The organism is Pseudomonas sp. BF-B-26 (assembly GCF_019956495.1).
Taxonomy (GTDB): domain Bacteria; phylum Pseudomonadota; class Gammaproteobacteria; order Pseudomonadales; family Pseudomonadaceae; genus Aquipseudomonas.
The window spans coordinates 1-56,891 of the sequence record NZ_JAHBDP010000113.1 but is presented as its reverse complement, the minus strand read 5'-3'; the positions used below and the strand labels follow the sequence as shown (position 1 = coordinate 56,891).

At 59.1% G+C, this 56,891-nt stretch carries 55 protein-coding genes and 1 riboswitch (1 of these 56 running past the window's edge); of the genes, 13 read left to right on the top strand and 42 right to left on the bottom strand.

Features of this window, described 5'->3' with window-relative positions; all coding sequences use genetic code 11:
* A protein-coding gene (locus KGB03_RS25670; RefSeq protein WP_192406914.1) for a PAS domain-containing hybrid sensor histidine kinase/response regulator crosses the window boundary here: on the top strand, positions 1-538 show its 3' portion. 2,933 nt of this gene lie to the left of the window's left edge; the window shows 538 of its 3,471 coding nt (coding positions 2,934-3,471); the start codon falls outside the window, past its left edge; it ends in the stop codon at positions 536-538.
* Positions 539-598: 60 nt separating this feature from the next.
* Here KGB03_RS25670 and rmuC read toward each other — a convergent pair whose 3' ends face one another.
* Together rmuC and KGB03_RS25660 are read right to left on the bottom strand one after the other, a co-directional pair.
* Positions 599-1,963 carry a DNA recombination protein RmuC gene (gene rmuC / locus KGB03_RS25665; RefSeq protein ID WP_165934047.1) on the bottom strand — a complete coding sequence of 455 codons (1,365 nt, stop codon included), beginning with the start codon at positions 1,961-1,963 and terminating at the stop codon, positions 599-601.
* A gap of 175 nt (positions 1,964-2,138) precedes the next feature.
* Positions 2,139-2,462, bottom strand: a complete 324-nt coding sequence (locus KGB03_RS25660) for a sel1 repeat family protein (protein ID WP_218537269.1) — start codon at positions 2,460-2,462, stop codon at positions 2,139-2,141.
* Positions 2,463-3,459: 997 nt separating this feature from the next.
* On the opposite strand from KGB03_RS25660, the gene KGB03_RS25655 reads away from it, so the two are divergent.
* The 3 genes from KGB03_RS25655 (at position 3,460) to KGB03_RS25645 (ending at position 5,876) form a co-directional block, all read left to right on the top strand.
* Positions 3,460-3,684, top strand: a complete 225-nt coding sequence (locus tag KGB03_RS25655; RefSeq protein ID WP_007898912.1) for a hypothetical protein — start codon at positions 3,460-3,462, stop codon at positions 3,682-3,684.
* 277 nt (positions 3,685-3,961) lie between these two features.
* Positions 3,962-4,444: a hypothetical protein gene (locus KGB03_RS25650; protein WP_111450726.1), complete on the top strand. Its 483-nt coding sequence runs from the start codon at positions 3,962-3,964 to the stop codon at positions 4,442-4,444.
* Between the two features lie 145 nt (positions 4,445-4,589).
* Complete coding sequence (locus KGB03_RS25645) at positions 4,590-5,876, top strand: OmpP1/FadL family transporter (protein WP_218537268.1); 1,287 nt, start codon at positions 4,590-4,592, stop codon at positions 5,874-5,876.
* 89 nt (positions 5,877-5,965) lie between these two features.
* Here the strand turns inward: KGB03_RS25645 and KGB03_RS25640 are convergent, their stop codons facing one another.
* The 14 genes from KGB03_RS25640 to cobO form a co-directional block, all read right to left on the bottom strand.
* Positions 5,966-6,517 (bottom strand): glutathione peroxidase, encoded by a 552-nt coding sequence (locus tag KGB03_RS25640; RefSeq protein WP_111450728.1) that lies wholly within the window; start codon positions 6,515-6,517, stop codon positions 5,966-5,968.
* Positions 6,518-6,571: 54 nt separating this feature from the next.
* Positions 6,572-6,694: a hypothetical protein gene (locus KGB03_RS31140; RefSeq protein WP_007977581.1), complete on the bottom strand. Its 123-nt coding sequence runs from the start codon at positions 6,692-6,694 to the stop codon at positions 6,572-6,574.
* The gene (locus tag KGB03_RS25635; RefSeq protein ID WP_192406904.1) at positions 6,691-7,899 is read right to left on the bottom strand and encodes an MFS transporter; all 1,209 of its coding nucleotides are present in this window, start codon (positions 7,897-7,899) and stop codon (positions 6,691-6,693) included. Before KGB03_RS25635 ends, KGB03_RS31140 begins: the two co-directional genes overlap by 4 nt.
* Before the next feature lie 52 nt (positions 7,900-7,951).
* The gene (locus tag KGB03_RS25630) at positions 7,952-8,356 is read right to left on the bottom strand and encodes a MarR family winged helix-turn-helix transcriptional regulator (protein WP_033055842.1); all 405 of its coding nucleotides are present in this window, start codon (positions 8,354-8,356) and stop codon (positions 7,952-7,954) included.
* A gap of 201 nt (positions 8,357-8,557) precedes the next feature.
* The gene (locus KGB03_RS25625; RefSeq protein ID WP_223529770.1) at positions 8,558-9,289 is read right to left on the bottom strand and encodes an adenosylcobinamide-GDP ribazoletransferase; all 732 of its coding nucleotides are present in this window, start codon (positions 9,287-9,289) and stop codon (positions 8,558-8,560) included.
* Between the two features lie 2 nt (positions 9,290-9,291).
* Entirely contained in the window at positions 9,292-9,867 is a 576-nt protein-coding gene (cobC, locus tag KGB03_RS25620; protein WP_223529768.1) for an alpha-ribazole phosphatase family protein, read from the bottom strand.
* On the bottom strand, positions 9,864-10,919 hold the full coding sequence (gene cobT / locus KGB03_RS25615) for a nicotinate-nucleotide--dimethylbenzimidazole phosphoribosyltransferase (RefSeq protein ID WP_223529766.1): 1,056 nt from the start codon (positions 10,917-10,919) through the stop codon (positions 9,864-9,866). The genes cobC and cobT overlap by 4 nt, the downstream gene beginning before the upstream one ends.
* Positions 10,916-11,437, bottom strand: coding sequence for a bifunctional adenosylcobinamide kinase/adenosylcobinamide-phosphate guanylyltransferase (gene cobU / locus KGB03_RS25610; protein ID WP_223529758.1), 522 nt, complete (start codon positions 11,435-11,437; stop codon positions 10,916-10,918). Before cobU ends, cobT begins: the two co-directional genes overlap by 4 nt.
* Positions 11,438-11,572: 135 nt before the next feature.
* Positions 11,573-13,033: a cobyric acid synthase gene (locus KGB03_RS25605; protein WP_411740364.1), complete on the bottom strand. Its 1,461-nt coding sequence runs from the start codon at positions 13,031-13,033 to the stop codon at positions 11,573-11,575.
* Between the two features lie 8 nt (positions 13,034-13,041).
* Positions 13,042-14,034 (bottom strand): threonine-phosphate decarboxylase CobD, encoded by a 993-nt coding sequence (cobD, locus tag KGB03_RS25600; RefSeq protein WP_223529755.1) that lies wholly within the window; start codon positions 14,032-14,034, stop codon positions 13,042-13,044.
* A complete protein-coding gene (cbiB, locus tag KGB03_RS25595; RefSeq protein ID WP_223529752.1) occupies positions 14,027-14,935 on the bottom strand; it encodes an adenosylcobinamide-phosphate synthase CbiB in 909 nt (302 codons plus the stop codon). Before cbiB ends, cobD begins: the two co-directional genes overlap by 8 nt.
* Entirely contained in the window at positions 14,932-15,582 is a 651-nt protein-coding gene (bluB, locus tag KGB03_RS25590; protein WP_192406893.1) for a 5,6-dimethylbenzimidazole synthase, read from the bottom strand. The genes cbiB and bluB overlap by 4 nt, the downstream gene beginning before the upstream one ends.
* Positions 15,579-16,979 (bottom strand): cobyrinate a,c-diamide synthase, encoded by a 1,401-nt coding sequence (locus KGB03_RS25585; RefSeq protein ID WP_218537260.1) that lies wholly within the window; start codon positions 16,977-16,979, stop codon positions 15,579-15,581. The genes bluB and KGB03_RS25585 overlap by 4 nt, the downstream gene beginning before the upstream one ends.
* 10 nt (positions 16,980-16,989) lie before the next feature.
* The gene (cobO, locus tag KGB03_RS25580) at positions 16,990-17,601 is read right to left on the bottom strand and encodes a cob(I)yrinic acid a,c-diamide adenosyltransferase (RefSeq protein WP_046048017.1); all 612 of its coding nucleotides are present in this window, start codon (positions 17,599-17,601) and stop codon (positions 16,990-16,992) included.
* 79 nt (positions 17,602-17,680) lie between these two features.
* Positions 17,681-17,912: riboswitch (cobalamin riboswitch) on the bottom strand.
* A gap of 154 nt (positions 17,913-18,066) precedes the next feature.
* On the opposite strand from cobO, the gene KGB03_RS25575 reads away from it, so the two are divergent.
* Together KGB03_RS25575 and KGB03_RS25570 are read left to right on the top strand one after the other, a co-directional pair.
* Positions 18,067-18,651, top strand: a complete 585-nt coding sequence (locus tag KGB03_RS25575; RefSeq protein ID WP_218537258.1) for a hypothetical protein — start codon at positions 18,067-18,069, stop codon at positions 18,649-18,651.
* Positions 18,652-18,719: 68 nt separating this feature from the next.
* Complete coding sequence (locus KGB03_RS25570; RefSeq protein WP_223529748.1) at positions 18,720-20,033, top strand: PQQ-dependent sugar dehydrogenase; 1,314 nt, start codon at positions 18,720-18,722, stop codon at positions 20,031-20,033.
* Positions 20,034-20,150: 117 nt separating this feature from the next.
* On the opposite strand, the gene KGB03_RS25565 is transcribed toward KGB03_RS25570, so the two are convergent.
* The 6 genes from KGB03_RS25565 to KGB03_RS25540 form a co-directional block, all read right to left on the bottom strand.
* Entirely contained in the window at positions 20,151-20,804 is a 654-nt protein-coding gene (locus KGB03_RS25565) for an O-methyltransferase (RefSeq protein WP_223529746.1), read from the bottom strand.
* A 15-nt stretch (positions 20,805-20,819) separates the two neighbouring features.
* Positions 20,820-21,356: a C40 family peptidase gene (locus tag KGB03_RS25560; RefSeq protein ID WP_223529745.1), complete on the bottom strand. Its 537-nt coding sequence runs from the start codon at positions 21,354-21,356 to the stop codon at positions 20,820-20,822.
* Between the two features lie 164 nt (positions 21,357-21,520).
* A complete protein-coding gene (locus tag KGB03_RS25555; RefSeq protein WP_111450741.1) occupies positions 21,521-22,168 on the bottom strand; it encodes a C40 family peptidase in 648 nt (215 codons plus the stop codon).
* Positions 22,169-22,394: 226 nt separating this feature from the next.
* On the bottom strand, positions 22,395-23,099 hold the full coding sequence (gene hda, locus KGB03_RS25550; protein ID WP_008148645.1) for a DnaA regulatory inactivator Hda: 705 nt from the start codon (positions 23,097-23,099) through the stop codon (positions 22,395-22,397).
* Positions 23,100-23,329: 230 nt separating this feature from the next.
* Complete coding sequence (locus KGB03_RS25545; protein WP_111450742.1) at positions 23,330-24,403, bottom strand: AI-2E family transporter; 1,074 nt, start codon at positions 24,401-24,403, stop codon at positions 23,330-23,332.
* Positions 24,404-24,441: 38 nt separating this feature from the next.
* The gene (locus KGB03_RS25540; protein WP_223529743.1) at positions 24,442-25,503 is read right to left on the bottom strand and encodes a DUF2066 domain-containing protein; all 1,062 of its coding nucleotides are present in this window, start codon (positions 25,501-25,503) and stop codon (positions 24,442-24,444) included.
* A 382-nt stretch (positions 25,504-25,885) separates the two neighbouring features.
* On the opposite strand from KGB03_RS25540, the gene purM reads away from it, so the two are divergent.
* The 3 genes from purM to KGB03_RS25525 are packed head-to-tail and all read left to right on the top strand — an operon-like array spanning position 25,886 to position 28,316.
* Complete coding sequence (purM, locus tag KGB03_RS25535; RefSeq protein ID WP_008148639.1) at positions 25,886-26,944, top strand: phosphoribosylformylglycinamidine cyclo-ligase; 1,059 nt, start codon at positions 25,886-25,888, stop codon at positions 26,942-26,944.
* Complete coding sequence (purN, locus tag KGB03_RS25530; protein ID WP_218537255.1) at positions 26,944-27,594, top strand: phosphoribosylglycinamide formyltransferase; 651 nt, start codon at positions 26,944-26,946, stop codon at positions 27,592-27,594. The genes purM and purN overlap by 1 nt, the downstream gene beginning before the upstream one ends.
* 8 nt (positions 27,595-27,602) lie before the next feature.
* A complete protein-coding gene (locus KGB03_RS25525; protein WP_008148635.1) occupies positions 27,603-28,316 on the top strand; it encodes a DUF3108 domain-containing protein in 714 nt (237 codons plus the stop codon).
* A gap of 63 nt (positions 28,317-28,379) precedes the next feature.
* On the opposite strand, the gene KGB03_RS25520 is transcribed toward KGB03_RS25525, so the two are convergent.
* The 3 genes from KGB03_RS25520 to KGB03_RS25510 form a co-directional block, all read right to left on the bottom strand.
* Positions 28,380-29,558 (bottom strand): cystathionine gamma-synthase, encoded by a 1,179-nt coding sequence (locus KGB03_RS25520; protein ID WP_223529741.1) that lies wholly within the window; start codon positions 29,556-29,558, stop codon positions 28,380-28,382.
* A complete protein-coding gene (locus KGB03_RS25515) occupies positions 29,555-30,931 on the bottom strand; it encodes a pyridoxal-phosphate dependent enzyme (RefSeq protein WP_192406876.1) in 1,377 nt (458 codons plus the stop codon). The genes KGB03_RS25520 and KGB03_RS25515 overlap by 4 nt, the downstream gene beginning before the upstream one ends.
* A gap of 169 nt (positions 30,932-31,100) precedes the next feature.
* Positions 31,101-32,726, bottom strand: a complete 1,626-nt coding sequence (locus tag KGB03_RS25510) for a methyl-accepting chemotaxis protein (protein ID WP_218537254.1) — start codon at positions 32,724-32,726, stop codon at positions 31,101-31,103.
* Between the two features lie 251 nt (positions 32,727-32,977).
* On the opposite strand from KGB03_RS25510, the gene KGB03_RS25505 reads away from it, so the two are divergent.
* A complete protein-coding gene (locus tag KGB03_RS25505) occupies positions 32,978-33,394 on the top strand; it encodes an OsmC family protein (RefSeq protein WP_223529739.1) in 417 nt (138 codons plus the stop codon).
* 61 nt (positions 33,395-33,455) lie between these two features.
* On the top strand, positions 33,456-34,316 hold the full coding sequence (locus KGB03_RS25500; protein ID WP_223529737.1) for a pirin family protein: 861 nt from the start codon (positions 33,456-33,458) through the stop codon (positions 34,314-34,316).
* Positions 34,317-34,549: 233 nt separating this feature from the next.
* On the opposite strand, the gene htpG is transcribed toward KGB03_RS25500, so the two are convergent.
* The 3 genes from htpG to KGB03_RS25485 all read right to left on the bottom strand — a co-directional run bounded on the left by htpG (position 34,550) and on the right by KGB03_RS25485 (position 37,461).
* Positions 34,550-36,454 (bottom strand): molecular chaperone HtpG, encoded by a 1,905-nt coding sequence (gene htpG / locus KGB03_RS25495; protein WP_111450773.1) that lies wholly within the window; start codon positions 36,452-36,454, stop codon positions 34,550-34,552.
* A gap of 96 nt (positions 36,455-36,550) precedes the next feature.
* Complete coding sequence (locus tag KGB03_RS25490) at positions 36,551-36,988, bottom strand: PaaI family thioesterase (protein WP_111450749.1); 438 nt, start codon at positions 36,986-36,988, stop codon at positions 36,551-36,553.
* On the bottom strand, positions 36,985-37,461 hold the full coding sequence (locus KGB03_RS25485; protein ID WP_192406871.1) for a PaaI family thioesterase: 477 nt from the start codon (positions 37,459-37,461) through the stop codon (positions 36,985-36,987). The genes KGB03_RS25490 and KGB03_RS25485 overlap by 4 nt, the downstream gene beginning before the upstream one ends.
* 158 nt (positions 37,462-37,619) lie before the next feature.
* Here KGB03_RS25485 and KGB03_RS25480 point away from each other — a divergent pair, with 158 nt between their 5' ends.
* Entirely contained in the window at positions 37,620-37,853 is a 234-nt protein-coding gene (locus KGB03_RS25480; RefSeq protein ID WP_223529735.1) for a hypothetical protein, read from the top strand.
* A gap of 74 nt (positions 37,854-37,927) precedes the next feature.
* Here the strand turns inward: KGB03_RS25480 and KGB03_RS25475 are convergent, their stop codons facing one another.
* The 12 genes from KGB03_RS25475 to sdhC form a co-directional block, all read right to left on the bottom strand.
* Complete coding sequence (locus KGB03_RS25475) at positions 37,928-38,329, bottom strand: MAPEG family protein (protein WP_111450752.1); 402 nt, start codon at positions 38,327-38,329, stop codon at positions 37,928-37,930.
* Positions 38,329-39,066: a DUF599 domain-containing protein gene (locus tag KGB03_RS25470; protein WP_008148609.1), complete on the bottom strand. Its 738-nt coding sequence runs from the start codon at positions 39,064-39,066 to the stop codon at positions 38,329-38,331. Before KGB03_RS25470 ends, KGB03_RS25475 begins: the two co-directional genes overlap by 1 nt.
* A 268-nt stretch (positions 39,067-39,334) precedes the next feature.
* A complete protein-coding gene (gene brnQ / locus KGB03_RS25465) occupies positions 39,335-40,648 on the bottom strand; it encodes a branched-chain amino acid transport system II carrier protein (protein WP_223529733.1) in 1,314 nt (437 codons plus the stop codon).
* Between the two features lie 458 nt (positions 40,649-41,106).
* On the bottom strand, positions 41,107-41,988 hold the full coding sequence (gene sucD, locus KGB03_RS25460; RefSeq protein WP_003172813.1) for a succinate--CoA ligase subunit alpha: 882 nt from the start codon (positions 41,986-41,988) through the stop codon (positions 41,107-41,109).
* Entirely contained in the window at positions 41,988-43,154 is a 1,167-nt protein-coding gene (sucC, locus tag KGB03_RS25455) for an ADP-forming succinate--CoA ligase subunit beta (RefSeq protein ID WP_008148602.1), read from the bottom strand. The genes sucD and sucC overlap by 1 nt, the downstream gene beginning before the upstream one ends.
* Before the next feature lie 200 nt (positions 43,155-43,354).
* Positions 43,355-44,791, bottom strand: a complete 1,437-nt coding sequence (gene lpdA / locus KGB03_RS25450) for a dihydrolipoyl dehydrogenase (RefSeq protein WP_074874664.1) — start codon at positions 44,789-44,791, stop codon at positions 43,355-43,357.
* A gap of 110 nt (positions 44,792-44,901) precedes the next feature.
* Positions 44,902-46,122 carry a 2-oxoglutarate dehydrogenase complex dihydrolipoyllysine-residue succinyltransferase gene (gene odhB, locus KGB03_RS25445; RefSeq protein ID WP_008148598.1) on the bottom strand — a complete coding sequence of 407 codons (1,221 nt, stop codon included), beginning with the start codon at positions 46,120-46,122 and terminating at the stop codon, positions 44,902-44,904.
* 42 nt (positions 46,123-46,164) lie between these two features.
* Positions 46,165-48,996 carry a 2-oxoglutarate dehydrogenase E1 component gene (locus KGB03_RS25440; RefSeq protein ID WP_192406868.1) on the bottom strand — a complete coding sequence of 944 codons (2,832 nt, stop codon included), beginning with the start codon at positions 48,994-48,996 and terminating at the stop codon, positions 46,165-46,167.
* Positions 48,997-49,258: 262 nt separating this feature from the next.
* The gene (locus KGB03_RS25435) at positions 49,259-49,963 is read right to left on the bottom strand and encodes a succinate dehydrogenase iron-sulfur subunit (RefSeq protein ID WP_111450757.1); all 705 of its coding nucleotides are present in this window, start codon (positions 49,961-49,963) and stop codon (positions 49,259-49,261) included.
* A gap of 11 nt (positions 49,964-49,974) precedes the next feature.
* Positions 49,975-51,750, bottom strand: a complete 1,776-nt coding sequence (sdhA, locus tag KGB03_RS25430; RefSeq protein WP_046048042.1) for a succinate dehydrogenase flavoprotein subunit — start codon at positions 51,748-51,750, stop codon at positions 49,975-49,977.
* 3 nt (positions 51,751-51,753) lie between these two features.
* Positions 51,754-52,122: a succinate dehydrogenase, hydrophobic membrane anchor protein gene (sdhD, locus tag KGB03_RS25425; protein ID WP_008148589.1), complete on the bottom strand. Its 369-nt coding sequence runs from the start codon at positions 52,120-52,122 to the stop codon at positions 51,754-51,756.
* Positions 52,116-52,490, bottom strand: a complete 375-nt coding sequence (sdhC, locus tag KGB03_RS25420; protein WP_111450758.1) for a succinate dehydrogenase, cytochrome b556 subunit — start codon at positions 52,488-52,490, stop codon at positions 52,116-52,118. The genes sdhD and sdhC overlap by 7 nt, the downstream gene beginning before the upstream one ends.
* Positions 52,491-52,853: 363 nt before the next feature.
* Here sdhC and gltA point away from each other — a divergent pair, with 363 nt between their 5' ends.
* Positions 52,854-54,143, top strand: coding sequence for a citrate synthase (gene gltA, locus KGB03_RS25415; RefSeq protein ID WP_008148584.1), 1,290 nt, complete (start codon positions 52,854-52,856; stop codon positions 54,141-54,143).
* Positions 54,144-54,737: 594 nt separating this feature from the next.
* Here gltA and KGB03_RS25410 read toward each other — a convergent pair.
* Both KGB03_RS25410 and KGB03_RS25405 read right to left on the bottom strand, forming a co-directional pair.
* Positions 54,738-56,396, bottom strand: a complete 1,659-nt coding sequence (locus tag KGB03_RS25410; RefSeq protein ID WP_223529730.1) for a cation acetate symporter — start codon at positions 56,394-56,396, stop codon at positions 54,738-54,740.
* Positions 56,393-56,704 (bottom strand): DUF485 domain-containing protein, encoded by a 312-nt coding sequence (locus KGB03_RS25405; protein WP_017337238.1) that lies wholly within the window; start codon positions 56,702-56,704, stop codon positions 56,393-56,395. Before KGB03_RS25405 ends, KGB03_RS25410 begins: the two co-directional genes overlap by 4 nt.
* Positions 56,705-56,891: the final 187 nt, after the last annotated feature.

Here is a 56,891-nt window from a genome sequence, read left to right as displayed (position 1 = left end):
CCTGGGGCTGGGCCTGGCGATCGCCGACGGGTTGTGTCGCGTGCTCGGTCATACCTTGCGCGTACGCTCCTGGCCGGGGCGCGGCAGCGTGTTCAGCGTCAGCGTGCCGTTGGCTCGGGCGCAAACCGCGATCCCGACCAAGGTCGCCGAGCTCAATGGCAAATTGCTGAGCGGCTCGCAGGTACTGTGCATCGACAACGAAGACAGCATCCTGATCGGCATGAACAGCTTGCTCACGCGCTGGGGTTGTCAGGTCTGGACCGCGCGCAACCGCGATGAATGCGCGGCGCTGCTCAGCGATGGAATGCGACCGCAATTGGCGCTGGTGGATTACCACCTGGACGATGGCGAGACCGGGACTGAACTGATGGCATGGCTGCGAACCCGATTGGGTGAGCCAGTGCCAGGGGTAGTGATCAGCGCCGATGGGCGACCGGAGACGGTGGCCCAGGTGCATGCGGCGGGGCTGGATTACCTGGCTAAACCGGTGAAACCGGCGGCGTTGCGGGCGTTGCTGAGTCGGCATTTGCCGTTGTAGTGCGGCAGGTTTGAGTCTTGTTGTGGTGCAACTGCCGCCTTGCTCGCGAAGCTTTTCGGCTTACTCCGGCAATTCGGCCAACCCATCCACATCCGTCATCGCCCGCTCCAGCAAGTCTGCCGGCAGGCTCTTGCTCGCCCGTGCGCCAAGCAACTTGAGCTGCTCGGCGCGACTGACGAGATTGCCCCGTCCTTCTGTCAGCTTATTGCGCGCCGAGCTGTAGGCTTTATCCAGTTGCTGTAAGCGATTGCCGACTTCATCCAGATCCTGGATGAACAACACGAACTTGTCGTACAGCCACCCGGCCCGCTCGGCGATTTCCCGGGCGTTTTGGCTCTGGCGCTCCTGCTTCCACAGGCTGTCGATGACGCGCAGGGTTGCCAGCAAAGTGGTCGGGCTGACGATCACGATATTACGATCGAAGGCCTCCTGAAACAGCGTCGGCTCAGCCTGCAATGCGGCGGAAAACGCCGCTTCGATCGGTACGAAGAGCAGGACGAAATCCAGGCTGTGCAAACCGTCGAGACGCTTGTAATCCTTGCCGGCCAGCCCTTTGACGTGAGTGCGCAGAGACAGCACGTGCTGCTTGATGGCGATCTGGCCGATGGCATCGTCTTCGGCCGCGACGTATTGCTGATAGGCCGTGAGGCTGACCTTGGAGTCGACCACCACCTGTTTGTCGCCCGGCAGATAAATGATCACGTCCGGCTGGAAACGCTCACCGTCCGGCCCCTTGAGGTTGACCTGGGTCTGGTACTCGCGCCCCTTCTCCAGGCCCGCGTGTTCAAGCACTCGCTCAAGAATCAGCTCGCCCCAGTTACCTTGGGTTTTCTGCCCTTTCAAGGCGCGGGTCAGGTTGGTGGCTTCGTCGCTCAGGCGCAGGTTCAGCTGTTGCAGCCGCTCCAGTTCCTTGGCCAGGGAAAAACGTTCGCGGGCTTCTGCCTGATAACTTTCTTCGACGCGTTTTTCGAAGGACTGGATGCGTTCTTTCAACGGATCGAGCAACTGACCGAGACGTTGTTGGCTGGATTCGGCAAAGCGCTGCTCGCGCTCGTCGAAGATCTTGCCGGCCAGCTCCGCGAACTGCGCTCGCAGCTCGTCTCGCGAGCCCTGCAGGTCGTTGAGGCGCTGCTGATGGCTTTCCTGCTGCTCACGTAGCTCGGCGTTGAGCGAAGCGGCCTGGGCGTCCAGACGGCGCAACTCAGCCTCCTTGCCGGCGCGTTCCAGATTCCAGGCGTGGGCGGCATCGCGTGCGTCGTCACGTTCGATCTGCAGCAGTTCGACTTCACGGCGTAGGGCGGCCAGGTCTGCCTGTTTGGCGGCGTTGGCCTGGCCCAGATCACCTATTTCATCGCGACAGGCTTCGAGTTGCGCGTTCAATCCATCCTGAGCCAGAAGGGCCATGGCCAGACGCTCTTCCAGCAGTGCAACCTCTGACTGCGTGGTGCTCGCTCGCCGCTGAAGTTGCCAGGCCAGTACCAGTAACGGCAGCGCAGCGCCCGCCAGACCGAGCAATGCGCTGGTCAAGTCCATAGCCATAGCCACTCCTGCCAATGAAATAAAGCTTGAAGGTTAACCAAGGCGTCAGGTCTTGGACAGCTCAGTCTTCGATCAGACCCAGTTCTTGCTGGGCGCGCCGATCCCCTGCCCGCGCGGCCGAACGCAGAAGCTCCTGACCGATACGGCGATCCCGGGCATTCCCGCATTCACGGCACATCAGCTGACCGAGACGGCTTTGCGCGGCCACGACCCCTTCACGGGCTGGCTGCTTGAGCAACCGTCCGGCGAAGTGTTTGACGTTGGGGTTTTCGCCCAGGCTCGGGCTGTCCAGCAGCCACTCGGCCACCCGCATCGAAAGGCGCTTGGGCGGGGTAATGCTGGGAGGTGTGGAGGTTGCAGAGACTGATACTGAGCGAAACTTCATAAAGCACTGTGGGGCAGATCGGAAGGCGCGCCACTCTACTCTTTTTTTCTTACAGGTAAAGTCTAAAAAAACCCGGCACGCCCGTCCTAGAGCAAGCGCTCGGGACAATCCACAGAAGCTGTGGATAACTCAGTGGACAACCGCCCTTGAACTCTCGCAAAGCCGTATGGAATGGGGCCCGCAGTCAAACTGACGATTTTTTCACCAGTAAAAAAAAGCGATGTTTTTCATTGACTTAAATTTTGGTTACAGGCACCCACTGCGTTTGAAGGGATGATGACAGCGGCGTGACACCCTGCGTGACTTATGTGCACAAGTCCCTTCGAGGCAGTTATATCGATGCGCTTTTTCGGCGCATTTTTTGCCTGCACCTGGGGATAAACCTTGGCAAACCCGTGATCCAGACAGGTGTTGGCCCGATGAACCGTGACTACCAATGGTCGGAATTTGTTCTATTACAGGGCGCGTCTGCGGATCACGAGCCTATCGAGCGCCAATCTGGACGTTGAATGAGGGCGTTCTCAGAACTATTTTGCTAACACACTTCCCTTCGGCTATTCAATCCGTTAGTATCCGCGGCGTTAGTACCAAGCTGAAAGTCAATTCTGGTCGAACACATCCCCCCGGTCAGCCTTCCCAAAGGAAGCCTCCACCGACAAAGCGGGATCGACCACCTCGATGGTTTCCAGGTAAACCTTGCGTCAACACAGCCTTTGAATCGAAAGCAAAGGGTGTTGCGAAGCTCACTTACTCTGACCGAACCAACCTGCAAATTGATCAGGATCTTCACCCTGGGCCCAGAACCTTTGCCCTTGATGTGTTGCCTGCCCTCCTAAGTACCTACCTGCCAGCCCAAGCGCGCCAATTTATCAGCGCTTCAAACTGGCTGCTTTGTTCCAGTCGGGTTCTTCGTTCGACCAATGGTGGTCGTCGTCACTGGAACGTTTTAACTTTGCACGGTTCTTATCCGTGTCGCTTGTAGGAACACCCCATGACTATGTCTACTCAAATCCACACCCAGGATGCCATTCGCACCCTAACCAACGCTTTTGCACCAATGAACTGCCTGATCATGGCCGCTCGCAAAGGCTGCTTCAGCTTCACTCTGGTCAACGAACACGGCATCGCTCGTCACAGCGAACGCCTGTACCCCGATCAATACTCCAGCGCCGAACCGCTGCAGGCCGTGATCGAGCGTACCCGTCAGGCACTGGTTGCCTGATACGCCAGAAAGACTGAAAACCTCAAAAGCCTCGCTTTAAAAAAGCGGGGCTTTTTATTGCCTGAAATTTCTCTTTTCGCCGCTGCCGCCTAAGCACAAACCGATATAACGGTTATAACTCGCAGCCGGAAATATTTTAAAAACAGGCCTTTACGACGCGAATATGACACTACACTTCAACTCAAGCGGCTTAAGCCGCTTCCGGCGAGCCTGATTCGATTCACCCGCTGCCAAGGCCCTTCAGGTATCGCCGACCATTTCATGTTTCGAGGGTTTTATGGGTATCGCTGCCAGCGAACTGTGCCGTTATGTGATCCGCCCGACCTTGATTTATCTCGGGTGCCATAGCGCAACTGCCGAATCCTTGCTGCTGGGTGTCGCCGCCAGCCAGTCAGCCCTTGGAACGGCCCTGCATGACCGCCGCGGGCACGGTTTGTACCGAATCGCCGAACTCCGCCACCAGGCACTTTGGGACCACTACCTGGCACTTGACCCGGAACGCGCGAGCCTGGTTCGCGGCCTGGCCAGCCAACATGCGTTCCTGAGTGGTCCGCACCTCGAATTGACCGTCAACCTGCGTTACGCCACAGCCATCGCCTGGCTGCTGGTAGAAGAACAGAACACCCCCCTCCCCGAAGCAGACGACCTACTGGGAATGGCCCGCATCTGGCGCCAGACCTTCCAGCCTCAAGGACGCCTGAGAGACTTCACCTGCGCCTGGCAAACCTGTGTTTCACCGCTGAATCAGGTCGCCTGCTGATCTGCTGTTTCCACAAGATCGCGAAACGGCAGCGATTTTGGTCGGATTGTCCTACAAAACCGCTCTAAATCAAGCGATACAGCCTATAGCGCTGGGACGAAAATGTTGGTAATTTTCGCCCCGGTGATCACCAGGAGTTCTAATAATGAAAAAAGTAATGCTCAAAACCACCCTTAGCCTCGCCGTTACCTTGGCATCCACCCAGATCTTCGCAAGTGGCTTTGCCCTTAACGAACAAAGCATCAGCGGGATGGGGACAGGTTTTGCGGGGCGCTCTTCATCTGCCGATGATGCAAGTACAGTTTTTGGCAACCCTGCCGGTATGGCCCGCCTCAAAGGCCAGCAAATCACTGGCGGTTTCGCAGCGATCGACGCCTCGACCGATATCAGCGATACCAGCGGCCGTTCAAGCGGAACCAACAAAGGCGATATGGTTCCGCTCACTTCAGTACCGATGGGTTTCTATACCAATAAAATCAACGATGAATGGGCTTTTGGTTTGGGCGTCTACGCTCCGTTCGGGCTGATCACCGACTACGAAAGCGGCTTTCAGGGCCGCGCTTTCGGCAGCAAGAGCGAAGTCAAAGTCATCACTCTGCAGCCAACCGTCAGCTACGCTTTCAACGATAAAGTTTCGATCGGTTTTGGCCCTACCATCAACCGGATTTCCGGCACCCTGGAATCGGACATTGCTCTCCCTGTCCCCCGGACTGGCGATAACAATGTGGAGATCAAGGGCGATGATACGGCCTTGGGCTTTAACGCCGGCGTCCTGGTTCAAGCCACCGACACCACTCGCGTGGGCCTGACCTATCACTCGAAAGTGAACTACAAGCTCGACGGCCACACCGATGTGTCTACCGGCGCTGGTGTGCCACCTCAGCTGCTCAAATCCAACCGTTACGATGCCTCGCTGAAGATCGAAACACCTGAGTCCTATGACCTTTCCGTGACTCAAGATATAAATGATGCCTGGAAGCTCTATGCCGGTGCTACCTGGACTCGCTGGAGCCGCCTGAAAGACATCACGGTCAACAACGAAGGCGTAACCGCACTTAATGGTGGTGCCCTCGCCCCACGAATCGTGGGTACCATCAAGGAAGACCAGAACTGGCATGACACCTGGGCCTACGCCGTGGGTACTTCTTACCAGTTGAACAAGCAGTGGGTACTGCGTACCGGTCTCTCCTTTGACCAGTCGCCCACCAACAACACTGATCGTTCGCCACGCATTCCTACCGGCGACCGGACCATCTTCAGTGTCGGTGCGGGCTTCAACCCAACCGACGACTGGACCATTGATGTGGCTTACTCTTACCTCAAGGAAGAATCTGTCACTGTCAACCGCGCTAACGCTTTGGGTCAGTCCTACAACGCCAAATACGAAAACAGTGCGAACGGTTTCGGTGTTGGCGCGACCTACCGCTTCTGATGATTCACGGCGAACCTGAACCGCTCGCCGCCTGAATTGAAAAAGCCCCGCTCTCTTGTACAGAGGCGGGGCTTTTTGATGGACGTCGATCAGGGTTGCGAGGCCAGGGCTTTCTCCACCGCGGCGATGAACTCGGGATCGTCAGGCTTGGTCAGGCTGGAGAAATTGGCGATCACCTGGCCCTTGCGATCGACCACGTACTTGTAGAAGTTCCACTTCGGCGCGGTGCTCTGCCTGGCGATGATCTTGAACAAGTGCGTCGCATCATTACCGCGGACTTTCTGCGGTTCAGTCATGGTGAACGTCACGCCGTAGTTCACGTAGCAGACCTTGGCAGTCTCTTCGCCATCCTTGGACTCTTGCTTGAAGTCATTGGACGGAACACCGATCACCTCCAGCCCTTGATCCTTGTATCGCTGATTCAGCGCCTCAAGGCCTTTGAACTGCGGGGCGAAACCACAGAAGCTCGCGGTATTGACCACCACCAGCGGTTTGCCGGCGAAGCGCTGGCACAGGTCGATGGATTCCTTGGCGCGCAACTTGGGCAACGAGCCTTGCAAAAGCTCCGGGCATTCGGCCGCTTGAGCCAATCCACTAAACGCTACCAGTAACGCGGGAACTGCGAGCCAGCGCATCAGCATATGGGGGCATCCTTAGAAGTCGTCCCAACCGAAGTTACTCGCCCTCACATCCTGCTAGCAAGCACCCATGCCCAGTTGCATCAACGCCAGCCCGCCCTGGTGCCACCCCCACCAAGACAGGGCCAGCAGCAAGGCGCAGACAGCGGCGACAGCGATCCGCGGCCAGAGACTGTTCATATCGCACTCATCTGTGTTTGCAGGCGCGCCACCGGCCGCTCACGCACCGGCCAGTTCAGGGCGGCCGCCAACAGGCTCAAGAGAATCGCCACTTGCCAGATCAAGTCATAGCTCCCGGTTCGGTCATACACCACCCCGCCCAACCAGCCGCCGAGGAACGATCCGAGCTGGTGAAACAGGAAAACAATCCCACCGAGCATGGACAGATTTCGCACACCGAACAAGGTCGCGACAGTGCCGTTGGTCAAGGGTACCGTCGACAGCCACAGGAAGCCCATCGCCATGCCAAACAGGTACGCCGTGGTCGTCGTGACGGGCGCCCACAGGAACAACCCGATCACCACTGCCCGCAGCAGATACAGGCCAGTAAGCAAACGTGGCTTGGACATCCGTCCGCCGAGCCAGCCCGCCGTGTAGGTCCCGAAAATATTGAACAGCCCGATCAACGCCAGCACCGTGGTGCCGACGCTCGCCGGAAGGTGCTGATCCACCAGATAAGCCGGCAAGTGCACGCCGATGAATACCACCTGGAAACCGCAAACAAAAAAGCCGAACGCCAGCAGCCAGAAGCCCGAATGGGAACAGGCCTCGTGCAATGCTTCGGACAGCGTTTGCTCATGACCGAACACCGGCAGCGGCTTGTCCTTGAGCATGCTGACCAGCGGCACAATCAGTGCCACCAACAGGCCCAACACCAGCAATGCCGCGGACCAGCCGAGCCAGCCGATCAACCCCAGCGTGCCGGGCAACATGGCGAACTGGCCGAAAGAGCCGGCAGCGCTGGCGATGCCCATGCCCATGCTGCGTTTCTCTGGCGGCACTGCGCGGCCGACCACGCCAAGGATCACCGAGAACGAGGTACCGGACAGACCGATGCCGATCAACAGGCCGGCACTCAGTGACAAGGTCATGGCCGAATCCGACAGGCCCATGAACACCAGGCCCAATGCATACAAGACACCGCCGACCAACACCACTTTCGCGGCGCCAAAGCGATCGGCCAGCGCGCCGGTGAAGGGCTGAGCCAGGCCCCAGATCAGGTTCTGCAAGGCAATGGCGAAGGCAAACGTCTCACGCCCCCAACCGAACTCGGCACTCATCGGCGCCAGAAACAGCCCGAAGCCGTGTCTTACACCCAAGGACAACGCAAGAATCAGCGCACTCCCCAACAATACCCAACCACACGTACGCCACATCGATGTCATTCTTGTTCTCCGGTAGCGGGTATATACCCGCTTAAGATCGGAAAAACCGGCATCACGCCAGTTCGTCCAGCAGTCGCAGCAAGGTTTCGCGTTTCTCGGCACCCAAGCGGTCAATCAACCGCTGTTGCGCCGCTTCCCACGCGGGCAAGGCCGCTTTCAGGCGTTCAACACCGGCCTCGGTGAGCATGACGATGCGGTTACGCATGTCTTCGCCCTCGACCAGCATCAGCAGGCCTTCGCCTTCCAGCACCCGCAGATTGCGCCCCAAGGTGCTGCGATCCAGCCCCATGGCCTCGGCCAACGTGGAAATACTCGGTTTATCCAGACGCTGCAGATTACACAGCAGAGAATACTGGGCGACGTTGATCCCGAAGCCGTCGAGAGCGCCGTCGTAATGCCTGCTGACGCCACGGGCGGCGCGACGCAGGTTGATGCATAAACATTGGGAGTCGAGCATGGTGCGTGTATATACCCGCTGTTGTGTTAAATCAAGTTACAGATGAGTTCATTCATAGTTATTGAGGATCTGACAGACCGCTTTCGCGAGCAAGCCCGCTCCCACATTAGATCTTCAGCGAACATAGATTTTTTGTTCTGCGCAATCAAATGTGGGAGCGGGCTTGCTCGCGAAAGGTCCAGCACATCCACCCAATAAACATCAGGTCAACGCCAATCCCACCAGCACCGCGACCTCAAGAATCTCCAGCAACGCCCCCGCCGTATCGCCCGTCGTGCCGCCCAATCGGCGCAGCATCACTTGCCGCAGCCAGACAAACACCAGCGCCGCCAGCACCACTGCCAACACGCCGCTGAGACCGGCAATCAAAACGCAAGCCAACGCACTCACCGCCAACACCTGCTTGCCCGCCACACGTGGCAGATGATCGGCCAGCGCTTGCCCCAAGCCACCGGCGCGCACATAAGGCGTGGTCAGGAACAACCCCAACATCGCGCTGCGCCCGATCATCGGGACAATGATCAGGACAACGGCGTGTTGCTGCTCGATCAATGCCAGCAACGCGGCGAATTTGAGCAGCAACACTAATACCAACGTCACGACCGCAATCGGTCCGCTGCGCGGGTCCTTCATGATCGTCAAGGTGCGCTCGCGATCGCCGAACCCACCGAGCCATGCATCGGCGCTGTCGGCCAGGCCATCCAGGTGCAAAGCACCGCTGAGCAAGACCCAAACCGTCAGCAACAGCGCAGCGTGAAGCAACAACGGGGTGCCGAGCAGCAGCCAGTTGAACGCCCACAAAATCCCGCCGAACAGCAGGCCGACCAGCGGATAAAACAGCAGCGACCGCCCCAATTCCTGTGGTTCCGGCATGCCCGGCAGACGAATCGGCAGACTGCTCAAAAATTGCAGGGCGATCCAGAACGGCAACATGGTCAGAGCGCTTCCTTTAACAACGGGCCGGATTCGACCGTCAGCGAAAACAACGCGCCATGCCCGACTTCGACGTTGAGCAACTGCTCACGAGGCAATCCCCGCGCCTGAGCCAGCAACAAGCGCATGACCCCGCCGTGACTGATCAGCAACACCCGCTCGCCTGCGTAGGTAGCCTGCAAGCGCTCAACAGCTGCCAACACCCGCGTCGAAAAATCCACCACCGGCTCACCCTGAGGCGGCGTAAACGAATAAGGGTCGGCCCAGAACAATCCCAACGCCTCGGCATCGGTTTCCATCAACGCGGCGGCGCTCTGCCCTTCCCAGGCGCCGAAGTGCAGCTCCTGGAGCTCTTTATCCAACTGCACCGGCAAACCCAGCTGTGCACCGAGTTCTTCGGCGAACCGCGCACAGCGCTGCAGTGGCGAGCTGACCAAACGATCCCAAGGCCCCTGCTCGACCACCGCCGCGCGCATCTGCGCCCAGCCCTTGTCGGTCAGCGCATCGTCGAGGCTGCCGCGCAAACCGCCACCGAGTTCGGTTTCGCCGTGGCGCAACAGGTCCAGGCGCAAGGTCATGCCGGACGATCCGCCACGGCGGCCTCGGCGAAGGTCGCCATCTGCCCGTGAAGGTCGCACGCCAGACGCAGTAACGGCACGGCCAACGCGGCGCCACTGCCCTCGCCCAGACGCAGGCCGAGGTCCAGCAGCGGTTCGGCGTTCAGGGTTTCCAGTACATGACGATGACCCGGCTCGGCGCCGCGATGGCCGAACAACAGCCACTGACGGCATTCAGGATTCAAGCGCACTGCCACCAACGCCGCGACGCTACAAATGAAACCATCCACCAGCACTGCGACGCCTTCCTGGGCACACGCCAGATACGCGCCGACCAGGGCCGCGATCTCAAAACCGCCAAGGTTGAACAGGGTTTGCAGCGCATCACCACGCTGAGCGCTGTGCAACGCCAAAGCGCGTTCTATCACCTGCGCTTTATGGCTGACACCCGCCGCATTCAAACCCGTGCCCGGCCCGGCCAGATGCACCACCGGGCAATTGAGCAAGGCACACGCCAACGCACTGGCCGCGGTGGTGTTGCCGATGCCCATCTCGCCACCGATAAACAACTGCGCACCCGCCGCGATGGCGCGCTGCACGCTGTCGCGGCCGGCCTGCAAAGCGAGTTCGCCTTGAGCCGGCGTCATTGCTGGACCTTCGACGAAATTCGCCGTACCCGGGCCGATATTCATGTGACGCACACCCGACAAATTCAACGACGGCGTCACCGTGCCGAGGTCGACGACTTCCAGGGAGGCCCCGAGTTGCCGCGCCAGCACGCTGATCGCCGCCCCACCGCTGACGAAGTTGAGCAACATCTGCCCGGTGACTTCCTGGGGAAATGCCGACACCCCTTCAGCGACCACGCCATGGTCACCGGCAAAAATCGCGATCCACAGCTGATCCAGACTCGGCTTGACCTGCCCTTGCAGTCCGGCCAATTGCACGGCCACCGACTCAAGGCGACCGAGGGAGCCGGCCGGTTTGGTCAGCTGCTGTTGACGGGCCTGCGCCTGTTCGACCGCTTGAGCATCGATCGGTTTGCACGGGTTCAGCCACCAGGAGTGAGTCATAACGCAGTTCCTTTCAAAGTCAGGGGCAGGCCGGCGACGGTCAGGACGACTCGCTGACAGCGCTCGGCCAAGGCTTGATGCAGCCAACCGGCTTCATCGACATAGCGGCGAGTCAATTCGCCCAGCGGCACGACACCCATTCCGGTCTCGTTGCTGACAAAAATGATTTCACCCGGCAACGATGCCAGGCAGTCCAGCAGCGCATCACGCTCAGCCGACAGACGCTCGGCGTCGTCGAGCATCAGCAGATTGGTCATCCATAGGGTCAGGCAATCCACCAGCAGGCACCGATCGGCGCTGGCGGTTTCGCGCAGGACGCGGGCGAGCTCCACAGGTTCTTCGATCAACGCCCATTCGGCTGGACGACGGGCGCGGTGATGGGCCACCCGCTCGTTCATTTCACCGTCGAGGGGTTGGCTGGTGGCGATGTACGTCACTGCCAGACCGCTGTCGGAGGCGAGTTTTTCAGCCAGGCGACTTTTGCCGGAGCGCGCGCCGCCGAGGATCAGTTGCAGCATGGTCATTCCTTCAAGTTAGCGGTGAGGCCACTGCCCTCTTCGCGAGCAAGTCGAATCGTCGCACCGCCGCTCCCACACTGGAATGCGATCACCTGTGGGAGCGGGCTTGCTCGCGAAGAGGCCAGCACGGTCACCCTAAAACCCACAGAGCTCACGCAACAGTCGAGTATCCAGATGCTTCTCCACCAGATCCGCCAGCCGCTCGATATCGCGCTCACGCAACGCGTGATAATCCACGTCCTGCACCGCCTGCAAACCGGCCCAGCGCAACAGCGCACTGCACGCCGCGGGCGATTCAAACAGGCCATGCAGATAGGTGCCGAAAATCTGCCCATCCACGCTTTGCGCACCGTCGCAGCGACCGTCGTCCAGTTGCACGGCGGCGTTTTCCAGCGCCGGCCCGGTGGTCACGCCAGCATGAATTTCATAGCCGCTGACCGGCGCGTCTTCGAGCGCCAGACGCCCGCGCACATTGCGCAATTGCTTCTCTTCTTCGAGCCGGGTTTCGAACGCCAGCAAGCCCAAACCGGCGCTGGAACCCGGTGCGCCTTCGAGGCCCAACGGGTCGTGTACCTGGTCGCCGAGCATTTGCAGACCACCGCAAATCCCCAGCACTTTGCCGCCATAACGCAGATGACGACTGATCGCAGTGTCCCAGCCATTGGCCCGCATATACGCGAGGTCGCTGCGCACGCTTTTCGAACCGGGGAGAATAATCAGGTCCGCCGGTGGAATCGCCTGACCGGGGCCGACAAATTGCAGATCTACCTGCGGATGCAGGCGCAGCGGATCGAAATCGGTGTGGTTGCTGATGCGTGGCAGCACCGGCACCACCACTTTCAGCACCTGGTCGGCCTTGTCGGTCTGACGCTGATCAATGCCGTCCTCGGCCTCAAGGTGCAGGTCCATCACGTAAGGCAGAACGCCGATCACCGGTTTGCCGGTGCGCGCTTCCAGCCAGTCGAGACCCGGTTGCAGCAAAGCGATATCGCCACGAAACCGGTTGATGATGAAGCCTTTGACCCGCGCCTGCTCGCTGGGCGATAGCAGTTCCAGCGTGCCCACCAGATGCGCGAAAACCCCACCGCGATTGATGTCGGCGATCAGCACCACCGGACAATCCACGGCCTCGGCAAAGCCCATGTTGGCGATGTCGCCGGCACGCAGATTGATCTCGGCCGGCGAGCCCGCGCCTTCGACCATGACCACGGGATAAGCCGCGCTCAGCCGTTCATGAGAGGCCAGCACTGCTTGCATGGCGATGGCTTTGTAGTCGTGATACGCGACTGCGTTCATCGTCGTGACCGCGCGGCCATGGATGATCACTTGAGCGCCGGTGTCGCTATTGGGTTTGAGCAGCACCGGGTTCATGTCGGTGTGCGGCTCAAGGTTGGCGGCCTGAGCCTGCACCGCTTGCGCACGACCGATCTCGCCACCGTCGGCGGTCACGGCGCTGTTGAGCGCCATGTTCTGTGGCTTGAACGGCACGACGCTGACGCCCTGACGCGTGACCCAGCGGCACAACGCCGTTACCAGCGTGCTTTTACCGGCGTCGGACGTCGTGCCCTGCACCATCAAAGTCGCGCCCTGCACCATCAACGTAGTCATTGGGTTTCCCTAGCGTAGGCTTCGAACGCTTGCGCGAGACGTGTCCAGTCGGCTTCATCGGCGGGCAAGCCGAAACGCAGGCTGCTGTTGTGCGTGAACAACCGCAGCAGAATGCCGCGCCGGGCCATGAATTCATGCAAGGCTTCGGCGCGTTCGGTGATCATCCATTGAAACAACGCGCAGCCGCCCTGTGGTTTGAAACCGTGCTGTTCCAGCAGCAGCGCCAGACGCTCGCTGGCCTCTTCAGTGCGAACCCGTTGCCGGGCATGCCCTTCGGTATCCAGCAGACAGGCCTGACCCAGTACCCGCGTCGGCCCGCTGACCGCCCATGGTCCCACTTGCTCGGCCAGCAACTTGAGCAACTTGCGCTCGGCCAGCGCGAAACCCAGGCGCACACCGGCCAGGCCGAAAAACTTGCCGAAGGAACGCAGCACGATCAACCCAACCTGATTGGCAAAAGGTGCCAGGCTCAGCTGCGGCGTGTTGTCCATGAAGGCCTCGTCCACCACCAGCCAGCCACCGCGCTGGGCCAGTCGCGAGTGCCAGTCGAGCAGGCGACTCGGTGTCAGGCTCAGGCCGGTAGGATTGTTCGGGTTGACCACCACCAGCACGTCGAGGCTGTCGAGATAGAAATCGACTTCCTGCTCCAGCACTTCACGCACGATGTAGCCATTGCGGCGCCACGCTTCGGCGTGTTCGGCGTAACACGGCGAGAGCACACCGACCTTGCCCGCCCGGCGCAAACGCGGCAGCAACTGGATCGCCATTTGCGAACCGGCCACCGGCAGCACCTGAGCGGCGCCGTAATAATCACAGGCCGCCTGCTCCAGACCGTCATCGGTTTCCGGCAAACGCGCCCAGGCCCGCAACGGAATCTGCGGGACCGGAAATGGCCAGGGCGCGAGGCCGCTGGACAGGTCAAGCCACTCGGCTTCGGCGATGCCGTATTCGAGCGCCGCCTTGCGTAACCGACCACCGTGCTCAAGCATAGAATTCAGCCCCCACGCAGAGGATCAGCAACCATAACCATACCCCGCGCTGGACCAATTGCCAGCCGCGGTCGATGGAGTCGGCGTCCGCCGGTTCGCCTTCGCCCAATGGCGGACGCTGATGCAGTTCACCGTGATAAATCGCCGCCCCGCCCAACTCGACACCGAGCGCTCCGGCACCGGCCGCCATCACCGGGCCCGCATTCGGGCTGTCCCAGGTCGGGCCCTGGGTGCGCCAGCATTTCAGCGCCAGACGGGTTTTGCCCAGCAGCGCGTAGGTCAATGACACCAGGCGTGCTGGAATATAGTTGAGGACATCGTCGATCTTTGCAGCCGCCCAGCCGAAACGCTCGAAGCGTTCATTGCGGTAACCCCACATCGCATCCAGCGTGTTGCTCAAACGGTAGAGCACCACACCGGGCGCGCCAGCCACGGCAAACCAGAACAGCGCAGCGAATACCGCGTCGCTGCCGTTCTCCAGCACCGATTCTGTAGCGGCGCGGGCGACTTCGGTTTTATCCAGTTCGCTGGTCTGGCGGCTGACCAGATAACTGACACGTTTGCGCGCCTCGTCCAGATCATCACTGCGCAGCGCCTTGGCCACCGGCTCGACGTGTTCACCGAGACTGCGCATGCCGAGGGCGCAATAGAGCACCAGAATCTCGACGATCCAACCGACATAGGGCGCCCAGGAAAACGCCGTGGCCAGCAGGGTCAGCGGTAACACCGCGATGACCCAGGCAGTGACACCATGACTGCGCCAGCCGCGACCTTCACCGTTGAAACGTTGCTCGATGCGGTCGGCAAAACGGCCGAACGCCACCAGCGGATGCCAGCGTTTGGGTTCACCCAGCAGCGCATCCAGCGCAACCGCGGCGACACTCAACAACGCCACACTCATTGACTCACTCCCCAATAATTTTCATACAGCAGCTCACTGAGCGGACGCGCCTGCGCCCAGCCTTCGAGTACCAGCATCGGCGCCGGATAGAATTCCTTGACCGGCCCCAGGCAAAGAACGGCCAAGGGCTTGGCTCCGGCGGGCAAACCCAGCAAGTCCGCCAGTGCTTGCGGCTCGAACAGCGAGACCCAGCCCATGCCCAATCCTTCAGCGCGGGAGGCCAGCCAGAGGTTCTGAATCGCGCAGGATAGCGAGGCCATGTCCATTTCCGGCATCGTGCGACGGCCGAAGATATGACGCTCGCGATCATCCATCAGCGCCGCGACCAGCACCTCGGCGCAGTCGTTGATGCCTTCGACTTTCAGCTTCATGAATTCGTCGGTGCGCTCGCCGAGGGCTTCGGCGGTGCGGATGCGTTCTTCTTCCACCAGTGACTGGATCTTGCCGCGCAGGGTTCGATCGCTGATGCGGATGAACCGCCAGGGCTGCATCAGGCCGACACTCGGCGCCTGATGCGCGGCTTCGAGCAGGCGCCGCAGCAACTCGGGCTCGACCGTGCCACCGCTGAAATGACGCATGTCGCGGCGTTCGCCGATGGCTCGGTAGACCGCTTCGCGTTCGGCTTGGCTGAATGCGTTGTCAGTCATGGCCTCTTCGCGAGCAAGCCCGCTCCCACAGTGGAAGGTGTGCTGCCTGAAGAAACGCGGCCCCCTGTGGGAGCGGGCTTGCTCGCGAAGGCGGCCTCAAGGTCAGGCGCAAACAATGCGGCAATCGCCGAAGGATTGGACGGAAAATAAAAGTGCACATAAGAAGCCGTCATCCGCCCCTCACGATAAACCGCCTCCGCCCCACGCCCACCATTCGGGCTCAGCCCACGAGCAATCGGCTCAAGTTCAGTGCTGGTCAACGAATGGTGATAGGTGTGCCCACGCAACAAACCTTCTGGCAACTCGACTGCCTGCAACGCCAACGCGGCCAGACGCTTTTGCATCACCGCATCCCCCGCCAGCAAGCCGACCAGTTCAGCACGAGTGCCCTCGACATCGGTCAACGAATCGAGCAGATACAGCATGCCGCCGCACTCGGCCAACAACGGTTTACCCGCCGCATGGTGAGCGCGGATGGCGGCCAGCATCGTGGTGTTCTGTGACAGCGCCACATGGTGCAATTCGGGATAACCGCCCGGCAGATAGAGGCTGTCTGCCTCCGGCAATTGCGCGTCACGGATCGGTGAGAAAAACGACAACTCGGCACCCATGGCTCGCAGCAAATCCAGGCTTGCACCGTAGGTGAAGGCAAACGCTTCGTCACGGGCCACGGCGATACGCACACCGGCCAGCAGCGGTTCTGCAGCGATCACATCAGGCGCGGCGAATTCCACCGCCGGTGGCAGCGCGACCTCGCAACTGCTGGCCAGTGCGTCAGCTGCTGCATCGAGACGCAGGTCAAGATCGTTCAACTCACTGGCCTGAACCAGCCCGAGATGCCGACTCGGCAATTCGATCCCGGTTTCCCGGGACAAGGCGCCGTACCAGCGCAAGCCTTCAGTGAGGCTGCCTTCCAGTAATTGCGCGTGACGCAGAGTGCCGACGCGGTTGGCCAGCACACCGGCAAACGGCAAGTCCGGCTGATACTTCGCCAGCCCCAACGCCAGTGCGCCAAAGGTCTGGGCCATGGCAGTGCCGTCGATCACACCGAGCACCGGCACACCGAAGTGCCGCGCCAGATCAGCGCTGGACGGCGTACCGTCGAACAGCCCCATGACGCCTTCGATGAGGATCAGATCCGCTTCGCCGGCGGCTTCCCACAACAGCCGACGACTTTCCTGCTCGCCGACCATCCACATGTCCAATTGATAAACCGGTGCGCCGCTGGCGCGCTCGAGAATCATCGGATCAAGAAAGTCCGGGCCGCATTTGAACACGCGCACTTTGCGCCCCTGATTGCGATGCAAACGGGCCAGTGCGGCGGTGACGGTGGTCTTGCCCTGACCGGAGGCCGGCGCGGCAATCAATACCGCCGGGCATTGACGATGGCTATTCATAAAGTGCTGCTCACAACTCGACGCCTTTTTGCGCTTTGATCCCGGCCTGGAACGCGTGCTTGATCACGCCCATTTCGGTGACGGTGTCGGCCAGCTCGATCATCTCCGGCTTGGCGCCGCGACCGGTCACCACCACGTGCTGCATCGGCGGACGGGCCTGCAAGTCGCTGAGCACTTGATCGAGATCCAGATAGCCGTGCTTGAGTGCAATGTTCAATTCATCCAGCACCACCAGGCCGATCGACGGATCACGCAGCAATTCGCGCGACACCGCCCACGCGGCTTCGGCGGCGGCGATGTCACGCTGGCGATCCTGGGTTTCCCAGGTGAAGCCTTCGCCCATCACATGAAAACGCACCTGTTCCGGGAAGCGCCGGAAGAACAGCTCTTCGCCGGTGCTGCTGCGCCCCTTGATGAACTGCACCACGCCACACTGCATGCCGTGGCCCATGGACCGGGCGAGCATGCCGAAGGCCGAGCTGCTTTTGCCTTTGCCGTTGCCGGTCAGCACCAGCAGCAGGCCGCATTCATTCGGGGAATTGGCGATGCGTTCGTCGATCACGGCTTTTTTGCGCAGCATGCGCGCCAGATGACGTTCGTCACGATCGGGGGTATCAGTCATGGGGAGCTCTCCGTTGAGGCTGGATAACGGCGGGCAGGCACAAGAATAGACGGCAAGAAGCCTGGCATCGCCCACCGTGATGCCGCTGGATGGATCAGGCCGGTCTCCGGGCTCATGAGCGGCGATTTGCCTGACTGCGCGCCTTCCCATGTCGACGACACAGTGGCTCAAGGCGCAGCCTTCACTCATTTACCGTTGCGGGGGCAGCGCCGGGATCATGGCTCTTCGTCGCTTGAAGAGAGTCACTCACCGGCTTCCCTGTTTCACTCTGTCGACCAGGGTCACAGAGCACCTGAAACAAGCCGCGAAGGTTAGAGGGTTGGGGATGGAGCGTCAATTGAAGACGGGCAGCCTGCGAGCGAATAACTGCCGCCGATCAATTATCTGACGCCAATCTTGTGCCACACTCCCAGCAGTGATATCAAAGAGCCACAATCTCACAACACAATAACAAGGGTGAGCCACATGCAAGGCATGATCATCAGCAATCCGAAGCTGGAATTCCTGCGCCCGGTGCTGGAACGCTGGTTTGACTGTATCGACCGCTACAACGCCGTGCGCGGCGATAATGACACGCCTTACTGGTACGACGAAAAAGCCAACCTGAGCCTGCTTTCCGCCGCGGCCTGGATGGCGGAAATGGTCACGTTGCAACAAACACCGACCCGCAAACAGGTCGAGGAAGGCGAACGCAATGGCCGCGCCGATCTGTTTATCGCGACCAGCGAAGAACGCGCTTACCTTCAGGCGACGCAACGCTGGCCACGCGTCAACAGCCTGAACCTGACTCAAGCATTGCAGGACATCACCAGCGAGGCCAAACGCATCAGCTACGCCAGCGACCTGAAACTCGGCTGCCTGTTCGTTGCGCCGCAAAAAGCCCAACATAGCGCCACCCCGGAAGAACTCCAGGACATGGTCGACGATCTGCAAAAAGAACACACCTGCGCGGTGGCCTGGTACTTCCCCTATGCCTATCGCAAGTTGCGCAACGAAGCCGGCAACTATCACCCCGGCATAGCCGTGCTGTTCAAGGAAGCCCGCGGCTGACCGGTTGAACCATCGCGCACCTGCGCTTCTCTATTGATTAGCTCAATGCATTCATAGGGAAGATCAGCATGCGCAAGCCCCCGCTCGCTCTCGCCATCGTGCTCGCCGGAGGGCTTGCGGCCTGTGGTGAAACCGCCAGGCTGCAAGTCTCCGACGGCACCGGCCCATCGCCCAAGCTGCCAGAACCGAACAAGACCCTGGTCCCGACGGTGAACATCGCCCCGGCGATTGGCTGGCCGGACGGTGCGAAACCCATCGCCGCGACAGGCACTCAGGTGGCGGCATTTGCCGACGGTCTCGATCACCCGCGCTGGCTCTACGTATTGCCCAACGGCGACGTATTGGTCGCCGAAACCAACGCACCACCCAAACCCGATGACGGCAAAGGCGTTCGTGGCTGGGTCATGGGCAAAGTCATGGGCCGTGCCGGCGCCGGCGTACCGAGCCCGAACCGCATCACGCTGCTGCGGGACAAGGATCACGACGGCATCGCCGAAACCCGCACGGTGTTCCTGGAAAACCTCAACTCACCCTTTGGCATGACCCTGGTCGGCAATGACCTGTACGTCGCCGACACGGACCGCTTGCTGCGCTTCCACTATGAAAACGGCGAGACGGCAATCAAGTCGCAGCCGATGAAGGTGATCGACCTGCCGGGCGGCACGCTGAATCACCACTGGACCAAAAACGTCATCGCCAGCAAGGACGGCAGCAAGCTGTATGTCACCGTGGGCTCGAACAGCAACGTCGGTGAAAACGGTATGGATCAGGAGGAAGGTCGCGCGGCAATCTGGGAAGTGGATCGCGCCACCGGCAACCATCGAATCTTCGCCTCGGGGATTCGCAATCCAAACGGGCTGGCCTGGGAACCCCGGAGCGGCGCATTGTGGACGGCGGTCAACGAGCGCGACGAAATCGGCAGCGATCTGGTGCCGGACTACATCACGTCAGTGAAGGACGGCGGGTTCTACGGCTGGCCTTACAGTTATTACGGTCAGCACGTCGACGTTCGCGTCGAGACGCAAAACCCCGGCCTGGTGGCCAAGGCCATTGCGCCGGACTACGCGGTCGGCCCGCATACCGCCTCGTTGGGCCTGACGTTTGCTGAAGGCAACAGACTGCCAGCGCAATTCAAGGAAGGAGCATTCATCGGCCAGCACGGCTCGTGGAACCGTAAACCGCACAGTGGCTACAAAGTGATTTTCGTACCGTTCAGCTCAGGGAAACCGAGCGGGCCGCCGGTGGATGTGCTCACCGGTTTCCTCAACAACGAGGAAAAAGCCATGGGCCGGCCGGTAGGCGTGGTGATTGACCGGCAGGGTGATTTGTTGGTGGCGGATGACGTGGGCAACAAGGTGTGGCGGGTTTCTGCTACCCAATAACTGATACTCACATCACTTGTGGGAGCGGGCTTGCTCGCGAAGAGGTCATGACATTCAGCATCTTTGTTGACTGTTACACCGTCTTCGCGAGCAAGCCCGCTCCCACAATAACCGCGCTCAACGCTTGCGACACAGCGTGAGGCCATCCCCCAACGGCAACAACGACAAATCCACACGCGAGTCATCCTTCAAGGCGCGATTGAGCGCCTGAATGGCCCGGGTGTCTTCGCTCTCGGGATTGTCCTCAAGCACCCGACCACTCCACAGCGTGTTATCAAACACCGCCAGACCGCCGACGCGCAGCAGTCGCAATGCGTGCTCCAGATAGCGTGGGTAGTTGGCTTTGTCGGCATCGATGAAGATCAGGTCGAATGACTCTGGCTGATCCAGCTGAGCCAGGGTTTCCAGCGCGGGCGCCAAACGCAGATCGATCCGCTCGGCAAGCCCCGCCTCCTGCCAGTAACGGCGCGCGGTGGCGTTGTAGTCACCGGGAATGTCACAGCAGGTCAGCGAACCGTCATCCGGCAATGCAGCCGCCATGCACAAGGCGCTGTAACCGGTGAAGGTGCCGATTTCCAGCAAACGCTTGGCACCGGTGAGTTTCACCAATAGCGCGAGGAATTGCCCCTGCTCCGGTGCCACCTGCCAGCGAGCCATGGGCAGCGCCTGGGTTTCGTCACGCAAACGCTTGAGTAACGGCGTTTCGCGCAGGGAAACGTCGAGCAGGTATTGATACAGGGAATCGTCGAGATTGAGTGTGCGAGCGGTCATGACAACCTCTGCCATTTAGGGATTGCGTGCCAAGTGCTCAGGTTGCAAGACGCGCTTGGCGCTCAGATAGGCTTTCTGCCAGTAAGCTTTGGACAAGCTATCGAGCTTCACCGTGCCACCGGTGGCCGGTGCATGGACGAAGCGACCTTCGCCGACGTAGATCCCGGCGTGACTGACCTGGGAACCGCCATTGGTGGCGAAGAAGATCAGGTCACCGGTTTGCAGGCCTTCCTTGCCCACGCTGGCCGCCTGCATGCTGATCATCTCGCGCGTGGTACGCGGCAGAGAGATGCCGGCGACGTCACGGTAGACATAACCGATCAGCCCGCTGCAATCGAAACCCGAATCCGGCGTGTTGCCACCCCAGCGATACGGCGTGCCCACCAGGCCGAGCGCGCGGAACAAGACGTCTTCTGCCTCAGGGGAGAATGCTTGGGAGGAACCGAAAACAATGGGTGCGCGAACCACCGGCGCAGGTGGCGGTGTACGGCTGGCGCAGGCGCTGAGCAGCGCTGCGAAGAACATGATTGCGAGGCGGGCCGACATCGACATATGCAGAGCATCCTGATCTGGCTGCGGCTTTTTCTGCAGGGGGCGCAGAAAAGAAAACCGCCTGCGCAGGACGCAGGCGGTTTGCCATCAATAATAGATCGGATTCTAGCTGCTACGCGGCAAACTTCAAGTAAGACTTTAAGTTCACCTTACAAAAAGTCCGCTTACTTGCGCGCCGTGACGATCGGGGCCGCAGTCGGTGCCATCGCGAGTGCGCGCTTGGCTTCGATGAAGGTCTTGCTCCAGTAGCTGTCGCCCAGGTTATCGATCCGGACACCACCGCTTTTGCGGCTGCTGGAATGGATGAACTGGTTGTCACCCAGGTAGATCCCGGCGTGACTGACGCGGCCGCGACGGCCATTGGTGGCGAAAAACAGCAAGTCGCCCGGCTCCAGCTTGCTGCGAGAAACCAGCGGAGCGTCGACGTTGATCATTTCGCGAGTGGAGCGTGGCAGGTTCAGGCCGGCTTCTTCACGAAACAGGTAACCGATGAAGCCGCTGCAATCAAAGCCAGCTTCGGAGGTGCCGCCGAAACGGTAACGGGTACCGATCAGGGACATGCCGCGTTCGAGGATGCTGTCGGCCAGAACCGGAAGCTGGTACGACTTGCCGCCGGCGAAGTCTGCCAGTTCTTTATCGGTGGCCGCTTCTTCCTGGAAAAGAGCTTGCTGATAAAGAGCGGAAGATTGAGCGGTAGCAGAATTTTTAACCTGCTGTTGTTGCTCTTGCTGGGACACTGGAGAGTGAGCAGCGCAACCGAACAACAGGGTGACGAGTGCGAGAGGCACGAGGGGTGCAAAGCGATTTAGCATGGGCACGACCGTGGCTGATAGTTCTAAAGAAGCCGAGACTATGCCTACTATCAACCTCATTTGCAAATTCAATCGATCTTTATGTGACTTCTTGGTTTCGCGTTTACATCTAAGCGCTTAAGCCCGTTTTAGACGTTCGCGCAGCCTGCAGCCCTGTAGGAAAGCGGAATTCTTGACGCCTGAAAGATGCCGAAACCCGCCAGGGCCTTGGCTTTACCGGCTTTTGTTACCAGCCAAGCGTTTCTTTCAGAAAGGGAATGGTCAGCTTGCGTTGAGCTTGAAGGGAAGCCTGATCGAGACGCTCAAGCAGCTCGAAGAGCGCACTCATGCTGCGCGTACCGCGGGTCAAAATGAAATGCCCGACTTCATCGGTCAAGTGCAGGCCGCGACGAGAGGCGCGCAGTTGCAAGGCACGCAATTTGTCTTCGTCGGAGAGCGGACGCATCTGGAAGATCAGCGCCAACGTCAGACGGGATTTGAGGTCTGCCAGCTTCACCGGCAGCTCACGCGGGGATGTCGATGCAGCGATCAGCAGACGTCGACCGCTGTCACGCAGACGGTTGAACAGATGGAACAACGCCTCTTCCCAATCCGCCCGACCGGCCACCGCCTGCAAATCATCCAGGCAGACCAGTTCGTACTGTTCGAGGTTGTCGAGGATGGCGATGCCGCGATCAAGCAGTTCGGCCAACGGTAAATACACCGCCGGCTCCCCCAATTGCTCGAAGCGCAGGCAGGCCGCCTGCAACAAGTGCGTACGCCCTACCCCGTCCTTGCCCCAGAGATAAATCAGGCTTTCGGTCCAGCCGGCGTCGGCTTCGCATAGCCGCTCGACATAGCCGAGTGCAGCGGCATTGGCGCCTGGATAGTAATTGATAAAGGTAGCGTCATCACGCAGACGCACACCTAGGGGCAGCTGAATCGGTTTCATGCTGACTGAACAGTTCCAAAGGAACCGTTAGTGGCCTCTGTGTAAAGTTTGCGAAGTTTATACCCGTGAGGCGGGTCGCACAATGCGACAGACCACAAGCAAAATCAAAGGTTTGCGTTAACACACTGGTTTTATGCCAGTTTCTTTGGCGGCGCATGTGACAGCCGCGTGAGGGATTCGGGTCAACCTGGCAATGAACCAGGCTGCCCGCGATGTTTGATCAGGCCCTCTTAAATCTCGGGCTCATCAACACCGCTGTACATATCAGAATCTTTATACAAATCATGCACATGGCGCACCAGCACCATGATCACCGCCGCCACCGGCAGCGCCAGCAGCACACCGGTAAAACCGAACAGCTCGCCCCCGGCCAGAATCGCGAAGATCACCGCCACCGGGTGCAGACCGATCCGGTCCCCCACCAGCAATGGCGTCAGCACCATGCCTTCCAGCGCCTGACCCACCATGAACACCGCGACGATTCCGATCATGGGATACAGATCGCCACCGAACTGGAACAGACCGGCAATCAAGGCAGCACCGATCCCGATAACGAACCCCATGTACGGCACGATCGCCGCCAGACCGGCAATCATCCCAATCAACAGCCCCAGTTCCAGCCCAACCAACATCAGGCCCGCCGCGTAGATCACGCCCAGCGCCACCATCACCAGCAACTGCCCGCGCACGAATGCACCCAGCACTTCATGGCATTCACCCGCCAGGATCACAACGCGCTCTTCGCGATCACGGGGCAGCAGACCGCGGATCTTCGCCATCATCAGGTCCCAGTCCCGCAGCAAATAGAAACTCACCACCGGGATCAGCACCAGATTCGCCAACCAACCGATCAGCGCCAGCCCGGAAGCCGTCGCCTGACTCAGCACGACCCCGACAATGTCAGTGGTCTGGCCCATGTGCTCGCTGATTGCCGCCTTGAGCTTGTCGAATTTCCAGAAATTATCCGAGAGTCCGAATTTCGATTGCGCCCACGGCAGTGCGGTGTGCTGCAACCAGTCGAGCATCTGCGGCGCCAATTCGTACAAGCGAAACAGCTGCTTGGCGAGCATCGGCACCAACACCACCAGCAGTGTCGTGAAGATCAAGGTAAACAGCGCAAACACCGCCACCACGCCCCACGTCCGAGAAAGGCCGGCCTTCTCCAGCCGATCCACCAATGGATCGAACAGATAAGCCAACAGCAGCGCCACCAGAAACGGCGTCAGGATCGGATGCAACAGCCAGACAAACACGCAGAGCAGAACCACCCCACCCAACCAGAACCAACGCCGCGTATCGGCCATGTACAACTCCATATGCATCTATATAAAGAAAGAAAAACTTACCAACGGAAACGCAATTGCGGCATCGGTGCCGGCGTTGGCGCTACGGCCGGTGTCGAACCGTTGGCGGCAGGTTGAACGGGGGCGGTGGGTGCTGGCGCCTCACCCGCTGGAACCTCCTGCAACCTGGCCAGCGACAATTGCGCCTTCAACTGTTCGGCGCTGCCATTGACCCGATAGAGAATCCGGTCGCCGTCGACACTTTGCAGGCGCGCACCAAACGGTTCCAGCAAACGCCCAAGCGTCGCGTAGTGTTCCAGGTTCATGCCCTGCACTTCGAGCAATTGTTCGCCCGAAGCACCCGGTTTGACGACAAACCGCGGTGCCAGCCGCTCGCTGACCGCCAGCATCACCGCATCGGCCACAGCGGCCTGATCCGCGCCCTGCACGCTGCCCGCCTCCTTCTGGTCGCCGAGCCACAAATGCCACTTGGCCTGCCACTGACCACCCTCTTCACGGGCATGCACCGCGAGCAAGGCGTCAGCGCTGTAACGCTCCGATACCCCGCGCAGTGGCGTCGCGTCCGTACCTTCCAGATTCGGCGCAGTGGCGACGATCTGCTCACTCAGATCGGCCAGCGGCAGGCGCAGCGGCAGACCACGGTGTTGTGCTGCTCGACGTAGCGGTGCAGCACTGGCCTGGCCATCACCGACCAGGCTTGAACCCTCGGTGGAATCGTTCAACCACCAGCCGAGGATCGAAGGCCGGTTCGCCCCCCACAACGACAGCCCGGCACGACGCAACGCTTGCTCGGTGGAGGCTGGGTCGAAATCGACCTTCAGCACTTCCGGCGGACCGGCGTCAAAGCCGTACTGACTGATGATTTGCTGCGGGTCCTTGCGCAGTGCCGCCAACCCCGGACTTTGCGCAGCCTTGGGATCGCCGGTCAGACGCAACACCAGCGTATCCAGCGCTTGCTGGGTCGCTTGATCGCGCACTTCCGGGGTTTGACCACTGACAGGCTGACGCACCTGATACAGATTTTTGACGGTTTCGGCATGACTCGCCAGGCTGACCAATGACATACAGCCGGCAAACAAAAATCTAGAAAAAAAACGCATGGAGGATTCCTGACGACAAGAGCGGCTGGAACAGGCCGCGTGAACCGGATTGAGCAAGGCTGTGACCACGCCCCCCAGCAAAACATTCACCTGACCCTGGTAAGTTTTTGCACTGTCCTAACGATAGACGGTTAATAGCGATACCTTATACAGCCATGAAGGATGCGGCCAACACGGGCAATGAAGGTTTTTTTAAGCGGATATGCCCCTGCCGTCGGCGTGAGGATGGCCGCTGCCCCTCAAGCCTGATAAAATCGCGCGCCTTCGCAGACCGGCAACAGCCGGGCACCCTGAAATTCGCGGATGGCAATCGCCTTCGTCAGTTTCGGTGGTCCCACTGGACTCGGTCGTTACCCCTGAATCCCCCCTAAAGGCCTGGATCATGAGCAAGCAACCCTCCCTGAGCTACAAGGACGCCGGTGTAGACATCGACGCCGGTGAAGCATTGGTCGAACGCATCAAGAGCGTCGCCAAGCGCACTGCGCGCCCGGAAGTCATGGGCGGCCTGGGCGGTTTCGGCGCCCTCTGCGAAATCCCGGCCGGCTACAAGCAGCCCGTGCTGGTTTCCGGTACTGACGGTGTCGGCACCAAGCTGCGTCTGGCGCTGAACCTGAACAAGCACGACAGCATCGGCATCGACCTGGTTGCCATGTGCGTGAACGACCTGGTGGTCTGCGGCGCCGAGCCGCTGTTCTTCCTCGACTACTACGCCACCGGCAAACTCAACGTCGAAACCGCGACCCAGGTCGTGACCGGCATTGGCGCTGGCTGTGAATTGTCCGGCTGCTCCCTGGTTGGCGGCGAAACCGCTGAAATGCCTGGCATGTACGAAGGCGAAGACTACGACCTGGCCGGCTTCTGCGTCGGCGTCGTGGAAAAATCCGAAATCATCGACGGTTCCAAAGTCGCTGCCGGCGATGCCCTGCTCGCCCTGCCGTCTTCCGGCCCGCACTCCAACGGCTACTCGCTGATCCGCAAGATCATCGAAGTGTCCGGTGCCGACATCGAAAACATCCAGCTCGACGGCAAACCGCTGACCGACCTGCTGATGGCTCCGACCCGTATCTACGTGAAGCCGCTGCTCAAGCTGATCAAGGAAACCGGCGCGGTCAAAGCCATGGCCCACATCACCGGTGGTGGCCTGCTGGACAACATCCCGCGCGTTCTGCCAAAAGGCGCACAAGCGGTGGTTGACGTCGCGAGCTGGACCCGTCCTGCGGTGTTCGACTGGCTGCAAGAGAAAGGCAACGTCGACGAAAACGAAATGCACCGCGTGCTGAACTGCGGCGTGGGCATGGTCATCTGCGTTGCTCAAGAGCACGTTGAAACTGCGCTGAACGTCCTGCGTGAAGCCGGCGAGCAGCCTTGGGTCATCGGTCAGATCTCCACCGCTGCCGAAGGCGCGGCTCAGGTTGAACTGAAGAACCTCAAGGCTCATTGATGTCCCAGACCTGTGATGTGGTGGTGCTGTTGTCCGGCACCGGCAGTAACTTGCAGGCCTTGATCGACAGCACGCGGACCGGCGACAGCCCGGTCCGCATCGCTGCGGTGATTTCCAACCGCGCCGACGCCTACGGCCTGCAACGCGCCAGGGACGCGGGTATCGACACCCGCACCCTGGATCACAAGGCTTTCGAAGGCCGCGAGGCCTTCGATGCCGCGCTGATCGAACAGATCGACGCGTTCAACCCCAAACTCGTGGTACTGGCCGGTTTCATGCGCATTCTCAGCGCTGACTTCGTGCGCCACTACGCGGGTCGCCTGCTCAACATCCATCCTTCGCTGCTACCCAAATACAAAGGGTTACACACCCATCAGCGCGCGCTGGAGGCCGGCGACACCGAGCACGGCTGTTCCGTGCACTTCGTCACCGAGGAACTCGATGGCGGACCACTGGTCGTACAGGCAGTAATACCGGTAGAGTTGCACGATTCGCCGCAAAGTCTGGCGCAGCGAGTTCATACACAGGAACACCTGATCTACCCGTTGGCTGTACGCTGGTTTGCCGAAGGTCGTTTATCACTCGGCGAGCAAGGTGCTTTACTGGATGGAAAGTTACTCGCGGCCAGCGGCCACTTGATTCGAACCTAGGAGATTTTATGCGTCGTGCCCTGCTCTTCGCTTGCGCTCTGCTCGCACTGCCATTTGCGCAGGCTGCAGAACTTCAACCTTTCTCCGCCAGCTATACCGCTGACTGGAAGCAGTTGCCCATGAGCGGCACCGCTGAACGAAGCCTGACCAAGCAAGCCAACGGCGCCTGGAAGCTCAGTTTCAAGGCCTCGATGATGATCGCCAGCCTGACCGAAGAAAGCACCCTGACGCTGGACAAGGACACCATGCTGCCGCAGTCCTACCACTTCGAACGTGGCGGCCTGGGCAAAGCCAAGAAAGCTGACCTGGATTTCGACTGGACCAACAAAATGGTCACCGGCACCGATCGCGGTGACCCGGTCAAGATCCCGCTCAACCGCGGCATGGTCGACAAATCCACTTATCAGCTCGCCCTGCAGCACGACGTGGCCGCTGGCAAGAAAAGCATGAGTTATCAAGTCGTCGACGATGGTGAAGTCGATACCTATGATTTCCGCGTGCTGGGTTCGGAAAAGGTCGACACCAAGGCTGGCCAGATCGATGCAATCAAGGTCGAACGCGTGCGCGACCCGACGCAAAGCAAGCGCATCACCGTCCTGTGGTTCGCCAAGGACTGGGATTACCTGCTGGTTCGTCTGCAACAGGTTGAAACCGACGGCAAGGAGTACAACATCATGCTCCTCGACGGTACGGTCAACGGCAAGGCTGTCAAAGGCAGCTGATCCGGCTCGACACAAAAATCCGGAACCCGATAAGGGTTCCGGATTTTTTTTGCCTGCTGATATTCAGATCCGCGACAGCGCCTGTGCCAGGTCGTCGCGCAGGTCTTCGACATCCTCCACCCCCACGGACAACCGCACCAAGGCATCGCCGATGCCGAGTTGCGCACGAGTATCCGCGGGGATGCTGGCGTGGGTCATGATCGCAGGGTGCTCGATCAGGCTTTCCACCCCGCCCAGGCTCTCGGCCAAGGCGAAGATCCGCACACTCTCGAGGAAGCGCGTGGCACCGGCCAGGTCACAGTTCAAGTCGAGGGATATCATCCCGCCGAAACCGCGCATCTGCCGCTGCGCCAGGACGTGCTGCGGGTGCGATGGCAGGCCCGGATAATAGACGCGCGCCACCTGCGGTTGACGCTCCAGCCATTGCGCCAGGTCCAACGCGTTGTTGCAGTGACGCTCCATGCGCAGCGCCAGGGTCTTCACGCCGCGCAGGGTGAGGAAAGCGTCGAACGGCCCGGCGATCGCGCCTACCGAGTTCTGCAGGAAGCCCAGACGCTCCGCCAGGTCTGCGTTTTGTCCGACCACCGCGATGCCGCCGATCACGTCGGAGTGGCCGTTCAGGTACTTGGTGGTCGAGTGCAGCACGATGTCGAAACCCTGCTCCAGCGGGCGTTGTATCCACGGGCTGGCAAAGGTGTTGTCGGCGACACAAATGATGCCTCGCGAGCGACAGATGCGTGCGACGGCGGCGAGGTCCGTCAGACTCAGCAAGGGATTGCTTGGCGTCTCGACCCAAACCATTTTCGTGTCGGGCTGCAGTGCCGCTTCGAATCCCTCCAGGTCAGTCAGATCGACGAAGCTGAAGCGATGTCCGGCGCTGCGTTTGCGCACCTTGTCGAACAGCCGAAAGGTGCCGCCGTACAAATCATTGCCGGAGACGATGTGCGAGCCCGCATCGAGCAGTTCGAGCACGGTGGAGATCGCCGCCAGCCCGGAGGCGAACGCGAAGGCCTGGGTGCCGCTTTCGAGGTCCGCGACACAACGCTCCAGCGCAAAGCGCGTCGGGTTATGCGAGCGCCCGTAGTCGAACCCCTTGTGCACACCGGGGCTCTGCTGCAAATAGGTGGAGTTGGCGTAAATCGGCGGCATCAGCGCCCCGGTAGAAGGGTCGGGCGTTTGCCCGGCATGGATCACACGGGTGGCGAAGGCACGTGGCACAGCGTTTTCATCGTGTTGACTCATGTAAGGGATCTCCGTAGATGAATGAGCATGTCGACTCGAGTAATCAAGCCGTAGAAGCCCGAAGCGTCGGCGATGATCGCCACCAGCCCACGGTCGAGCTCTGCCCGAAGTTCAGCCAGACTGGCACTTGGAGGCAGGGTTTGCAGCTGATCGGTCATCGCGCTGGCCACGCTCGCGCGAAAGTGCGAAGCATCTTCTTGCATGCCCAGCAAAATGTCGGATTCGTCGATCACGCCGACCAGCCGCTGCCCGCCCTCCAGCACCGGCAGTTGCGATACATCGGCCAAGCGCATGCGCTGGAACGCGGTGAGCAGCGTATCGTCCGGGCCCACGCTGATCACCCGGCCATCCTCGAAGCGCCGCGAGATCAGGTCGCGCAGATCGCCGTAATGTTTGTACTTCAGCAGGCCCTGATCGTTCATCCACTGATCGTTGTAGACCTTCGACAGATAGCGCGTGCCGGTGTCGCAGACGAAGCTGACGACCCGCTTCGGCTCGGTCTGCTCGCGGCAGTAACGTAGCGCCGCCGCCAGCAGTGTGCCGGTCGAAGAGCCGCCGAGTATGCCTTCGGCGCGCAACAGTTGGCGGGCATGATCGAAGCTTTCCTCGTCGCTGATCGAGTAGGCGTGGCGCACGCTGGACAGGTCGGCAATCGATGGAATGAAGTCCTCGCCGATGCCCTCCACCGCCCAGGAGCCGGGCGTGTTCATGGTGCCGCTGCGGCTGTATTCGGCCATCACCGAACCCACCGGATCGGCCAGCACCATGACCAGCTCTGGTTGCACGCGTCGAAAGAAACGAGTCAGCCCGGTCAGTGTTCCGGCCGAACCGACGCCGACGACGATGGCGTCCACGTCATGCTGAGTCTGCGCCCAGATCTCCGGCGCGGTGCTGCATTCGTGGGCCAGCGGGTTGGCCGGATTGTTGAATTGATCGGCGAAAAAAGCGTCGGGAATTTCCAGCGCCAGCCGCGCCGCAACGTCCTGGTAGTAATCGGGATGGCCCTTGCCGACGTCGGAGCGGGTGATGTGCACCTCGGCGCCCATCGCCTTGAGGTGCAAGACCTTCTCGGTGGACATCTTGTCCGGCACCACCAACACCACTCGGTAACCCTTGGCACGACCGACCAGGGCCAGGCCAAGGCCGGTGTTGCCGGCGGTGGCCTCGACGATGGTGCCGCCGGGGCGCAGGCTGCCATCGCGCTCGGCGGCGTCGATCATCGCCAGGCCGATGCGATCCTTGATCGAACCGCCGGGGTTCTGCGATTCGAGCTTGAGGAACAGCGTGCACGGGCCGGTATCGAAACGGCTGACGCGCACCAGCGGCGTATTGCCGATCAGTTCGAGCACGGCGGGTCGGGAGTCGGTGGGCATGTCGTCACCTCGCTAGGCAAATCAGCACTGGATGGACAGCAACCGACGGCGAGTCATCACGCGCCAGTCGCAAGTAAAGTATCGCTTGGACCATAGGCCGGGATGGCGCCACCCGCAACCTTGCACAGCCAGCCGGTAGCGCCGCCGGAACGACAAAACCGCTCGGACTTCAGACCGAGAACCGCGCCACCATCGTATTCAGATCGACCGCCAGCCGAGACAGCTCCTGGCTCGCGGCACTGGTTTGATTCGCCCCGGCCGACGTCTGCAACGCCAGATCGCGAATGTTCATCAGGTTGCGATCCACCTCGCGCGCGACAGCCGCTTGTTCCTCTGAGGCACTGGCGATCACCAGGTTGCGCTCATTGATCAGGGTAAACGCCGTGGCGATTTCCTCCAGCGCCGTGCCCGCTGCTTTCGCCACTTCCAGGGTCGAACGCGCGCGCGTGTTGCTCTGCTGCATCGAGCTGACCGCTGCATCGGTGCCTTTCTGGATGCCGGAGATCATCTGTTCGATTTCCTGGGTCGATTGCTGCGTCCGGTGCGCCAGCGCCCGCACTTCATCGGCCACCACCGCAAAACCGCGCCCGGCACTCCCGGCCCGAGCCGCTTCGATGGCCGCGTTCAGGGCCAGCAAGTTCGTCTGCTCGGCAATCGAGCGAATCACATCCAGGACTTTGCTGATGCCATAAACTTTCTGCGCCAGGTCCTCGACCTGGGTCGCATTGGCCGTGACATCGTCGGCCAGGGATTCGATGGACAACACGGTCTGATGCACCTGCTCGCGACCGTGCTGGGCGATCCGGTCGGATTCCCGAGACGCTTCGGAGGTGGCCACCGCATTGCTCGCGACCTCCTCCACCGCTGCGGTCATCTGATTCACCGCCGTGGCGGCCTGGTCGATTTCCAGGCTCTGCTGATGCAGGCCCCGGGTGGCCTCTTCGGTCACACAACTGAGCTCTTCCGAGGCCGAGGCCAATTGGCTGGATGAGTCGGAAATACGCCGCAGGGTTTCACGCAAACTCCCCTGCATGCTCTTGAGGGCGTGCAACAGCCGCGCCGGCTCGTCCTTGCCGCTGATGCTGATATCACCGGTGAGATCGCCGCCAGCCACCCCTTCAGCCACTTTCAACGATTGGGAAAGCGGCACGACGATGCTGCGGGTCAGCAACAGCGCCAGGCCGATGGTCATCAGCGCCGTCAGGCCGATCATTACCCCGACCCAGAGCCGCGATTGGCTGAACACCCGGCGCGCCGCCTCCGTCGCCAGGTTAGCGTTGTGCTTGTTCAGCTCGATCAATGCCTTGAGGTTGGCGGTGATTTCATCGGCCAATGGACTCATCTCGCCATTGAGGATGGCGGCCGCCTCTTCCACCTGTCCTTGGGACGAGAGCCCCATCACCTGAGTCTGGAACTGCAGGTATTTTTGCTCCGAGGTTTTGAAGCGGTCGAACAGCACCCGCTCTTCGGGCAGCACAATCAGCGCATCGTAGCGCTGCTGAGGCTCATCCAATAGACTTTTGAGCTCGTTGAGTTTGCTGAGGTTTTGCGCCAGCACTTGCGGGTCCCGATTGAGCAGCAGGCGCATGGTCAATGCCCGCAGCCGCAGCATGTCCTGATTCATCTCCCCGACCGCCATCACGCTGGGCAGCCAGTTGTCATCGACCTGATCGGACTGCGCGCGCATGTTCGACATTTGCTGCAGGGCGAACGCCCCCAATCCAAACACCATCAACGCCAGCAGGCCGAAACCCAGGCCCGCGCGCGGCGCAATATTGAGACTTCTGATACTCATGGCTCTGGTTCCTTCCAAAAGCGCTGCATCAACCCTGCAGCGGGTTGCTTAAGAAGGTATCGGCCCGGAGAAATTTTGCGTAAGACGAAAACGTGATATCAAAACGCCTCAACTGCTTCGGTGCCGGGCGGTAACGATTCAGCGCACAGGAATGCTCAGTGAGAAAGTGGAACGCGTAACAGGAGGAATGCTCTATACCTTCAAGGTCTTTTTTGATCGAATGACTTTTCCTGTTGCCTGCGAGGTTTCCCATGCCTGTCACCGTCAATACTGTTTCCGCCGAAGGTTTTCGTCACAGCGTACAGATCGATGACCATCAACTCTTTGCCGACGTACCGACACTCGCCGGCGGCGAAGGCTCCGCGCCCGAGCCACACGATTACTTCGACGCGGCCCTGGGTGCCTGCAAGGCCCTGACCCTGAAGATGTACGCGAAGAAGAAAAACATCCCGCTGACCGGTGTCACCGTCGAAGTCAAACGTGACAACAGCGAAGAGCAGAAAGGTAAATATGCCCTCCACGTCAAACTGACCCTAAAAGGTGTGCTCACCGACGCTCAGCGCGATGAGCTGCACCGCGTTGCCGACCGTTGCCCGGTCCACAAGTTGATGACCACCACCGACGTCAGCATTGAAACGCACCTGTCTGAAGGTGCCTTCAGCCAATAGCGGCAAGGGCTGCGCAAGCGGGTTATGCTCCACGCATTACCCGCTCAGCCTGGAATGCAGCATGAACACTCCGCTCGTGATCCGTCCCCGCGCCGAAGATGTCGAAGGCCAACCCATTCTTCGCCCACTGCCGTCAGCCAAATGCCGCAGCGTCGGGCCTTTCGTGTTTTTCGACCACATGCTCGAAACCCGTTATGAGGCGGGAAAAGGCATGAACATCCGTCAGCATCCGCACATTGGTCTGTCGACCCTCACGTACTTGTTCGAAGGAAAAATCCAGCACAAGGACAGCCTCGGCTCCGACCAAGTAGTGGAGGCCGGTGATGTCAGCTGGATGACGGCGGGCAGCGCAATTGCCCACGTCGAACGCACGCCTGAGGCGTTGAAGAACAGCGGTTTCACGATGCACGGTTTGCAGATTTGGCTGGCCTCCCCGAAAGAAAAAGAGCACGGCCCCGGGCACTACAGCCACCATCCGGCGGCCACGCTGCCGGTCAGCGATAACCTGGGGGTGAAGATCCGGATGATTGCCGGGTCAGGCTTTTGCCTGGAGTCACCGGTCCCGGTGCTTTCTCCTACCTTGTATGCCGAATTGAACCTGCAAACGGCGACCACCTTGCTGATTCCTACCGAGCATGAAGAGCGGGCGCTGTATGTGCTGGACGGCGAGGTGCAACTGGATGGCGAGCTGATAGAACCGCATTCGCTGGTGGTGTTGCCGGTCGGGGAAGAGATGACCCTGTTCGCTGAAAGCGACTGTCATGCCGTGCTGTTTGGTGGTGCGCCGCTGGATGGGCCGCGGCGGATCAACTGGAACTTCGTGGCGAGCGATCCGGCGTTGATCGATGAAGCGCGGCGACGCTGGGCGGCCGGGGATTGGCCGACGGTGCCGGGGGAAAGTGAGCGGATCGAATTGCCTTAAGATATTTAGCGCCAGTTAAACCGCTTTCGCGAGCAAGCCCGCTCCCACAGTGGACCGCGATCCCATGTGGGAGCGGGCTTGCTCGCGAAGACGCCGGCACTGAAACCAACGATGTCAGATCAAAAACCAGCTATCAGCCTTTAAACACTTCATCCAGCAGATTGTGCATCGAGGTTAACGCCCGAGGCACCAGAATAAAAAAACCCGCCGAAGCGGGTTTTTGTACAACGCAGTTAAACCGACAGTTCAACCAGCAGCTTGTTGAGACGGCGCACGTAGGCGGCCGGGTCTTTCAAGCTGTCGCCGGCGGCCAGGGCCGCCTGATCGAAGAGAATGTGCGACAGGTCGCCGAAGCGTTCGTCGCTCTGCTCGTTGTCGAGCTTCTCGATCAGCGGGTGAGCCGGGTTGAATTCGAAGATCGGCTTCGAATCCGGAACCTTCTGACCGCTGGCTTCCAGGATCTGACGCATCTGCATGCCCAGGTCCTGCTCGCCGATGGCCAGAATCGCCGGGGAATCGGTCAGACGGTGGGAAACCCGCACTTCAGCAACGGAGTCGCCCAGTGCAGTTTTCAGACGCTCAACCAGACCTTCTTTGGACTTGGCGACTTCTTCCGCGGCTTTCTTGTCTTCTTCCGAATCCAGGTTGCCCAGGTCCAGATCACCGCGCGCCACGTCGACAAAGCTCTTGCCGTCGAAATCGCTGAGGTAGCTCATCAGCCACTCGTCGATGCGGTCGGTCAGCAGCAGCACTTCGATGCCTTTCTTGCGGAAGACTTCCAGGTGCGGGCTGTTCTTGACTTGCGCGTAGGTTTCGCCGGTCAGGTAGTAGATCTTGTCCTGACCTTCCTTGGCGCGAGCCAGGTATTCGGCCAGACCCACCACTTGCTCGCCGTCATCACCGTTGGTCGATGCGAAACGCAGCAGGCCAGCGATTTTCTCTTTGTTGGCGAAGTCTTCTGCCGGGCCTTCTTTCATGACCTGGCCAAAGTTTTTCCAGAAGCTCTTGTATTGCTCAGGCTCGTTCTTCGCCAGCTTTTCCAGCATGTCGAGAACGCGCTTGGTCAGCGCCGACTTCATGGAATCGATGATCGGGTCTTTCTGCAGGATTTCCCGCGACACGTTCAGCGACAGGTCGTTGGAATCGACCACACCTTTGATGAAGCGCAGGTACAGCGGCAGGAACGACTCTGCCTGATCCATCACGAACACACGCTGCACGTACAGCTTCAGGCCTTTCGGCGCTTCACGCTGGTACAGATCGAATGGAGCACGGGCCGGCACGTAGAGCAGCGAGCTGTACTCGAGCTTGCCTTCGACCTTGTTGTGGCTCCAGCTCAGCGGGTTTTCGAAGTCGTGAGCGACGTGTTTGTAGAACTCCTGGTATTCCTCGTCCTTGATCTCGGTACGCGGACGGGTCCACAGGGCGCTGGCGCGGTTGACGGTTTCCCATTCAACGGCCGGTTGCTCTTCGCCTTCAACGGCTGCCACTTCTTTCGGCAACTCGATCGGCAGAGCGATGTGGTCGGAATACTTCTTGATGATGTTGCGCAGACGCCAGCCATCGGCGAATTCGTCTTCACCGGATTTCAGGTGCAGGACGATGCGAGTGCCGCGTTCGGCTTTATCGACGGTGGCAACTTCAAAATCGCCTTCACCCTTGGACGACCAGTGCACGCCTTCGCTGGCAGCCGCACCGGCACGACGGCTGAACACGTCGACTTTATCGGCGACGATGAATGCAGAGTAGAAACCCACACCGAATTGACCGATCAGGTGCGAATCTTTTTTCTGATCACCGGAGAGATGTTTCATGAAATCGGCAGTGCCGGATTTGGCGATGGTACCCAGGTGGGTGATCGCATCTTCACGGCTCATACCGATGCCGTTGTCTTCGAGGGTGACGGTTTTAGCGTCCTTGTCGAAGCTCACACGGATCTTCAGTTCGGCGCCACCTTCCAGCAACTCAGGCTTGGACAGGGCTTCGAAACGTAATTTGTCGACAGCGTCAGAGGCGTTCGAGATCAATTCGCGAAGGAAAATTTCCTTGTTGGAATACAGCGAATGGATCATGAGGTGCAGCAGTTGCTTCACCTCGGTCTGGAAGCCCAGGGTTTCCTTTTGAGTTTCCACACTCATGGTCATCAAACTCCAATCAGATGGCAGTGGCCGCGACCTGAAGGGTCGGCGGCGGGTTGTCATCAAAGTTGGGGGCTGAGTTCAGGATTTCAAGGGCTATTCAATTTTGAAATGGGCGCGGGCTGTGGCAATCGGTTCGGCCTCAGTACTTTGCCAGGCCGTAATCGCAACGTTCGCCACCCGGCGGCCCTGCCGGCAAACCTGGCACCTGGCCCAAGTGTCGCGAAACTGCCCGGCGCGCAGATAGTCGAGGGAGAAATCGATGATCTTCGGCACACCCGGCGAACCGGTGAAAATCAGCAGATGCAGCGCTGCGGACAACTCCATGAACCCGGCGATCACGCCACCATGAATCGCCGGCAATAAAGGGTTACCAATGTTGTCTTTGTTGGCCGGCAAGCGAAACAGCAGATCATCCCCCACCCGCGAACATTCGACGCCGATCAATTTGGCATAGGGAATCAGGTGCAGCAGAGAGGCGTAGTCGCCCTGCTCATGTGCCTGCTGAAGTTGTTCCTTGAACGCGTCAGTCATTTCGCACCTCCGGCGATGACGCCGCCGAAGCCTTTGGTGCCCTTGATGGCTTTACCCATGCGCATGAAGGTGCCCACCACATGGGCGATGGGCTGCTCGGGGTCGTCCTGGTAGGCGAAACCACGAGCAAAGATCACATCCGTGGTCACCCGATAGCACTGGGCAAAACCGTAGACATCTTTATGCGGCTCGGCGGCGTGCATGTAGTCGATGCGCAGGTCGAGGGTCGGACAAACTTCGAACTCGGGCAGCACGCAGAGGGTGGACATGCCGCAGGCCGTGTCCATCAGCGAGGTCAGCGCCCCGCCATGAATCACGCCGGTCTGCGGGTTGCCAACAATTTGAGGACTGTACGGCAGGATAACTGTCAGGCCTTCGCTGCTGGCACTGTGAACCCGCAGCCCAAGTACCTGACAATGTCGCAGCGCCGATAGAAATCGTGTAGCGCGCTCAAAAACGGGGATTTCGGCCATTTTGATAAAACTCTTATTAGTGTTCAGCCAACGTACCAGGCGTTTTTAGTAAAAGTTCCCGTCGGAATAAACTTATATATCTGTATGAATTGAGGAACTTAACGCGATGGGCTGCGCTCGAAAGGCCAGTAGATATTTTCCATAAGGAGAAACACCCCATGCGTAAGACTTTAGCTATTGCCTTGATGTTGACCGCTACCCTCGGTCTCGCAGCCTGCGATAAAAAATCCGAGGACAAAGCTCAAGAAGCCACCAAACATGCTGAGCAAGCTCAGCAAGACATGAGCAAAGCTCAGGATAAAGTGAACGACGCTGCGAAAGAAAACGCCGAAGCCGCCAAAGCTCAGGCTGAATCGAACGAAGCAGCCACAAAAGAAGCACCTAAAAACTAAAACAGTTTTTAGCGTGATAAAGAAAACCCGCCAAGTGCGGGTTTTCTTTTGCCTGGTTTTTTGCAAAGCAGGCGTTACAGCAAAATAGTTTTAAAAGTCGGACTAATCATCAACAGCAACGAACACACTAATCCGACGAACCATACCAGGCTCCGCTGCCAGGCCAGATCAACCCAATAGCACAGCAAATAAATGACTCGCGTGATCACGAAGATGATTGCCAGCAAGTCGATCAGCCATCCCGCCGTCTGCGTGGTATGCGCCATCAACACCCCCACCGCGAACAGAATGAACGCCTCAAAACAGTTTTGATGAGCCGCCAACGCACGGGCACCGAATCCTGTCAGCTGCGTTTGTTGCTGGCGCGGCAAGTGGTTGTCATAACCACCCTGCTCGCTCATCGCCCTGGCAACTGGAATCCTCGACACATAAATCAGCAGTGCGCTGATAAATACACACCAGAACGGAATACTCATCAAACAGCCTCTTTAATCGCCTCGGGCAATGGCGCCTCTGTAGGTGTATAGACCATCACGTCAAGAACGTCGGAATGAAACTCCCGGCGATACAACACCAGCACCACGCCGGCACTCATCAACATAAACAACCACGGGCTGACGAACCAGGCCAGCATGGTCATGCCGAAGTAGTAGGAGCGCAGCCCGAAGTTGAACTGGTTGGCGGCCATGGATATAACTCGGGCCGCCCGGGCAGCAAAGGCTTTGCGCTCCTGTTCGGAAACGTGACGCTCACCGACCATAGGCGCCGAGCCCACCAGAATGGCCGCAAAGTTGTACTGACGCATGCACCAGCTGAACGTAAAGAACGCATAGACAAACACCAGCGCCAGGCACAGCAACTTGATCTCGGACATCCCTTGAGAGGCCTGCTGCACCATCGGGATATCCGCCAATAACGATACTGCCCTTTCGGAGGCTCCGAGCACCGTGAGAATGCCGGCCAGGATAATCAGTGTGCTGGAGGCGAAGAACGAGGCGTTGCGCTCCAGGTTACCGATCACGCTGGCGTCAGCGATGCGGTTGTCGCGCAACAGCATGCGGCGCATCCAGTCTTCGCGATAAAGGTGCAGCACGCTGGCCAGGCACGCGGTGTCGCGGCCCTTCCACGTCGCATAACGGGTGTAGCCGCCCCAGCAAATGGCGAACCAGAGCGCGGCGAGGATGTGGATCATGTTGGCGTGGATGAACGACATGCAGGTCCTTGTGATGTAGATGCGGAGTACATAATTCCTGTGGGAGCGAGAGCCTGCTCGCGATGACGGATTTACATTCAACACATGTGTTGACTGATCTACCGCTATCGCGAGCAGGCTCGCTCTCACATTAGGTCTTGGCACTGCTTCGACGTTAGCTTAAGGAAAAAGACACTGCACCCCCTCCAAAAAAAAATGCCCCGTATCGATTGATACGGGGCATTTCCATGTGTGTTCACGACCCGCTTGTGGCGGGCCATGAAGCGGCTTAAGCCAGTGCTTCTTCGCGTTTGCCCAGCAGACGATCGCAAACCGCTGCAACGACCAGGGTCATGACCGACGGCACCAGCCAGGCCAGGCCTTGCTCGCTCAGCGGCAGGTGGGACAACTGAGTCGGCATCCAGTCCGCCAGACCCGCGCCCTTGAGGGCATCGATCAAACCGAAGATGAACGACACCAGCATCACCGGACCGACGATACGGCCCTGCTCATGCCAGAAGTCCTTGCAGAAGCTCAGGGCGACCAGGGCGATGCACGGCGGATAGATCGCGGTCAGCACCGGGATCGAGAACGCAATCAGCTTGGTCAGGCCCAGGTTGGACACAAACAGCGAGAACACCGCCAGGATGATAACCAACGTCTTGTAGGACAGCGGCAGCACACGGCTAAAGTATTCGGCGCAGGCGCAGGTCAGCCCCACCGCCGTCACCAGACAGGCCAGGGAGATCAGCACCGCCAGAAAACCGCTGCCCAGAGAGCCGAAGGTGTGTTGTACGTAAGCGTGCAACACCGCCGCGCCATTAGTGGCACCCGCGGCCACTTCATGGCTGCCCGAACCGAGACGGAACAGGCTGACGTAAACCAGCGCCAGGCCCACGCCGGCAATCAGCCCGGCGATGATCGCGTAACGGGTAATCAACACCGGCGACTCGACGCCACGGGAACGGATTGCGTTGACGATGACAATGCCAAACACCAGCGCGCCCAAGGTATCCATGGTCAGGTAACCATTGATGAAGCCTTGGGAGAACGGTGCCGCCACGTATTCCGGGGTGGCCACGCCGACATCACCGGCCGGCAATGCAAACGCGGCGATGCCGAGCGCGGCCAGGGCGATGATCTTCAGTGGCGCGAGGAAACGTCCTACGGTATCCAGCAGCCGGCCCGGATAGAGCGAGATGAAAAACACCAGCAGGAAGTACACCGAGCTGTAGAGGAACAGCGCCAGCGGGCTCTCGCCGGTCAGTGGCGCCAAGCCGACTTCGAATGAAACGGTGGCGGTGCGCGGTGTCGCGAACAGCGGGCCGACAGCGAGGTAGCACGCGGCCGCCAACAGGCCACCGGCGACTTTCCCGATCGGGCTGCTCAAGGCGTCCATGGCGCCACCGACCTTGGCCAGGGCGACAACGGTGATCACCGGCAGACCGACCGCGGTGATCAGAAAGCCCAGCGCCGCCATCCAGACATGTGGACCGGACTGCAGACCGACGATAGGCGGGAAGATGATGTTGCCAGCCCCGACAAACAGGGCAAACGTCATAAAACCAAGTGCCAGGATGTCCTGGCCTTTCAACACTTTCATTAAGGAAATACCACACTACTGAATCGGAATTTAGAGAGGGATTTCCCTGAGGGGTGAGGGAAATGCTGTCCGTCCGTATAGGACTGACCCGTTTAGCGCGTAGCAACCTTGTGGGCCGCGGACGCAAAAATGGCTGCTAGCCTAACGAATTTGCCCGACAAACGCACTGTTAGGGTGCGATCTATCCGATACGCGACATTTCCGTGTCGCGTTTACATATCTAATTTTCCTACAAAGAACCCTGTGGCGAGGGGATTTATCCCCGTTGGGTCGCGAAGCGCCCCCCCCTCAAATCAAATGCAGTACATCAGGCTCACTGCATTGCTTGACTTGACGACTGCTGCGCAGTCGAACGGGGATAAATCCCCTCACCACAAGAGCCCGGTACAAATCCCGGAAACGACAAAGGCCACCCGAAGGTGGCCTTTGTTTGGTGAAGCGTCAGCTAAGCGCGAGGCTTACTTGACAGCCCAGCCAGTCAGCTCGGCCAGGGCCTTGCCGATGTCTGCCAGCGAACGCACGGTTTTAACGCCTGCGTCTTGCAGAGCAGCGAATTTCTCGTCTGCAGTGCCTTTGCCGCCAGAGATGATTGCGCCAGCATGGCCCATGCGCTTGCCCGCAGGGGCAGTCACACCAGCGATGTAGGAAACAACCGGCTTGGTCACGTGTGCCTTGATGTAGGCAGCCGCTTCTTCTTCAGCCGAACCGCCGATCTCGCCGATCATGACGATCGCTTCGGTCTTCGGGTCTTCCTGGAACAGCTTCAGGATGTCGATGAAGTTCGAACCCGGGATCGGGTCACCGCCGATGCCGACGCAAGTCGACTGACCGAAACCGGCGTCAGTAGTTTGCTTGACAGCTTCGTAGGTCAGGGTGCCGGAACGGGAAACGATACCGACCTTGCCTGGCAAGTGAATGTGACCTGGCATGATGCCGATCTTGCATTCGCCTGGAGTGATCACGCCTGGGCAGTTAGGACCGATCAGGACCACGCCCAGCTCGTCGCACTTGACCTTGGCATCCAGCATGTCCAGGGTAGGAATGCCTTCAGTGATGCAAACGATCAGCTTGATGCCGCCGAATGCTGCTTCCAGGATGGAGTCCTTGCAGAAAGGAGCTGGAACGTAGATCACGCTGGCGGTGGCGCCAGTGGCAGCTACAGCGTCTTTCACGGTGTTGAACACTGGCAGACCCAGGTGCTCGGTGCCGCCTTTGCCTGGAGTTACGCCACCCACCATCTTGGTGCCGTATTCGATGGCTTGCTGGGTGTGGAAACTACCTTGCGAACCGGTAATACCCTGGCAGATAACTTTGGTGTCTTTATTGATCAGGACGCTCATTATTTGCCCTCCGCAGCTTTGACAACTTGTTGAGCAGCGTCGGTCAGGCTGGTAGCAGCGATGATGTTCAAACCGCTTTCTGCCAGTACTTTAGCGCCCAGCTCAGCGTTGTTGCCTTCAAGGCGAACAACAACCGGGATTTTCACGCCGACTTCTTTCACAGCGCCGATGATGCCTTCGGCAATCATGTCGCAACGAACGATGCCGCCGAAGATGTTGACCAATACTGCAGCGACGTTAGTGTCGGACAGGATGATCTTGAACGCTTCGGTAACGCGTTCTTTGGTAGCACCGCCGCCCACGTCGAGGAAGTTGGCTGGTTTGCCGCCATGCAGGTTGACGATGTCCATGGTACCCATGGCCAGGCCAGCACCGTTGACCATGCAACCGATGTTGCCTTCCAGCGCTACGTAGTTCAGTTCGAACTTGGCAGCGTGCGCTTCGCGCGGATCGTCTTGCGACGGATCGTGGAAAGTCTTCAGCTTAGGCTGACGGTACATGGCGTTGGCGTCGATGTTGATCTTGGCGTCGAGGCAATGCAGATCGCCATCAGCCTTGATCACCAGCGGGTTCACTTCCAGCAGAGCCAGGTCGTGATCCTTGAACAGCTTGGCCAGACCTACGAAGATCTTGGCGAACTGAGCAACTTGCTTGCCTTCCAGACCCAGCTGGAATGCCAGCTCGCGACCCTGGAATGGCTGAGCGCCAACCAGTGGATCGATAGTGGCCTTGAGGATTTTCTCAGGGGTGTCGTGAGCGATTTTCTCGATGTCCACGCCACCTTCGGTGGAAGCCATGAACACGATGCGACGGCTCGAACGGTCAACGACAGCGCCCAGGTACAGCTCTTTAGCGATATCAGTGCACGATTCAACCAGGATCTTGGTGACTGGCTGACCATTGGCATCAGTCTGGTAAGTCACCAGACGCTTGCCCAACCACTGTTGAGCGAATGCTTTGGCGTCTTCTTTGCTGCGAACCAGCTTAACGCCGCCCGCTTTACCGCGACCACCTGCGTGAACCTGGGCTTTGACAACCCATTCGGTCCCGCCGATTTTGTCGCACGCTTCTGCTGCTGCTTCCGGGGTGTCTACGGCGAAACCCTGGGATACTGGCAGGCCGTATTCAGCGAACAGCTGCTTACCCTGATACTCGTGAAGATTCATGCTTATTACCGTCTTCGTTAGGTACTGCGCATTCGGTGCTGCACTTGTTCAAGTGCCGCACCACCTGTGACTGCTGCTTGCGTAGGTGTTCCGGATAACCGGTGAGACTACGCAAGGCTGCGTCCGGCGGACATTCCGCGGTGAGTCTTGCACGCAAGGCTCACGACGGGCCTTCCGCCGTGGTTTCTTATTGTCTTGTCTTAACGCTTCTTGCGGTTGGCAATGTGGATGGCGCCGCCATTCACAGCCAGAGCTGCTTCGTGCAAGGCTTCGGACAGGGTCGGATGGGAGAAAACCATCATGCCCAGGTCTTCAGCGCTGGTGCCGAATTCCATACCGATCGCGCCCTGCTGAACCAGTTCTGCAGCGCTCGGGCCAATCACGTGGACGCCCAATACGCGGTCAGTCTTGGCATCAGCGATGACTTTAACGAAACCGCCGGTATCGTTGGCTGCCATGGCACGGCCACTGGCTGCGAACGGGAAGGTGCCGACGTTAACTTCAACGCCTTCGGCTTTCAAGGCCTGCTCGGTTTTACCGACCCACGCGATTTCCGGGTGAGTATAAATAACCGAAGGGATCAAATCATAGTTCATCTGGGCTTTGTGGCCCTTGATGCGCTCGACGACCATGATGCCCTCTTCCGAAGCCTTGTGTGCCAGCATCATGCCGCGAACCACGTCGCCGATCGCGTAAACGCCCGGTACGGTGGTGGCGCAGTGATCGTCAACGTGCACGAAACCGCGCTCGTCCAGAGTCACGCCGCAATCAGCGGACAGCAGATCAGTGGTCACTGGACGGCGACCAACGGCTACGATCAGCTTGTCGAAAGTGATGTTCTGTTCGCCGTTGGCATCGGTGTAGTTCACGACTACTTCGTTGCCGTTCACTTTGGAACCGGTAACACGAGCGCCCAGCTTGATGTCCAGACCTTGTTTGGTCAGGGTTTTCAGCGCTTCCTTGGAAACGGCAGCGTCAGCGGCCATCAGGAAGGTGTCCAGCGCTTCAAGAACGGTGACTTCTGCACCCAGACGGGACCAGACCGAACCCAGTTCCAGACCGATCACGCCAGCGCCGATCACACCCAGACGCTTAGGTACGGATTGGAATTCCAGCGCGCCAGTCGAATCGACGATCACATTCTGGTCAACGGGAGCTGGCGGAATGTCGATCGGACGCGAGCCCGGAGCCAGAATCACGTTCTCGGCTTCAATGATTTCTACCGAACCGTCTGGCTTGGTGACTTCGACTTTCTTGCCGGCCAGCAGTTTGCCGTGGCCCTGGATCGAGGTCACACCGTTGGCTTTGAACAGGGTGGCAACACCCGAAGTCAGGCCTTTGACGATGTTGGCTTTACGGCCGACCATTGCTGGTACGTCCATGGTCACGCCAGCGTGGTTGATACCGTGGATTGCGAAACCGTCCTGGGCTTCGTGGAACTTCCAGGAGCTGTCCAGCAGCGCCTTGGATGGAATGCAGCCGACGTTCAGGCAAGTACCGCCGAGGGCCAGTTTGCCTTCCTTGTCGGTGTATTTCTCGATGCAGGCAGTGGAGAGGCCCAGTTGCGCTGCTTTAATGGCAGCCACGTAACCGCCAGGGCCCGCGCCAATCACTACCAGGTCGAATTTCTGAGTCATGTGTCATTCCTTCTCGAATCAAACCGGACGGCCCCTTTTGAGGACCGTCGTGGGACGAAGCTGGTCATTACAGGAGGGCAGTCCATCACTGGATGGCCCGTGCAACGAAATCAGATATCCAGCAGCAAACGAGCCGGGTCTTCCAGCAGGTTCTTGATGGTAACCAGGAAGGTCACAGCTTCTTTGCCATCGATCAGACGGTGATCGTAGGACAGAGCCAGGTACATCATCGGACGGATAACAACCTGACCGTTGATCGCCATAGGACGCTGCAGAATGTTGTGCATGCCCAGGATGGCCGCTTGAGGCGGGTTGACGATCGGCGTCGACATCATCGAACCGAAAGTACCACCGTTGGTGATGGTGAACGTACCGCCGGTCATCTCGTCCATCGACAGTTTGCCGTCACGAGCCTTCTTGCCGAAGGTGGCAATGCCGCCTTCGATTTCAGCCAGGCTCATCAGTTCGGCGTTACGCAGAACCGGAACAACCAGGCCGCGGTCGCTGGAAACAGCAACACCGACGTCAGCGTAGCCGTGATAAACGATGTCAGCACCGTCGATCGACGCGTTGACAGCCGGGAAGCGTTTCAGCGCTTCGGTGGCAGCCTTGACGAAGAACGACATGAAGCCCAGGCGCACGCCATTGTGGGACTTCTCGAACAGGTCCTTGTACTTCGAACGCAGGGCCATGACTTCAGTCATGTCGACTTCGTTGAAAGTGGTCAGCATTGCCATGTTCGATTGAGCTTCAACCAGACGCTTGGCAACGGTGGCCCGCACGCGGGTCATCGGTACGCGCTTCTCGATGCGATCGCCGGCAGCGAACACTGGAGCAGCACCGGCAGGCGCAGCAGCCTTGGCAGGTGCGGCAGCCGGAGCAGCTTTCTTGGCAGCTACAGCGGCAACAACGTCTTCCTTGGTCACACGACCGCCTTTGCCAGTGCCGGCAACGGAAGCGATGTTGATACCGTTTTCTTCAGCCAGCTTGCGAGCAGCCGGTGCAGCAACAGGATCATCTTCGCCTTCAGCGGCCGGAGCAGCAGCTTGTGCAGCGGCCGGAGCAGCGGCAGCAGCTGGAGCGGCAGCAGCGCCGCCCGCTTCGATGGAGCCCAGGACTTCGTCGGACAGAACGGTGTCGCCTTCGTTCTTGACGATAGCGCCCAGTACGCCGTCAGCGGTGGCCAACACTTCCAGTACGACTTTGTCAGTTTCGATGTCGACGATCAGGTCATCGCGCTTGACGGCGTCGCCCGGCTTTTTGTGCCAGGTGGCAACGGTGCCATCGGCAACCGATTCCGGGAAAGTGGGGGCTTTGATTTCGATAGCCATTATCTGTGGGTCCTTAAATTCGGTTTCAGGTGCGCGAAGGCGTTAAACAGTAAAGGCGTCTTGCAGCAGTTTTTCCTGCTGCTCAGCGTGCATCGATGCATAACCACAAGCAGGTGCAGCAGAAGCCTCACGGCCCGCGTACTCGAGTACGAGAGACTTATTGAGCGTACTGATGCTACGACGCAAGTGGTGTTGGCTGCAGTACCAGGCACCCTGGTTCATCGGCTCTTCCTGACACCAAACGGCATGCTTGGCGTTAGTGTAAGGAGCCAGGACTTCTTTCAAGTCGTCTTCAGGGAATGGGTACAGCTGCTCGATACGCACGATGGCGATGTCATCACGACCTTCGGCACGGCGTTTTTCCAGCAGGTCGTAGTAGACCTTGCCGCTACACAGAACAATGCGCTCGACCTTTTTCGGGTCCAGGGTATCGATTTCCGGGATAACGGTCTGGAACGAACCTTCGGCCAGATCTTCCAGGGTCGAGATGGCCAGTTTGTGACGCAACAGCGACTTCGGAGTCAGGACGATCAACGGCTTGCGCAGCGGGCGAATCACCTGACGACGCAGCAAGTGGTAGATCTGAGCAGGCGTAGTCGGGACGGCGACCTGAATATTGTGCTCGGCGCACAGCTGCAGGTAACGCTCCAGACGAGCCGAAGAGTGCTCCGGCCCCTGACCTTCATAACCGTGCGGCAGCAGCATGGTCAGACCGCAGAGACGGCCCCACTTGTGCTCGCCACTGGTGATGAACTGGTCGATAACCACCTGAGCACCGTTGGCGAAGTCGCCGAACTGGGCTTCCCAGATCACCAGCGCCTCAGGCGTGGTGGTCGAGTAACCGTATTCGAACGCCAGCACGGCTTCTTCGGACAGGAACGAATCGTACAGGTCGAAACGTGGCTGGCCCTTGTACAGGTTTTGCAGCGGGATGTAGGTACCCGCGTCTTTCTGGTTGTGCAAGACAGCGTGACGGTGCGAGAACGTACCGCGACCGATGTCCTGACCCGTCATGCGAATCGGGTGACCTTCGAACGCCAGGGTCGCGTACGCCATGGTTTCGGCGTAACCCCAGTTGATCGGCAGGCCGCCGGCTTGCATTTTCTGACGGTCTTCGTAGATTTTCGAGACCTGGCGCTGAACCACGAAGCCTTCCGGAATCTCCAGCAGCTTGGCGGACAGTTCCTGCAAGGTTTTCAGATCGAAGCGAGTGTCGTGACGCGCGGTCCAGGCGTGGCCCAGATACGGACGCCAGTCCACGAACAACTCTTTGTTCGGCTCTTTGACCAGGCTTTTTACAACATGCAGACCGTTGTCCAGCGCATTGCGGTATTCATCGACTTTCGCCTGAACACGCTCTGCGTCCAGCACACCGCCCTGAGTCAGACGATCGGCATACAGCTCACGGGTGGTGCGCTGTTTGGCGATCTGCTGATACATGATTGGCTGGGTGCCGCTTGGCTCGTCGGCCTCGTTGTGGCCACGACGACGGTAGCAGACCAGGTCGATCACCACGTCACGCTTGAACTGCATGCGGTAGTCGATGGCCAGCTGGGTCACGAACAACACGGCTTCCGGATCATCACCATTCACATGGAGGATCGGCGCCTGGATCATCTTGGCAACGTCGGTCGCGTACTCGGTGGAGCGCGAGTCCAGTGGGTTGCTGATGGTGAAACCGACCTGGTTGTTGATCACGATGTGCACGGTGCCGCCGGTCTTGAAACCGCGGGTTTGCGACATCTGGAAGGTTTCCATGACCACGCCTTGACCGGCGAATGCCGCGTCACCGTGGATGGAGATCGGCAGAACCTTCTCGCCGGTAGGGTCGTTACGACGATCCTGACGGGCGCGAACCGAACCCTCGACCACTGGGGAAACGATTTCCAGGTGGGACGGGTTGAACGCCATGGCCAGGTGAACTTCACCACCGGTGGTCATTACGTTGGACGAGAAGCCCTGGTGATATTTAACGTCACCGGAACCCAGCTCGACCTTCTTCTTGCCTTCGAACTCGTCGAACAGCTCGCGCGGGTTCTTGCCGAAGGTGTTGACCAGCACGTTCAGACGACCACGGTGGGCCATGCCGATAACGATTTCCTTGGTGCCGTAGGAACCGGAACGCTGGATCAGCTCGTCGAGCATCGGAATCAGGCTCTCGCCGCCTTCCAGACCGAAACGCTTGGTACCCGGGTATTTGGTACCCAGGTATTTTTCCAGACCTTCGCCGGCGGTGACACGCTCGAGCAGGTGGCTCTTGATGTCGGCGGAGTACGTCGGACGGCCGCGCACGCTTTCCAGACGCTGCTGGAACCACTGGCGCTGCTCGGAATCGGTGATGTGCGTAAATTCAGCGCCGATGGTGCGGCAATATGTCTGCTGCAACGCTTCGTGAATTTCGCGTAGGCTCGCCTCCTCTTTGCCGATGAACAGGTCGCCGGCACGGAAGGTCGTATCAAGATCGGCATTGGTCAAGCCGTAATGATTGATCGACAGGTCTGCAGGTGCAGGACGCTGCCACAGCCCCAGCGGGTCAAGCTGGGCTGCCTGGTGGCCACGCATACGGTAGGCCTGGATCAATCGCAGCACTTCAACTTGCTTCTTCTCGTGCTCACTGCTCACGCTGCCGGCGGAAACCGGTTGGGCGCGGCGCTGGTTCTTTGCCAGCAAGACGAAATGATCGCGAATTGTGGAGTGCGAAACATCGGTGGCAGTGTTGCCGTCAGCAGGCAACTTCTGGAAGTAGGTGCGCCACTCTTCTGGCACAGCGTTAGGGTCGTGCAGGTAGAGCTCGTAGAGCTCTTCCACATAGGCAGCGTTACTACCGGATAGGTAGGCGCTGTTCCACATGCGCTGCATCACGCTTTCTTGCATGCTTGGTCACCCTCGGTTAGGGGAACACCACCGGCGTCGACACCGAGCACGCTTGCAGAAGTCCGAATGCAGCGACTAAAACAAGCCACTTAGGATCACGCTGATAGTCCGGGTACCAGCCCGGATGCCCCTGCTTGTCTCATTTCTTCAAAATAAGAGCCGCAGCCTTATAAGCTGCTGCTCAGGTTAAAACTACGGCGCCGGTTGAAGCCTGCGCCGTAGCATCTACGGGTACAGCGGTCTTGCGGATACTACAGCTGAATCACACGCCGCTTTGCAGCAGCATGTTACGTACGTGACCGATGGCCTTAGTCGGGTTCAGGCCTTTCGGGCAGACGTTGACGCAGTTCATGATCCCGCGGCAGCGGAATACGCTGAACGGGTCATCCAGCGAAGCCAGACGCTCGGCAGTCTTGGTGTCGCGGCTGTCGGCCAGGAAGCGATACGCTTGCAGCAGAGCAGCTGGACCCAGGAACTTGTCCGGGTTCCACCAGAAGGACGGGCAAGAGGTCGAGCAGCAAGCGCACAGGATGCACTCGTACAGACCGTCGAGCTTTTCACGCTCTTCAGGGGACTGCAGACGTTCGATGGCCGGAGCCGGCGTGTCGTTCTGCAGGTATGGCTTAACCTTTTCGTATTGCTTGTAGAAGATGCTCATATCGACGACCAGGTCACGGATTACCGGCAAACCTGGCAGAGGACGAACGATCAGCTTGTTACCTTTTACGACAGCGGACAGCGGCGTGACGCACGCCAGACCGTTTTTGCCGTTGATGTTCATGCCGTCGGAACCGCAAACACCTTCACGGCAAGAGCGACGATAGGAGAAACCTTCGTCCTGCTCTTTGATCAGGGCCAGCACGTCCAGCACCATCAGGTCTTTACCACCGGTATCGACCGTAAATTCCTGCATGAACGGCGCAGCGTCCTGATCAGGGTTGTAGCGATAAACACTGACTTGCAACATGGCGGCCACCCTTAATAAGTCCGAATCTTAGGTTCAAAAGTCGGAACAGTCTTCGGCGAGAAGTTCACAGCACGCTTGGTTACGCGCTTGTCACCCGGGAAGTACAGGGTGTGGCACAGCCAGTTTTCGTCGTCGCGATCTTCGTAGTCTTCACGGGCGTGAGCGCCGCGGGACTCTTTGCGGATCTCTGCAGCGATGGCGGTAGCTTCGGCCACTTCCAGCAGGTTCTGCAGTTCCAGAGCTTCGATACGAGCGGTGTTGAACGCCTGGCTCTTGTCGTTGATCTTGACGTTGGCGATACGGCCACGCAGATCAGCCAACTGAGCAATACCCTTCTGCATGTATTCGCCGGTACGGAATACACCGAAGTAGTTCTGCATGCAGCTTTGCAGCTCTTTACGCAGGGTGGCGACGTCTTCGCCCTCGGTACGCGAGTTCAGGCCATCGAGACGTGCCAGGGCAGCGTCGATGTCGGACTGGCGAGCGCGGGTGTAGTCGACGCCTTCTTTGAGGGTCTGTTCCAGGAACAGGCCGGCCGCACGACCGAATACCACCAGGTCGAGCAGCGAGTTGCCGCCCAGACGGTTGGCACCGTGAACCGATACGCAAGCCACTTCGCCTACTGCGAACAGGCCCGGGATGATCTGGTCAACGCCGTCGGCATCCTGAGTGATTGCCTGACCGTGGATGTTGGTCGGCACGCCGCCCATCATATAGTGGCAGGTTGGAACGACCGGAATCGGCGACACGGCTGGATCGACGTGGGCGAAGGTCTTGGACAGTTCCATGATGCCTGGCAGACGGCTGTGCAGAACTTCTTCACCGAGGTGATCGAGTTTCAGCATTACGTGGTCGCCATCCGGACCGCAACCGTTGCCGGCGATGATTTCTTTAACCATCGAACGGGCAACAACGTCACGACCAGCAAGGTCTTTGGCGTTCGGAGCATAACGCTCCATGAAACGCTCGCCGTGCTTGTTGATCAGGTAACCGCCTTCACCGCGGCAACCTTCAGTCACCAGTACACCGGCGCCGGCGATGCCGGTCGGGTGGAACTGCCACATTTCAATGTCTTGTACCGGCACGCCAGCACGCAGAGCCATGCCGACGCCGTCACCGGTGTTGATCAGGGCATTGGTGGTGGACGAGTAGATACGACCTGCACCGCCAGTCGCCAGTACAGTGGCGTTAGCGCGGACGTAGGAAGTTTCGCCGGTTTCGATGCAGATGACGATCATGCCGACAAAGGCACCATCTTCGTTCTTCACCAGGTCGACACCGTAGTATTCGTTGAGGAATACAGTGCCGGCTTTCAGGTTGGCCTGGTACAGGGTGTGCAGCAGTGCGTGACCGGTACGGTCGGCAGCGGCGCACGTACGGGCAGCCTGGCCACCTTTACCGAAGTCTTTCGACTGACCGCCGAACGGGCGCTGATAGATGCGGCCTTGTTCGGTACGGGAGAACGGCAAGCCCATGTGCTCGAGTTCGAAGACCGCTTCCGGGCCTACGGAACACATGTATTCGATAGCGTCCTGGTCACCGATATAGTCGGAACCCTTGACGGTATCGTACATGTGCCAGCGCCAGTCATCGTTCGGATCTGCCGAGGCGATGGCGCAAGTGATGCCACCCTGGGCGGATACAGTGTGCGAACGAGTCGGGAAAACCTTGGTAACTACGGCGGTCTTGTGACCACCCTGTGCCAGCTGCAGAGCAGCGCGCATACCAGCACCGCCGCCGCCAATAATGATGGCGTCGAACGAAAGCGTATTAACTGTAGTAGACATGAATCAGATACCCCAGAGAATCTGCACACCCCAGACGAAGTAAGCGAACATCGCAACGCCGCATACTGCCTGGAAAAGGAAACGTACTGCAGTCGCGGACTTGCCGAACGCCATTGGCGTCAGGTAGTCGGTCGCGATGGTCCACATGCCGACCCAGGCGTGAGCGCCGAGGGCAACGAGGGCCAGGAGACTGAAAATACGCATCCAGTTGCTTGCGAACAGTTCATGCCATTGGGCGTAGCCGATGCCAGGATGGGCAACGACGTATCCGATCAGGAAAATGAAATAAGCCGCGAGAACGACCGCAGACACACGTTGTGCCATCCAGTCATAGAGGCCCGAACGCGACAGGTTCGTGACGTTAGTTACCATATCCAAACTCCTGCCAGAACGATTACCACCACGGAAAAGGCGATAACGATTTTCGAGCCCAGTTTGCCGCCCTCAAGCGACTCGCCGATGCCCATGTCCATCATCAAATGGCGCACACCGGCAACCAAGTGATACAGCAAGGCGGACAGGATGCCCCATGTCACTAGCTTGGCTAGCGGACTGGTCAGACACGCTTTCACCTGACCGAAGCCTTCTTCCGAGTCGAGCGACTTGTCCAATGCATAAAGCATGATGGCCAGGCTGACAAAGAGGATGATTCCGGAGATTCGGTGAAGAATGGACGTGTAAGCAGTGACTGGGAGTTTGATGGTCCTTAGGTCTAGGTTTACAGGTCGTTGGCTATTCACGGCTTTTTTTCACACTGAAGAGCCCCTAACAATCAGGGCAAAGTTGTTGGGGAGTGCACTGGTCAGGTACCCACCACCCAGGGAGTGCGACCCCCAGTAAAGCAGGCCCAAAAGCCCCTGGCGGTCGGAGGCCGAGTATAGACAGTTAGGCTACTAATGACAACGCAATCGCCTTCCCCTAATAGCTCATTGCACAAGTCGTATAAAAGGCGTAAATGGCAGTCAATTTCGAGGAAAAAGTCCAGTTAAAGCCTTCTGGAGCAAGACTTTAGGCAAATTGACATTCGAATTTATCTCACTATAGTGGTGCGGGCCCTGCGTGGGGGGTCTGTCTGATGATTTCAAGCATAAATAGGAGGCCACATGGCTGACAAAAAAGCGCAGTTGATCATCGAGGGCGCAGCCCCCGTCGAGCTGCCCATTTTAACCGGCACCGTTGGTCCCGATGTTATCGATGTTCGGGGCCTGACGGCCACGGGCCGTTTCACCTTTGACCCTGGTTTCATGTCGACAGCTTCCTGCGAGTCGAAGATCACCTATATCGACGGCGACAACGGCATCCTGCTGCACCGCGGCTACCCGATCGAACAGTTGGCTGAAAAGTCGGACTACCTGGAAACCTGCTATCTGCTGCTCAACGGCGAATTGCCGACCGCAGAACAGAAGGCCCAGTTCGTCAGCACCGTGAAGAACCACACCATGGTTCACGAGCAGCTGAAGACCTTCTTCAACGGCTTCCGTCGCGACGCCCACCCGATGGCCGTCATGTGCGGCGTAGTCGGCGCCCTCTCGGCCTTCTACCACGACTCCCTGGACATCAATAACCCGCAGCATCGCGAAATCTCCGCGATCCGCCTGGTTGCCAAGATGCCCACCCTGGCAGCGATGGTTTACAAGTACTCGATGGGGCAACCCATGATGTACCCGCGCAACGACCTGACGTACGCGGAAAACTTCCTGCACATGATGTTCAACACCCCGTGCGAGATCAAACCGATCAGCCCGGTACTCGCCAACGCCATGGACAAGATCTTCATCCTCCATGCCGACCACGAGCAGAACGCATCGACTTCCACCGTACGCCTGGCCGGCTCTTCGGGTGCCAACCCGTTCGCCTGTATCGCCGCCGGCATCGCTGCACTGTGGGGCCCTGCCCACGGCGGCGCGAACGAAGCCGTTCTGACCATGCTCGATGAAATTGGCGATGTGTCGAACATCGACAAGTACATCGCCAAGGCCAAGGACAAGAACGATCCGTTCAAACTGATGGGCTTCGGTCACCGGGTTTACAAAAACCGCGACCCACGCGCAACAGTCATGAAGCAGACCTGCGACGAAGTGCTGAAAGAACTGGGCATTACCAACGATCCGCAACTCGAACTGGCCATGCGCCTGGAAGAGATCGCCCTGACCGACCCGTACTTCATCGAACGCTCGCTGTACCCGAACGTCGACTTCTACTCGGGGATCATCCTCAAGGCGATCGGCATTCCAACCAGCATGTTCACCGTCATCTTCGCTTTGGCGCGGACCGTCGGCTGGATCTCCCACTGGAAAGAAATGCTCTCCAGCCCGTACAAGATTGGCCGTCCGCGCCAGCTGTACACCGGCTACGAGTCGCGTGACATCACCAAGCTGGAAGACCGCAAATAAGACCTGTCTTGCGATAACGTCTTAAAGCTGCACCGGAAACGGCCTCTATTTATATAGAGGCCGTTTTTTGTTTGTGCGATGAACCTGATCGTTCTCACGCGAGGGAACGATCAGTGAGCGACAGGTTGTTGATCTGGCTTTGGCTTTGGCTTTTGATGTTGACCCTGCTTTTGATCTTTCGCCCCTTCGGCAGGCCGAACGGAGGTGTTCATCAGGGGGTTAGGCGCGTAGCGCCGTGCGGCGAAGCCGCACACATCGAGAGGAGGTCGTCGCGAAGCAGACCGTAGGCGATGCCCCCTGATGGACACCGTAGCGAGGGAACACTGAGCTTTAGCGAAGTGCCGTACGCCGGGGCGAAGCCTTTTGCTTACTTTTTGGCGTTTGAAAAAGTGAGTCGCTGTAAAAGCGAAACCACAATCAGCCGTTACCGCAGAAACGGATATGTACACCATCAAAAATCTCGACCAGCCGCGAAACAGCCTTCGCGAGCAAGCCCGCTCCCACAGGGTCCGATAACCGCCCAATAAAAAATGCCCCAATCTCTCGACCGGGGCATTTCTGTTTAACGCAGCTTATATAGCCAAGTCTGAAGCCTTAGTGAGCAACCGCCCCACTCGCCCCCAACCCCGTCTGCGAACGAACAAACTGCGGGAAGAACAACGCACGCTCATTAACACCGGCCGTCGACTTGTCAGTGATCGAGAAGAACCAGATCCCGACAAACGCAATGGCCATGGAGAACAGTGCCGGGTACTCATACGGGAAGATAGCCTTCTCGTGATGCAGGATCTGCACCCAAATGGTTGGCCCAAGGACCATCAAGCCAACGGCACTGATCAGACCCAACCAACCGCCGATCATCGCACCACGCGTGGTCAGCTTCTTCCAGTACATGGAAAGCAGCAGCACCGGGAAGTTACAGCTCGCCGCGATGGAGAACGCCAGGCCCACCATGAACGCGATGTTCTGGCTTTCGAACAGAATGCCCAAGCCGATCGCCAACACACCCAGGCAGACGGTGGTGATTTTCGAAACGCGGATCTCATCCTTGTCGTTGGCCTTGCCCTTCTTGATCACGCTGGCATAAAGGTCGTGAGACACCGCCGTAGCACCGGCCAGGGTCAAACCAGCCACCACAGCCAGAATGGTTGCGAACGCGACTGCCGAGATGAAGCCCAGGAAGATACTGCCACCCACCGCGTTAGCCAGGTGCACCGCCGCCATGTTGTTGCCGCCCAACAGCGCGCCAGCCGCATCTTTAAAGGCAGGGTTAGTGCTGACCAGCAAGATCGCGCCGAAGCCGATGATGAACGTCAGAATATAGAAGTAGCCGATGAAGCCGGTTGCATACAGCACGCTCTTGCGAGCTTCTTTCGCATCACTCACGGTGAAGAAGCGCATCAGAATGTGCGGCAGGCCAGCGGTACCGAACATCAGTGCCAGGCCAAGCGAGAATGCCGAGACCGGATCTTTCACCAGGCCGCCCGGGCTCATGATCGCTTCACCTTTAGGGTGAACCTTGATCGCCTCGGAAAACAGCAAGCTGAAGTCGAAGTTGACGTGCTTCATGACCATCAGCGCCATGAACGAAGCACCGGACAGCAGCAACACGGCCTTGATGATCTGCACCCAAGTGGTCGCCAGCATGCCGCCGAACAACACGTACATGCACATCAGGATACCGACCAGGATCACCGCAACGTAGTAGTCGAGACCGAACAGCAGCTGGATCAGCTTGCCGGCACCGACCATTTGCGCGATCAGGTAGAACGCCACCACCACCAGCGAACCGCAAGCGGACAGCGTGCGGATCTGGGTTTGCCCAAGGCGGTAGGACGCCACGTCGGCAAAGGTGTATTTACCCAGGTTACGCAGGCGCTCGGCGATCAGGAACAGAATGATCGGCCAGCCCACCAGGAACCCGATCGAGTAGATCAGGCCGTCGTAGCCAGAAGTGAACACCAGGGCGGAAATACCCAGGAAGGACGCCGCCGACATGTAGTCGCCGGCGATTGCCAGACCGTTCTGTAAGCCGGTGATCTTGCCACCCGCCGCATAGTAGTCAGCCGCCGAGTTGTTGCGTTTGGAAGCCCAGTAGGTGATGCACAGGGTCAGACCAACGAACGCGACGAACATCAGGATCGCGGAAACGTTGAGCGGTTGTTTATGCACTTCGCCGGTCAGGGCTTCACCTGCCCAGGCGCCAGGTGCAAAGGCTGCGATGCTCAATAGAGCCATTAGACGCCGGATCATTGCTGAGCCTCCTTGAGAATCGCATTGTTCAGGTCGTCGAATTCGCCGTTGGCGCGTCGTACGTAGATTGCAGTCAGGATAAAGGCCGAGAGAATCAACCCGACACCAATGGGTATCCCCCAGGTAATCGAAGACTCGGGGCTGATTTTCGCCCCCAGAATATGCGGCCCGTAAGCAATCAAAAGGATGAATCCGGAGTAAAGCCCAAGCATGATCGCCGAAAGAATCCAGGCGAACCTTTCTCGCTTACTAACCAGCTCCTTGAAGCGTGGGCTGTTTTGAATCGAGAGGTAAATGCTGTCGTTCATTGTTTTTATCCTCGCAGCACAGATGAAGTTGGAACGTTATCCACTCTATGCGGCTACGGAACTGGTTCCAGACGACCTTAGTATTAGAACGACATGACAGAATCGCCATTTTCCGGCAGACACAAAACAATGTGGGAGCGGGCTTGCTCGCGAAGGCGGTGCCTCAGTCAACGATAATGTTGAATGT

Coding starts and splice junctions, on each gene's coding strand:
- odhB (WP_008148598.1), bottom strand. CDS start 46,122: ATGGCTATCGAAATCAAAGCCCCCACTTTCCCGGAATCGGTTGCCGAT.
- KGB03_RS25520 (WP_223529741.1), bottom strand. CDS start 29,558: ATGAGTCAACACGATGAAAACGCTGTGCCACGTGCCTTCGCCACCCGT.
- brnQ (WP_223529733.1), bottom strand. CDS start 40,648: ATGAAAGTGTTGAAAGGCCAGGACATCCTGGCACTTGGTTTTATGACG.
- KGB03_RS25525 (WP_008148635.1), top strand. CDS start 27,603: ATGCGTCGTGCCCTGCTCTTCGCTTGCGCTCTGCTCGCACTGCCATTT.
- KGB03_RS25405 (WP_017337238.1), bottom strand. CDS start 56,704: ATGAACGACAGCATTTACCTCTCGATTCAAAACAGCCCACGCTTCAAG.
- bluB (WP_192406893.1), bottom strand. CDS start 15,582: ATGACTGACAACGCATTCAGCCAAGCCGAACGCGAAGCGGTCTACCGA.
- KGB03_RS25570 (WP_223529748.1), top strand. CDS start 18,720: ATGCGCAAGCCCCCGCTCGCTCTCGCCATCGTGCTCGCCGGAGGGCTT.
- KGB03_RS25505 (WP_223529739.1), top strand. CDS start 32,978: ATGCCTGTCACCGTCAATACTGTTTCCGCCGAAGGTTTTCGTCACAGC.
- KGB03_RS25630 (WP_033055842.1), bottom strand. CDS start 8,356: ATGCTCGACTCCCAATGTTTATGCATCAACCTGCGTCGCGCCGCCCGT.
- KGB03_RS25575 (WP_218537258.1), top strand. CDS start 18,067: ATGCAAGGCATGATCATCAGCAATCCGAAGCTGGAATTCCTGCGCCCG.
- cobU (WP_223529758.1), bottom strand. CDS start 11,437: ATGCTGCAACTGATCCTCGGCGGCGCGCGCTCCGGCAAAAGTCGCCTG.
- sdhA (WP_046048042.1), bottom strand. CDS start 51,750: ATGTCTACTACAGTTAATACGCTTTCGTTCGACGCCATCATTATTGGC.
- gltA (WP_008148584.1), top strand. CDS start 52,854: ATGGCTGACAAAAAAGCGCAGTTGATCATCGAGGGCGCAGCCCCCGTC.
- lpdA (WP_074874664.1), bottom strand. CDS start 44,791: ATGACTCAGAAATTCGACCTGGTAGTGATTGGCGCGGGCCCTGGCGGT.
- KGB03_RS25625 (WP_223529770.1), bottom strand. CDS start 9,289: ATGTTGCCGTTCTGGATCGCCCTGCAATTTTTGAGCAGTCTGCCGATT.
- KGB03_RS25470 (WP_008148609.1), bottom strand. CDS start 39,066: ATGTCGTTCATCCACGCCAACATGATCCACATCCTCGCCGCGCTCTGG.
- KGB03_RS25555 (WP_111450741.1), bottom strand. CDS start 22,168: ATGCTAAATCGCTTTGCACCCCTCGTGCCTCTCGCACTCGTCACCCTG.
- KGB03_RS25435 (WP_111450757.1), bottom strand. CDS start 49,963: ATGTTGCAAGTCAGTGTTTATCGCTACAACCCTGATCAGGACGCTGCG.
- KGB03_RS25440 (WP_192406868.1), bottom strand. CDS start 48,996: ATGCAAGAAAGCGTGATGCAGCGCATGTGGAACAGCGCCTACCTATCC.
- KGB03_RS25545 (WP_111450742.1), bottom strand. CDS start 24,403: ATGGCCGATACGCGGCGTTGGTTCTGGTTGGGTGGGGTGGTTCTGCTC.
- KGB03_RS25490 (WP_111450749.1), bottom strand. CDS start 36,988: ATGACTGACGCGTTCAAGGAACAACTTCAGCAGGCACATGAGCAGGGC.
- KGB03_RS25565 (WP_223529746.1), bottom strand. CDS start 20,804: ATGACCGCTCGCACACTCAATCTCGACGATTCCCTGTATCAATACCTG.
- KGB03_RS25480 (WP_223529735.1), top strand. CDS start 37,620: ATGCGTAAGACTTTAGCTATTGCCTTGATGTTGACCGCTACCCTCGGT.
- KGB03_RS25585 (WP_218537260.1), bottom strand. CDS start 16,979: ATGAATAGCCATCGTCAATGCCCGGCGGTATTGATTGCCGCGCCGGCC.
- KGB03_RS25635 (WP_192406904.1), bottom strand. CDS start 7,899: ATGACATCGATGTGGCGTACGTGTGGTTGGGTATTGTTGGGGAGTGCG.
- purM (WP_008148639.1), top strand. CDS start 25,886: ATGAGCAAGCAACCCTCCCTGAGCTACAAGGACGCCGGTGTAGACATC.
- KGB03_RS25510 (WP_218537254.1), bottom strand. CDS start 32,726: ATGAGTATCAGAAGTCTCAATATTGCGCCGCGCGCGGGCCTGGGTTTC.
- sucD (WP_003172813.1), bottom strand. CDS start 41,988: ATGAGCGTCCTGATCAATAAAGACACCAAAGTTATCTGCCAGGGTATT.
- cobD (WP_223529755.1), bottom strand. CDS start 14,034: ATGCTTGAGCACGGTGGTCGGTTACGCAAGGCGGCGCTCGAATACGGC.
- cobC (WP_223529768.1), bottom strand. CDS start 9,867: ATGACCTTGCGCCTGGACCTGTTGCGCCACGGCGAAACCGAACTCGGT.
- purN (WP_218537255.1), top strand. CDS start 26,944: ATGTCCCAGACCTGTGATGTGGTGGTGCTGTTGTCCGGCACCGGCAGT.
- sdhD (WP_008148589.1), bottom strand. CDS start 52,122: ATGGTAACTAACGTCACGAACCTGTCGCGTTCGGGCCTCTATGACTGG.
- KGB03_RS25410 (WP_223529730.1), bottom strand. CDS start 56,396: ATGATCCGGCGTCTAATGGCTCTATTGAGCATCGCAGCCTTTGCACCT.
- cobO (WP_046048017.1), bottom strand. CDS start 17,601: ATGACTGATACCCCCGATCGTGACGAACGTCATCTGGCGCGCATGCTG.
- KGB03_RS25560 (WP_223529745.1), bottom strand. CDS start 21,356: ATGTCGATGTCGGCCCGCCTCGCAATCATGTTCTTCGCAGCGCTGCTC.
- KGB03_RS25650 (WP_111450726.1), top strand. CDS start 3,962: ATGGGTATCGCTGCCAGCGAACTGTGCCGTTATGTGATCCGCCCGACC.
- KGB03_RS25605 (WP_411740364.1), bottom strand. CDS start 13,033: ATGGTGCAGGGCGCGACTTTGATGGTGCAGGGCACGACGTCCGACGCC.
- hda (WP_008148645.1), bottom strand. CDS start 23,099: ATGAAACCGATTCAGCTGCCCCTAGGTGTGCGTCTGCGTGATGACGCT.
- KGB03_RS25540 (WP_223529743.1), bottom strand. CDS start 25,503: ATGCGTTTTTTTTCTAGATTTTTGTTTGCCGGCTGTATGTCATTGGTC.
- KGB03_RS25660 (WP_218537269.1), bottom strand. CDS start 2,462: ATGAAGTTTCGCTCAGTATCAGTCTCTGCAACCTCCACACCTCCCAGC.
- cbiB (WP_223529752.1), bottom strand. CDS start 14,935: ATGAGTGTGGCGTTGTTGAGTGTCGCCGCGGTTGCGCTGGATGCGCTG.
- sucC (WP_008148602.1), bottom strand. CDS start 43,154: ATGAATCTTCACGAGTATCAGGGTAAGCAGCTGTTCGCTGAATACGGC.
- KGB03_RS25485 (WP_192406871.1), bottom strand. CDS start 37,461: ATGGCCGAAATCCCCGTTTTTGAGCGCGCTACACGATTTCTATCGGCG.
- KGB03_RS25475 (WP_111450752.1), bottom strand. CDS start 38,329: ATGAGTATTCCGTTCTGGTGTGTATTTATCAGCGCACTGCTGATTTAT.
- KGB03_RS25500 (WP_223529737.1), top strand. CDS start 33,456: ATGAACACTCCGCTCGTGATCCGTCCCCGCGCCGAAGATGTCGAAGGC.
- KGB03_RS31140 (WP_007977581.1), bottom strand. CDS start 6,694: ATGAACAGTCTCTGGCCGCGGATCGCTGTCGCCGCTGTCTGCGCCTTG.
- htpG (WP_111450773.1), bottom strand. CDS start 36,454: ATGAGTGTGGAAACTCAAAAGGAAACCCTGGGCTTCCAGACCGAGGTG.
- KGB03_RS25640 (WP_111450728.1), bottom strand. CDS start 6,517: ATGCTGATGCGCTGGCTCGCAGTTCCCGCGTTACTGGTAGCGTTTAGT.
- KGB03_RS25645 (WP_218537268.1), top strand. CDS start 4,590: ATGAAAAAAGTAATGCTCAAAACCACCCTTAGCCTCGCCGTTACCTTG.
- cobT (WP_223529766.1), bottom strand. CDS start 10,919: ATGACTCACTCCTGGTGGCTGAACCCGTGCAAACCGATCGATGCTCAA.
- KGB03_RS25655 (WP_007898912.1), top strand. CDS start 3,460: ATGTCTACTCAAATCCACACCCAGGATGCCATTCGCACCCTAACCAAC.
- KGB03_RS25515 (WP_192406876.1), bottom strand. CDS start 30,931: ATGCCCACCGACTCCCGACCCGCCGTGCTCGAACTGATCGGCAATACG.